Origin of the sequence: Pseudomonas sp. NFIX10 (genome assembly GCF_900111955.1) — a bacterium.
GTDB classification, from domain to species: Bacteria; Pseudomonadota; Gammaproteobacteria; order Pseudomonadales; family Pseudomonadaceae; genus Aquipseudomonas; species Aquipseudomonas fluorescens_AA.
On sequence record NZ_FOKH01000015.1, the window covers coordinates 57,672 to 115,342 of the forward strand.

General features: G+C 61.5%; 48 protein-coding genes and 1 tRNA gene (2 of these 49 cut by a window edge). 16 read left to right on the plus strand and 33 right to left on the minus strand.

What is annotated here, in order from left to right; all coding sequences use genetic code 11:
- Positions 1-1,097, minus strand: partial view of a malate synthase G gene (locus BM321_RS15510; protein WP_092443111.1) — the 5' portion only. Its footprint begins 1,081 nt before the window's first position; the window shows 1,097 of its 2,178 coding nt (coding positions 1-1,097); its start codon is at positions 1,095-1,097; its stop codon lies beyond the left edge, outside the window.
- Between the two features lie 429 nt (positions 1,098-1,526).
- Here BM321_RS15510 and BM321_RS15515 point away from each other — a divergent pair, with 429 nt between their 5' ends.
- A complete protein-coding gene (locus BM321_RS15515; RefSeq protein WP_092443113.1) occupies positions 1,527-2,048 on the plus strand; it encodes a glycine cleavage system transcriptional repressor in 522 nt (173 codons plus the stop codon).
- Positions 2,049-2,262: 214 nt separating this feature from the next.
- Here BM321_RS15515 and rarD read toward each other — a convergent pair whose 3' ends face one another.
- From rarD to BM321_RS15540, 5 genes are all read right to left on the minus strand, one after another.
- Positions 2,263-3,150 (minus strand): EamA family transporter RarD, encoded by an 888-nt coding sequence (gene rarD, locus BM321_RS15520; protein ID WP_092331311.1) that lies wholly within the window; start codon positions 3,148-3,150, stop codon positions 2,263-2,265.
- A 222-nt stretch (positions 3,151-3,372) separates the two neighbouring features.
- Positions 3,373-4,347, minus strand: a complete 975-nt coding sequence (locus BM321_RS15525) for a serine/threonine protein kinase (RefSeq protein ID WP_060740323.1) — start codon at positions 4,345-4,347, stop codon at positions 3,373-3,375.
- Between the two features lie 186 nt (positions 4,348-4,533).
- On the minus strand, positions 4,534-6,435 hold the full coding sequence (locus BM321_RS15530; protein ID WP_092443115.1) for a PhoX family protein: 1,902 nt from the start codon (positions 6,433-6,435) through the stop codon (positions 4,534-4,536).
- Positions 6,436-6,502: 67 nt separating this feature from the next.
- Complete coding sequence (locus BM321_RS15535; protein WP_092443117.1) at positions 6,503-7,267, minus strand: TOBE domain-containing protein; 765 nt, start codon at positions 7,265-7,267, stop codon at positions 6,503-6,505.
- A gap of 58 nt (positions 7,268-7,325) precedes the next feature.
- Positions 7,326-8,066: a ComF family protein gene (locus BM321_RS15540; RefSeq protein ID WP_092443119.1), complete on the minus strand. Its 741-nt coding sequence runs from the start codon at positions 8,064-8,066 to the stop codon at positions 7,326-7,328.
- A gap of 90 nt (positions 8,067-8,156) precedes the next feature.
- Here BM321_RS15540 and bioB point away from each other — a divergent pair, with 90 nt between their 5' ends.
- The 11 genes from bioB (at position 8,157) to BM321_RS15595 (ending at position 21,233) form a co-directional block, all read left to right on the plus strand.
- Positions 8,157-9,212, plus strand: coding sequence for a biotin synthase BioB (bioB, locus tag BM321_RS15545; protein WP_014340550.1), 1,056 nt, complete (start codon positions 8,157-8,159; stop codon positions 9,210-9,212).
- A 167-nt stretch (positions 9,213-9,379) separates the two neighbouring features.
- On the plus strand, positions 9,380-10,558 hold the full coding sequence (gene bioF / locus BM321_RS15550; RefSeq protein ID WP_092443121.1) for an 8-amino-7-oxononanoate synthase: 1,179 nt from the start codon (positions 9,380-9,382) through the stop codon (positions 10,556-10,558).
- Positions 10,551-11,282 carry an alpha/beta fold hydrolase gene (locus BM321_RS15555; protein WP_092443124.1) on the plus strand — a complete coding sequence of 244 codons (732 nt, stop codon included), beginning with the start codon at positions 10,551-10,553 and terminating at the stop codon, positions 11,280-11,282. The genes bioF and BM321_RS15555 overlap by 8 nt, the downstream gene beginning before the upstream one ends.
- The gene (gene bioC, locus BM321_RS15560) at positions 11,275-12,087 is read left to right on the plus strand and encodes a malonyl-ACP O-methyltransferase BioC (protein WP_092443126.1); all 813 of its coding nucleotides are present in this window, start codon (positions 11,275-11,277) and stop codon (positions 12,085-12,087) included. Before BM321_RS15555 ends, bioC begins: the two co-directional genes overlap by 8 nt.
- Positions 12,084-12,764, plus strand: coding sequence for a dethiobiotin synthase (bioD, locus tag BM321_RS15565; protein WP_092331291.1), 681 nt, complete (start codon positions 12,084-12,086; stop codon positions 12,762-12,764). The genes bioC and bioD overlap by 4 nt, the downstream gene beginning before the upstream one ends.
- Before the next feature lie 119 nt (positions 12,765-12,883).
- Positions 12,884-13,180: a pyrroloquinoline quinone biosynthesis protein PqqE gene (locus BM321_RS15570; RefSeq protein WP_092331289.1), complete on the plus strand. Its 297-nt coding sequence runs from the start codon at positions 12,884-12,886 to the stop codon at positions 13,178-13,180.
- Between the two features lie 277 nt (positions 13,181-13,457).
- Positions 13,458-15,263 (plus strand): phenylacyl-CoA dehydrogenase, encoded by a 1,806-nt coding sequence (locus tag BM321_RS15575; protein ID WP_092202715.1) that lies wholly within the window; start codon positions 13,458-13,460, stop codon positions 15,261-15,263.
- Between the two features lie 266 nt (positions 15,264-15,529).
- Complete coding sequence (locus BM321_RS15580; RefSeq protein ID WP_092255180.1) at positions 15,530-16,816, plus strand: GGDEF domain-containing protein; 1,287 nt, start codon at positions 15,530-15,532, stop codon at positions 16,814-16,816.
- A 91-nt stretch (positions 16,817-16,907) separates the two neighbouring features.
- Positions 16,908-18,704 carry an acyl-CoA dehydrogenase C-terminal domain-containing protein gene (locus tag BM321_RS15585; protein WP_092443128.1) on the plus strand — a complete coding sequence of 599 codons (1,797 nt, stop codon included), beginning with the start codon at positions 16,908-16,910 and terminating at the stop codon, positions 18,702-18,704.
- A gap of 244 nt (positions 18,705-18,948) precedes the next feature.
- A complete protein-coding gene (locus BM321_RS15590; protein WP_092443130.1) occupies positions 18,949-20,727 on the plus strand; it encodes an acyl-CoA dehydrogenase C-terminal domain-containing protein in 1,779 nt (592 codons plus the stop codon).
- 347 nt (positions 20,728-21,074) lie between these two features.
- The gene (locus BM321_RS15595; protein ID WP_003177654.1) at positions 21,075-21,233 is read left to right on the plus strand and encodes a YqaE/Pmp3 family membrane protein; all 159 of its coding nucleotides are present in this window, start codon (positions 21,075-21,077) and stop codon (positions 21,231-21,233) included.
- A gap of 127 nt (positions 21,234-21,360) precedes the next feature.
- On the opposite strand, the gene BM321_RS15600 is transcribed toward BM321_RS15595, so the two are convergent.
- The 11 genes from BM321_RS15600 to BM321_RS15650 form a co-directional block, all read right to left on the minus strand.
- Positions 21,361-23,190: a S9 family peptidase gene (locus tag BM321_RS15600; RefSeq protein WP_092443132.1), complete on the minus strand. Its 1,830-nt coding sequence runs from the start codon at positions 23,188-23,190 to the stop codon at positions 21,361-21,363.
- The gene (pqqE, locus tag BM321_RS15605) at positions 23,156-24,325 is read right to left on the minus strand and encodes a pyrroloquinoline quinone biosynthesis protein PqqE (protein WP_092443134.1); all 1,170 of its coding nucleotides are present in this window, start codon (positions 24,323-24,325) and stop codon (positions 23,156-23,158) included. Before pqqE ends, BM321_RS15600 begins: the two co-directional genes overlap by 35 nt.
- Entirely contained in the window at positions 24,297-24,572 is a 276-nt protein-coding gene (gene pqqD, locus BM321_RS15610) for a pyrroloquinoline quinone biosynthesis peptide chaperone PqqD (protein ID WP_060740339.1), read from the minus strand. The genes pqqE and pqqD overlap by 29 nt, the downstream gene beginning before the upstream one ends.
- On the minus strand, positions 24,569-25,321 hold the full coding sequence (pqqC, locus tag BM321_RS15615) for a pyrroloquinoline-quinone synthase PqqC (RefSeq protein WP_072405785.1): 753 nt from the start codon (positions 25,319-25,321) through the stop codon (positions 24,569-24,571). Before pqqC ends, pqqD begins: the two co-directional genes overlap by 4 nt.
- A 201-nt stretch (positions 25,322-25,522) precedes the next feature.
- Entirely contained in the window at positions 25,523-26,434 is a 912-nt protein-coding gene (gene pqqB, locus BM321_RS15620; protein WP_092443136.1) for a pyrroloquinoline quinone biosynthesis protein PqqB, read from the minus strand.
- An 80-nt stretch (positions 26,435-26,514) separates the two neighbouring features.
- Positions 26,515-26,589, minus strand: a complete 75-nt coding sequence (gene pqqA / locus BM321_RS15625; protein WP_003177660.1) for a pyrroloquinoline quinone precursor peptide PqqA — start codon at positions 26,587-26,589, stop codon at positions 26,515-26,517.
- Positions 26,590-26,759: 170 nt separating this feature from the next.
- Positions 26,760-29,192 (minus strand): pyrroloquinoline quinone biosynthesis protein PqqF, encoded by a 2,433-nt coding sequence (gene pqqF / locus BM321_RS15630; RefSeq protein WP_092443138.1) that lies wholly within the window; start codon positions 29,190-29,192, stop codon positions 26,760-26,762.
- 62 nt (positions 29,193-29,254) lie between these two features.
- A complete protein-coding gene (locus BM321_RS15635) occupies positions 29,255-30,049 on the minus strand; it encodes a carbon-nitrogen hydrolase family protein (protein ID WP_092443140.1) in 795 nt (264 codons plus the stop codon).
- A 12-nt stretch (positions 30,050-30,061) separates the two neighbouring features.
- Positions 30,062-31,744: a flavin monoamine oxidase family protein gene (locus BM321_RS15640; protein ID WP_092443142.1), complete on the minus strand. Its 1,683-nt coding sequence runs from the start codon at positions 31,742-31,744 to the stop codon at positions 30,062-30,064.
- 276 nt (positions 31,745-32,020) lie between these two features.
- On the minus strand, positions 32,021-32,482 hold the full coding sequence (locus BM321_RS15645; protein WP_060743121.1) for an Lrp/AsnC family transcriptional regulator: 462 nt from the start codon (positions 32,480-32,482) through the stop codon (positions 32,021-32,023).
- Positions 32,483-32,517: 35 nt separating this feature from the next.
- Positions 32,518-34,881 (minus strand): hypothetical protein, encoded by a 2,364-nt coding sequence (locus tag BM321_RS15650; RefSeq protein WP_256573434.1) that lies wholly within the window; start codon positions 34,879-34,881, stop codon positions 32,518-32,520.
- A 346-nt stretch (positions 34,882-35,227) separates the two neighbouring features.
- Here BM321_RS15650 and BM321_RS15655 point away from each other — a divergent pair, with 346 nt between their 5' ends.
- Complete coding sequence (locus tag BM321_RS15655) at positions 35,228-35,479, plus strand: helix-turn-helix transcriptional regulator (RefSeq protein ID WP_170847605.1); 252 nt, start codon at positions 35,228-35,230, stop codon at positions 35,477-35,479.
- Positions 35,480-35,661: 182 nt separating this feature from the next.
- Here the strand turns inward: BM321_RS15655 and BM321_RS15660 are convergent.
- From BM321_RS15660 to rpsU, 5 genes are all read right to left on the minus strand, one after another.
- Positions 35,662-35,738 (minus strand) — tRNA-Ile (locus BM321_RS15660).
- A 15-nt stretch (positions 35,739-35,753) separates the two neighbouring features.
- Positions 35,754-39,497, minus strand: coding sequence for an EAL domain-containing protein (locus BM321_RS15665; RefSeq protein WP_092443144.1), 3,744 nt, complete (start codon positions 39,495-39,497; stop codon positions 35,754-35,756).
- Between the two features lie 126 nt (positions 39,498-39,623).
- Positions 39,624-41,471 (minus strand): RNA polymerase sigma factor RpoD, encoded by a 1,848-nt coding sequence (gene rpoD, locus BM321_RS15670; protein WP_060740348.1) that lies wholly within the window; start codon positions 41,469-41,471, stop codon positions 39,624-39,626.
- Between the two features lie 67 nt (positions 41,472-41,538).
- The gene (gene dnaG, locus BM321_RS15675) at positions 41,539-43,497 is read right to left on the minus strand and encodes a DNA primase (protein WP_092202684.1); all 1,959 of its coding nucleotides are present in this window, start codon (positions 43,495-43,497) and stop codon (positions 41,539-41,541) included.
- A gap of 479 nt (positions 43,498-43,976) precedes the next feature.
- Entirely contained in the window at positions 43,977-44,192 is a 216-nt protein-coding gene (rpsU, locus tag BM321_RS15680) for a 30S ribosomal protein S21 (RefSeq protein WP_002551877.1), read from the minus strand.
- A gap of 199 nt (positions 44,193-44,391) precedes the next feature.
- Between rpsU and tsaD the strand changes: the two genes are divergently transcribed.
- Entirely contained in the window at positions 44,392-45,417 is a 1,026-nt protein-coding gene (tsaD, locus tag BM321_RS15685) for a tRNA (adenosine(37)-N6)-threonylcarbamoyltransferase complex transferase subunit TsaD (RefSeq protein ID WP_092443146.1), read from the plus strand.
- Between the two features lie 8 nt (positions 45,418-45,425).
- Here tsaD and plsY read toward each other — a convergent pair whose 3' ends face one another.
- The gene (gene plsY, locus BM321_RS15690) at positions 45,426-45,995 is read right to left on the minus strand and encodes a glycerol-3-phosphate 1-O-acyltransferase PlsY (protein WP_060740351.1); all 570 of its coding nucleotides are present in this window, start codon (positions 45,993-45,995) and stop codon (positions 45,426-45,428) included.
- Positions 45,996-46,069: 74 nt separating this feature from the next.
- Between plsY and folB the strand changes: the two genes are divergently transcribed.
- A complete protein-coding gene (gene folB, locus BM321_RS15695; protein WP_039590767.1) occupies positions 46,070-46,423 on the plus strand; it encodes a dihydroneopterin aldolase in 354 nt (117 codons plus the stop codon).
- Complete coding sequence (gene folK, locus BM321_RS15700; protein WP_092443148.1) at positions 46,414-46,932, plus strand: 2-amino-4-hydroxy-6-hydroxymethyldihydropteridine diphosphokinase; 519 nt, start codon at positions 46,414-46,416, stop codon at positions 46,930-46,932. Before folB ends, folK begins: the two co-directional genes overlap by 10 nt.
- Before the next feature lie 150 nt (positions 46,933-47,082).
- Here folK and BM321_RS15705 read toward each other — a convergent pair whose 3' ends face one another.
- The 10 genes from BM321_RS15705 to surA form a co-directional block, all read right to left on the minus strand.
- Entirely contained in the window at positions 47,083-48,309 is a 1,227-nt protein-coding gene (locus tag BM321_RS15705) for a multifunctional CCA addition/repair protein (protein ID WP_092443150.1), read from the minus strand.
- Positions 48,310-48,372: 63 nt separating this feature from the next.
- The gene (locus tag BM321_RS15710; protein WP_092255206.1) at positions 48,373-49,938 is read right to left on the minus strand and encodes a SpoVR family protein; all 1,566 of its coding nucleotides are present in this window, start codon (positions 49,936-49,938) and stop codon (positions 48,373-48,375) included.
- The gene (locus BM321_RS15715) at positions 49,935-51,206 is read right to left on the minus strand and encodes a YeaH/YhbH family protein (protein WP_025215799.1); all 1,272 of its coding nucleotides are present in this window, start codon (positions 51,204-51,206) and stop codon (positions 49,935-49,937) included. Before BM321_RS15715 ends, BM321_RS15710 begins: the two co-directional genes overlap by 4 nt.
- A 113-nt stretch (positions 51,207-51,319) precedes the next feature.
- Positions 51,320-53,242, minus strand: a complete 1,923-nt coding sequence (locus BM321_RS15720) for a PrkA family serine protein kinase (RefSeq protein WP_053125937.1) — start codon at positions 53,240-53,242, stop codon at positions 51,320-51,322.
- A gap of 299 nt (positions 53,243-53,541) precedes the next feature.
- The gene (gene glpE, locus BM321_RS15725; RefSeq protein WP_092443152.1) at positions 53,542-53,871 is read right to left on the minus strand and encodes a thiosulfate sulfurtransferase GlpE; all 330 of its coding nucleotides are present in this window, start codon (positions 53,869-53,871) and stop codon (positions 53,542-53,544) included.
- A gap of 32 nt (positions 53,872-53,903) precedes the next feature.
- Positions 53,904-54,779 carry a symmetrical bis(5'-nucleosyl)-tetraphosphatase gene (locus BM321_RS15730; RefSeq protein ID WP_092331243.1) on the minus strand — a complete coding sequence of 292 codons (876 nt, stop codon included), beginning with the start codon at positions 54,777-54,779 and terminating at the stop codon, positions 53,904-53,906.
- Positions 54,779-55,159, minus strand: a complete 381-nt coding sequence (gene apaG / locus BM321_RS15735; RefSeq protein ID WP_092443155.1) for a Co2+/Mg2+ efflux protein ApaG — start codon at positions 55,157-55,159, stop codon at positions 54,779-54,781. The genes BM321_RS15730 and apaG overlap by 1 nt, the downstream gene beginning before the upstream one ends.
- Positions 55,160-55,274: 115 nt before the next feature.
- Positions 55,275-56,093 (minus strand): 16S rRNA (adenine(1518)-N(6)/adenine(1519)-N(6))-dimethyltransferase RsmA, encoded by an 819-nt coding sequence (gene rsmA, locus BM321_RS15740; RefSeq protein WP_092443157.1) that lies wholly within the window; start codon positions 56,091-56,093, stop codon positions 55,275-55,277.
- Complete coding sequence (gene pdxA / locus BM321_RS15745; protein WP_092443159.1) at positions 56,090-57,079, minus strand: 4-hydroxythreonine-4-phosphate dehydrogenase PdxA; 990 nt, start codon at positions 57,077-57,079, stop codon at positions 56,090-56,092. The genes rsmA and pdxA overlap by 4 nt, the downstream gene beginning before the upstream one ends.
- Positions 57,076-57,671, minus strand: partial view of a peptidylprolyl isomerase SurA gene (gene surA / locus BM321_RS15750; RefSeq protein WP_139230493.1) — the final stretch only. It continues 721 nt past the right edge of the window; only the last 596 of its 1,317 coding nucleotides appear in the window; the start codon falls outside the window, past its right edge; its stop codon occupies positions 57,076-57,078. The genes pdxA and surA overlap by 4 nt, the downstream gene beginning before the upstream one ends.

Sequence of the window (57,671 nt, forward strand, 5' to 3'; positions counted from 1 at the left end):
CCGTCGAGGATGCCTTCCGGCACTTCGTTGCCGTGCTTGTCCAGGATCGCGTCGATGGTCATCAGATGGCCGACGTTACGCACGAACAGCAGCGAGCGGCCGTGCAGGGTCACGCCCGAGCCGTCGACAGCGGTATAGACACGATCAGGGTTCATGGTCCGGGTAAACGTCTGGCCGCCCTTGGTGACTTCTTCCGACAGGTCGCCCTTCATCAAGCCGAGCCAGTTGCGGTAGATCACCACCTTGTCATCGGCGTCGACGGCGGCGACCGAGTCTTCGCAGTCCATGATGGTAGTCAGCGCGGCTTCCATCAGGATGTCTTTGACGCCAGCGGCATCGGTCTGGCCGACGGGAGTGCTGGCATCGATCTGGATTTCGAAGTGCAGGCCGTTGTGTTTCAGCAGCACCGCAGTCGGTGCCGAGGCTTCGCCCTGGAAGCCGATCAGTTGGGCATCGTCACGCAGGCCGCTGTTGCTGCCGCCCTTGAGGGCGACCACCAGTTTGCCCTCGACGATCTTATACGCGGTGGAGTCGACATGGGAGCCGGCCGCCAGGGGGGCCGCTTCGTCGAGGAAGGCGCGGGCGAAGGCGATGACCTTGTCGCCGCGCACCTTGTTGTAGCCTTTGCCTTTTTCCGCGCCATCGGCTTCGCTGATGGCATCGGTGCCGTACAGCGCGTCGTACAGCGAACCCCAGCGGGCGTTCGAGGCATTGAGGGCGAAGCGGGCGTTCATCACCGGTACCACCAGCTGCGGGCCGGCCATGCGGGCGATTTCGTCATCGACGTTCTGGGTCGTGGCTTGGAAATCCGCCGCTTCTGGCAGCAGATAACCAATGTCTTGCAGGAAGGCTTTGTAGGCCACGGCGTCGTGGGCCTGGCCGGCACGGGCCTGGTGCCAGGCATCGATCCGCGCCTGGAAATCATCGCGTTTGGCGAGTAGGGCTTGGTTCTTCGGGGCCAGGTCGTGGATGACCTTGTCGGCACCGGCCCAGAACGCGTCGGCGGTGAGGCCGGTTCCGGGAATGGCTTCGTTGTTCACGAAGTCGAACAGGACTTTGGCGACCCGAAGGCCACCGACTTGAACGTGTTCAGTCATTGCTTGCCTCACTCTGCTCAGCTATTTCGCTTTTCAGCTCTTCGATTTTGACAATGAAGCCTCGGGACATTTAAACCACAAACCCCGGAACCAGTACATGCCATCGCTGGCGGCTGGGTATTCAAGCCTTGCTGACGGGGCTTTTCAGGGATGCGACTGGCCTTAAGCAGACATCGGTACAACAGGGGTATCGCAATTATGTAGTGCGTGCTTCGGCATACTACATGATCAATTGCGGTTGTGAAATTAGACTAATTGCGTCGTTCCGCGACCGACTAAAGCAGTACGGTCACGGCGCGGTATCGGATGTTCTCAAAAAGACTGTAGATTGTTCCAGATAAATATTAAAACTTGTACACGATTTTCTCGGTCTCCTTGACTTGCGCGTCCTGCCTATACTGTCCCTTCCATCAACAAGAGGACTGCGCCATGGACCACCTCGTCATCACTGTCTTCGCCCCGGACAAGCCCGGGCAGGTCGAGCGCATCGCCGATTGCATTGCCGAACATGGCGGCAACTGGCTGGAAAGCCGCATGGCGCACCTGGCCGGGCAATTTGCCGGGATCGTGCGCTTCAGCGCCCCGGCCGAGGCCCATGAAGAATTGATCGAAGCCTTGCAGGGGCTGGCGGCCCATGGCATCCGCGTATTGATCGCTGAAAGCGCCGTTGAGCAGTCCTGCACCTGGAAACCCATCACCATGGAACTGGTGGGCAACGATCGTCCCGGTATCGTGCGGGACATCACCCGGTTGTTGAGCGAGCAGGGCGTCAATGTCGAGCGGCTGGTGACCCATGTCCGGCCGGCACCGATGAGCAGTGAGCTGCTGTTTCATGCCGAAGCGATCCTGGGCGTGCCCTTGACCCTGTCGCTGGAGACCTTGCAGGAACGCCTGGAGACCTTGGCCGATGAGTTGATGGTGGAACTCAGGCTCAGCGACGAAGTGCAATGAAGGTTATCCAAGGAAAAACTGCGCCTGCCTGTGGATAACCTGTAGAGACCCGGCCCCAGCCCAGGCCCGCCGGGGCTCGGCGGTCAATGATCAAAAAATCAACAGTTTTCAAGGGCTTGTGCACAAACGGCGGGGATCACGCTGTGGATAACCTTGGGAAGGATAAGCGCAGGCCACGGCAGACGTGGCCTGTAGGGGGTTGTGCGTTTTTTGATCAGCTGCGCCGGCGCATGCTGATCACCGCATCGACGCTGTACACCGCCAGCCCGGCCCAGATGAACAGGAACGCCACCAGCGTGCTGGACGACAGGTGCTCGCCGAACAGCAGCACGGCGAGCAGCAACACCAGCGTCGGTGCGATGTACTGAAGAAACCCCAGGGTGGTGTAGGGCAAGTGCCGGGCCGCGGCGTTGAAGCACACCAGCGGAACCAGGGTCACAGGGCCGGCTGCTACCAGCCACCAGGCTTCGGAGGTGGTCCAGAACGCGGCCTGGGCACTGGTGGCCGCGGGATTGAACAGCAACCAGGCGATGGCGATCGGCACCAGCATCCAGGTTTCCACCACCAGCCCCGGCAAGGCCTTGACTGGCGCTTGTTTGCGGATCAGCCCATAGAAACCGAAGGTCAGCGCGAGCACCAGCGACACCCATGGCAGGCTGCCTACTTGCCAGACCTGCTGCGCCACGCCGACGGCCGCCAGCCCCACCGCCAGCCATTGCATGCGCCGCAGCCGCTCACCCAGGATCAACATGCCCAGCAACACGTTCACCAACGGGTTGATGTAGTAACCCAGGCTGGCCTCGAGCATGCGTTCGTTGTTCACCGCCCAGACGTAGGTCAGCCAGTTGGCCGCGATCAGTGTCCCACTCAGGGCGAGAATCGCCAGGCGCTGTGGATTGTCCCGCAGTTCGCGCCACCAGCCCGGGTGTTTCCAGACCAGCAGCAATGCCGCGCCGAACAGCGCCGACCACAGCACCCGGTGGATGATGATTTCCACTGACGGCACGCTGGCGATGGCCTTGAAGTAGATCGGGAACAGACCCCAGATGATGTAGGCACTCAGGCCCAGGATATACCCGCGACGCGGGTTGGCGGCTTGCATGCAGAATCCTTGCTTAGGCAGCTAACAAAGGCGTGATTGTAAGGAGATTTGTCAGGTTGTGCTGTGAACCTTTGGGAGCGTTCTGGCCCCGGCACAGATCCCTCTGTGGGAGCGGGCTTGCTCGCGAAAGCGGTGCTTCAGTCGACATGAATATTGAATGTTCCTCCGTCTTCGCGAGCAAGCCCGCTCCCACAAGGGCGGCGCGGTGACTGCTGAAGCCAATCAGAACAGCTTCAACGGCTCTTCGTTGAGCGCCGCCAATTGCTCGCGCAATGCCAGCACCTGGTCGCCCCAGTAGCGTTCGCTGCCGAACCACGGGAAGCTGCGGGGAAACGCCGGGTCGTCCCAGCGCCGCGCCAGCCAGGCGCTGTAGTGCATCAGGCGCAGGGCCCGCAGCGGTTCGATCAGCGCCAGTTCACGCGGGTCGAAGTCGTGGAACTCACGGTAGCCGTCCATCAGTTCCGACAGTTGCCCCAGACACTCCTGGCGATCACCGGCGAGCATCATCCACAGGTCCTGCACCGCCGGGCCCATGCGGCAGTCGTCCAGGTCGACGATGTGGAACACCTCGTCGCGGCACATCATGTTGCCGGGATGGCAATCGCCGTGCATGCGGATGTTCTGGTGGGGCGTGGCGGCGTAGACCTCTTCGACGCGCTTGAGCAAGTCCCGGGCGACCGACTCATAGGCCGGCAGCAGGCTGCGGGGAACGAAGCCGCTGGCCAGCACGGTGGCCAATGAATCGTGGCCGAAATTTTTCACGCCCAGGGCTTCGCGATGCTCGAACGGCCGGGTCGCCCCGAGCGCGTGCAGGCGTCCGAGCAATTGTCCCAGGCGATAGAGTTGGTCGAGATTGCCCGGCTCCGGCGCCCGGCCACCGCGACGAGGAAACAGGGTAAAACGAAACCCGGCGTGTTCGTGCAGGCTGGCGCCGTTGTGGATCAGCGGCGCCACCACGGGCACTTCGTATTCGGCCAGTTCGAAGGTAAAACTGTGCTCTTCCAGGATCGCTTCGTTGGTCCAGCGCTGGGGGCGATAGAACTTGGCGATCAGCGGCTCGGAATCTTCGATGCCGACCTGATAGACGCGGTTCTCGTAGCTGTTGAGGGCCAACACGCGGGCGTCGCTGAGAAAGCCGATACTTTCAACGGCATCGAGCACCAGGTCGGGCGTGAGGGTTTCGAACGGATGGGACATGCTGACTCCTGCGCAGCGGCAGGGTGGCCGCGTCCGGCACAGCATGGTAGCGCAAAGCAGCCTGGATTGATCGGTGATCGTTCCCACGCTCTGCGTGGGAATGCCTCATGTGACGCTCCGCGTTACGCTTTGGGACGCGGAGCGTCCCTGGCTGCATTCCCACGCAGAGCGTGGGAACGATCAGTATCAGGCGCCGATGACCCCGCCATCTTCCCGAGTAATCACCATCACCGAAGACCGCGGCTTGCCGTTGGGCAGGTGCTCAGGGAAGGTCGAGCCACCGTTTTCCCCTGGATGCTGGATCCCGACGAACAAGGCTTTCTGGTCCGGGGCAAAACTGATCCCGGTCACTTCGCAGCCCACCGGTCCGACCATGAAGCGGCGGATTTCACCACTGTTGGGGTCGGCGCAGAGCATCTGGTTGTTGCCCATGCCGGCGAAGTCCCCGGTGTTGCTGACGTCGCCGTCGGTGAGAATCCACAGCCGGCCAGCCTTGTCGAAACCCAGGCCATCGGGGCTGTTGAACATGTTCTGCGGGTTGATATTGGACGACCCGGCTTTCGGCGTGCCGGCGTGTACCGTCGGGTTGCCGGCGACCACGAACAGATCCCAAGAAAAGGTCTTGGAGGCGTGATCGTCGCGGTCGGTGCGCCAGCGCAGGATCTGCCCGTAGACGTTCTTGGCCCGAGGGTTCGGCCCTCCCACCGGTTGGCCGTCTTCGCCGCGCTTGGAGTTGTTGGTCAGGGTGCAATAGACCTGGCCGTCTTTCGGGCTGACCACGATCCATTCAGGCCGGTCCATGCGGGTGGCACCCACGGCGCTGGCGGCCAGGCGCGCATGGATCAGCACCTCGGCCTGGTCGGCGAAGCCACTGCTGGCGTCGAGGCCGTTCTTGCCGTGGGTCAACTCGATCCACTGGCCCTTGCCTTTGGGATGGTCCGGGTTGCCGTCGCCGGCGTCGAAGCGCGCCACGTACAAGGTGCCGTGGTCCAGCAGGTTGCGGTTGGCCTTGGCATTGCGATGATTGATGCGCTCGCGGCTGACGAACTTGTAGATGAACTCACCGCGTTCATCGTCGCCCATGTACACCACGGCGCGACCGTCGTTGGTTTGTGCCAGGGCGGCGTTTTCGTGTTTGAAGCGGCCCAGGGCGGTGCGTTTCACCGGCGTGGATTCTGGATCGAACGGATCGATTTCCACTACCCAGCCATGGCGATTGAGTTCGTTGGGGTTCTTCGCCAGGTCGAAACGTGGGTCGTACAGGTGCCAGTTGATCTCGCGGCTGGTGACGGTGGCGCCATAGCGCTTTTGCGCCTCATCGAACTGCAGGTCGGTCTTGCTGCTGCCGAAGCAGTCGGTGAAGTTTTCTTCGCAGGTCAGGTAGGTGCCCCACGGCGTCATGCCGTTGGCGCAGTTCTGGAAGGTGCCCAGCACTTTCTTGCCGCTCTTGTCGGCACTGGTTTTCAGCAGGTCGTGGCCGGCGGCCGGGCCACGCAGGCGAATCGGCGTGTTGCCGTGGATCCTGCGGTTGTAGCGCGACTCCTGGACGAACTGCCACTGCCCGCGACGACGCTGGACCTCGATGACCGACACCCCTTCGCTGGCCTGGGCCTTGTGCACGTCTTCGGCCGACTGCGGCTGGCCACCGTGGGGAAAGAGGTAGCGGTAATTGGTGTATTCGTTGTTGATCGCCATCAGCGCCCGGTTCTTGTCACCGGGGAATTCGAACAGGCTCATGCCGTCGTTGTTGTCGCCAAACTGCGCTTCCTGTGCGCGGGCAGTTCCATTGCCACTGGGGTCGAACGCCGGTGCATTTTTCTGCAGCGGCTGGCCCCAGCTGATCAGCACCGAGGCTTTGTAGCCCGGCGGCAGCGTAATGGTGTCGGCCGTGGCGGCGGCGATACTGTTGAAACCCAGCAGCCGGCTGTTGCCTTCGCTCACGGCGGCGGCCAACACGCTGCGGCTCAGCAGGTTGCCGCCCAGGAACATCGCCGCGCCGCACAGGGCGCCAGCGCTGATGAAACGGCGCCGGCTCAGGCCGACGATCTTTTCCAGGTCGGTGGATTGGTTTTCTTCTAATAGGCTCATCATCAGGCTCCCTGCTGGTTTTGGCAGTCACCTTAAAGCGGGTCGATGAAACTATTGTTGCAGCGCGCTACAGCGGTGTGCCGAGCAGCACATTTGTCGCTGAAAACGTCACTTGCACCGGTGAGCCGACTGCCAGGTTCTGCCCTTGCAACTCAAGCGGCTCGGCCAGGGCGCACAGCGTCTGGCCGTTGGGCAGGCCGATGCGCACTTCGCTGGGGCCGTCTTCGGCGGCGTCGACCTGCTCGATCACGCCGCGCAGCGTATTGATCCCCGTTTTTTCCGCTTGTTCGACGGGGTGTAATTCCAGCCAACCGGCCTTGATCAGCGCCACCACATCGGTGCCGACACCCAGCTCCAGGCGCAACGTGCTGTCATGGGTGATCTGCGCTTCGATGACCAGGCCCCGGGCCAGTTCCAGGCGTACCCGGTCGTTGTGCCCCTGGGCCTCGATGCCCAGGACCTTGCCATGCAATTGATTGCGGGCACTGGTGCGCAGCATCAGGCGACTGAGCAGGCCCAGGTCCCCGGCGTCTTCGCTGGCTTCCAGCAGTTGCGCCTGCAGCGCTTGCAGGCGCTGATACAGGCGCAGCACCCGTTGACCTTCCCCCGACAGCCTGGCGCCGCCACCACCCTTGCCGCCGACGCTGCGCTCCACCAACGGATGGTCTGCGAGGTTGTTCAACTCATCGATGGCATCCCATGCCGCCTTGTAGCTCAGGCCCGCGCTCTTGGCGGCGCGGGTGATCGAGCCCTGTTCGGCGATGTGCTGCAGCAGGGCGATGCGTTGTGGTCGCCGAACGATGTGCTGGGTCAGGAGCGTGGGCAATGACATGAAGGCAAACCGCGTGCAAAAGTCGATGAACGGACGTTGGCGCCTTGGGTGCGGCACGTCAAGCCGGTTCACCGGGTTTCGGCGTGCGGGCCAGGCAATACACGTCGACCCGCGCGGCGCCGGCATCGAGTAACAGGACGGCCAGGGCCTGGGCGGTGGCGCCGGTAGTGAGTACATCGTCGACCAGCGCCAGGTGACGATTGCGTAACGTTGCCTGGGGCGCGAGGGCAAAGGCCTGGCGCAGGTTTTGTCGTCGGGCCCTGGCGTCGAGGGCCTGTTGGGCGGGCGTGTCCTGAGTGCGTCGCAGCAGGTTTTCTTCGCAAGGGATCGCCAGCGGCCCACTGAGCCAGCGGGCCAGCAGTGCCGCCTGGTTGAAGCCGCGCTGGCGCAAACGCCGGGTGGCCAGTGGCACCGGTACCAGTGCGTCGGGCCGCTCCAGCCCTTCGTCGAAATGATGTTGCAGCGATTGCGCCAGCAGTTCGCCCAGCAGCCGGCCAAGGGGCCATTTCGCCTGATGCTTGAAGCGGGTGATCAGGCTGTCCACCGGGAAGTCGTAGGCCCAGGGCGCCAGGACCCGCTCGAAGGCCGGCGGCCGCGAGGCACATTGGCCGCAACGCAGTCCCGCCATGGGCAGTGGCAGGGCGCAAATGCTGCATTGATCGCCGAGCCAGGGCAGCTCGCTTTCGCAAGGGGTGCAGATAGGCTGCGGGGTATCCGTATTTTCGCCACATAACAGGCAGAATTGTTTGTTTTTTAACCAGATGTAAACCGGCCCCTTGTATCGTGGTTGACAGCGCATGACTCTTCCTTAAATATGCCGAACATCCGTGTCGCGCCTGTGGGTATTGCATGCCCCAGGCGCCAGCCAAGCATAATCAAGGAAATGCCCATGAGCGCCAGCACCACTGCCAACCTGCGTCATGACTGGTCTTTGGCCGAAGTCAAAGCACTCTTTGTCCAGCCATTCAATGACCTGTTGTTCCAGGCGCAGACCGTGCACCGCGCGCACTTCGACGCCAACCGCGTCCAGGTTTCCACGCTGCTGTCGATCAAGACCGGCGCTTGCCCGGAAGATTGCAAATATTGTCCGCAGTCCGGTCACTACAACACCGGTCTGGATAAAGAGAAATTGCTCGAAGTGCAGAAGGTCCTCGAAGAGGCTGCGCGGGCCAAGGCCATCGGTTCGACCCGTTTCTGCATGGGCGCGGCCTGGAAACATCCGTCGGCCAAGGACATGCCGTATGTGCTGGAAATGGTCAAAGGCGTGAAGGCCATGGGCCTGGAAACCTGCATGACCCTGGGTCGTCTCGATCAGGAACAGACCGAAGCGCTGGCCCAGGCTGGCCTGGACTACTACAACCACAACCTCGATACCTCGCCGGAGTTCTACGGCAGCATCATCACCACCCGTACTTACAGCGAGCGCCTGCAAACCCTGGCCTATGTGCGTGATTCGGGGATGAAGATCTGCTCCGGCGGCATCCTGGGCATGGGCGAGTCCCTGGACGACCGCGCCAACCTGCTGATCCAGCTGGCGAACCTGCCGGAGCACCCGGAATCGGTGCCGATCAACATGCTGGTCAAAGTCGCCGGCACGCCGCTGGAGAATGCCGAAGACATCGATCCGTTCGATTTCATCCGTATGCTTGCCGTGGCGCGGATCATGATGCCCCAGTCCCATGTGCGCCTGTCCGCGGGTCGTGAAGCGATGAACGAGCAGATGCAGGCCCTGGCGTTTTTTGCCGGCGCCAACTCGATTTTCTACGGCGACAAGCTGTTGACCACCGCCAACCCGCAAGCCGACAAGGACATGCAATTGTTCGCACGCCTGGGCATCCAGCCCGAAGCCCGCGAAGAACATGCCGACGAAGTGCACCAGGCGGCGATCGAACAGGCGCTGGTGGAGCAGAAGAGCAGCGAGCAGTTCTATAACGCCGCTGTCTGATTGCTCACCGATCCCCTGATTGGAATGCAAGACCCTGTGGGAGCGAGCTTGCTCGCGATGGCGGTATAACAGCCGACAGAGATGTTGAATGTCATGGCCTCATCGCGAGCAAGCTCGCTCCCACAGGGATCTCACTCCGTCCATAAACGGTTCACCCCGAGGCCTGCATGCCCTTCGATCTCGCCGCACGCCTGGCTGCCCGTCGTGCCGACAACCTCTACCGCCAGCGCCCGCTGCTCGAAAGCCCCCAGGGCCCGGAAGTGGTGGTGGACGGCCAGCCGTTGCTGGCGTTCTGCAACAACGATTACTTGGGCCTGGCCAATCACCCGCAAGTGATCGAGGCCTGGCGCGCCGGCGCGGCACGTTGGGGAGTCGGGGGCGGCGCCTCCCATTTGGTGATCGGCCACAGCAGCCCTCATCACGCCCTGGAAGAAGCATTGGCCGACCTGACGGGGCGTCCGCGGGCGTTGCTGTTCACCACCGGTTACATGGCCAACCTCGGCGCCGTCACCGCGCTGGTAGGGCAGGGCGATACGGTGCTGGAAGACCGCCTCAATCATGCTTCGCTGCTCGACGCCGGGCTGTTGTCCGGTGCGCGTTTCAACCGATACCTGCACAACGATGCTCAGAGTCTGGCCAGTCGCCTGGAGAAAGCCACGGGCAATACCCTGGTGGTCACCGACGGCGTGTTCAGCATGGACGGCGACATTGCCGACCTGCCGGCCCTGGCCCGTGAGGCAAAGGCCCGGGGTGCCTGGCTGATGGTCGACGATGCCCACGGCTTCGGTCCGCTGGGGGCCCATGGCGGCGGTATTGTCGAACATTTCGGCTTGAGCCAGGACGACGTGCCGGTGCTGGTCGGCACCCTGGGCAAGGCCTTTGGCACCGCCGGTGCCTTCGTCGCCGGTAGCGAGGAACTGATCGAAAGCCTGATCCAGTTCGCGCGTCCCTACATCTACACCACCAGCCAACCGCCGGCCCTGGCCTGCGCCACGCTCAAGAGCCTTGAACTGCTGCGCGACGAGCATTGGCGGCGCGAACACCTGCAGGTGCTGGTCCGCCAGTTCCGCCAGGGTGCCGAGCAGATCGGCCTGCAATTGATGGACAGCTTCACGCCGATCCAGCCGATCCTGGTGGGCGATGCGGGGCGGGCCATGCGCTTGTCGCAGATGCTGCGTGAGCGGGGGCTGATGGTCACGGCGATCCGCCCACCCACCGTGCCGGCCGGCAGCGCTCGTTTGCGCGTGACCCTGACCGCCGCCCACAGCGAGGCCCAGGTGCAGCTATTGTTGAATGCACTGGCCGAGTGTTTTGCCCTGTTGGGGCCGGAGCCAAGCCATGCGTGATCGATTGATTTTGCTGCCCGGTTGGGGCTTGGGTGTTTCTCCGCTGGAACCGCTGGCGGCGGCCTTGCAAGGGCTCGACGAACATCTGCGGGTGGAAATCGAGCCGTTGCCGGCATTGCTATCGAGCGACCCCGATGAATGGCTCGAAGAATTGGACGCCACCGTGCCTCAGGACACCTGGCTGGGCGGCTGGTCCCTGGGCGGCATGCTGGCTTCGGCGCTGGCGGCGCGCCGGGGTGAGCGCTGCTGTGGCTTGCTGACCATGGCCAGTAATCCGTCCTTTGTCGCCCACGAGCAATGGCCGAGCGCGATGGACGGCCAGACGTTCGATGGCTTTCTCGCCGGCTGTGCGGCCGACCCACGCCAGACCCTCAAGCGTTTCAGTCTGCTGTGTGCCCAGGGCTGCGGCGATCCACGCGGGTTGTCGCGGTTGTTGTCGGCCGGGGCGCCAAGCACTTCGCCCGAAGTATTGATGGCCGGGCTCGAACTGCTGGCGCGATTGGACACCCGCGCTGCGTTGCAGAGTTTCCGAGGCCCGCAACTGCATCTGTTTGCCGGGCTCGACGCCCTGGTGCCGGCCGAGGCCGCGGGTGATTTGCTGGTCTTGCTGCCGGATGTCGAAATCGGTCTGATTGAACAGGCCGGCCACGGATTCCTTCTGGAGGACCCTCACGGTGTAGCGGCGGCGATCCAGGTTTTTTTGCATGAGTCCGGTGATGACTGATTTGTCTCTCCCCCCATTGCCCGGTGCCTTGCCCGACAAGCGCCAGGTAGCGGCTTCGTTTTCCCGGGCGGCGACCAGCTATGACAGCGTGGCCGAGCTGCAGCGCGACGTGGGCGAGCAATTGCTCGGTCGCTTGCCGCCTTCTTTCTCGCCGCAACGTTGGCTGGACCTGGGCTGCGGCACCGGCTACTTCACTCGGGCCTTGGGTGCGCGTTTTGGTGCGAGCACCGGCCTGGCGTTGGATATCGCCGAGGGCATGCTCAACCATGCGCGTCCCCAGGGTGGCGCCGCGTACTTTGTCGCCGGTGATGCCGAGCGGCTGCCTTTGCAGGCGGCGAGCTGCGACCTGGTGTTTTCCAGCCTGGCGGTGCAGTGGTGCGCGGATTTCGCCACGGTGCTGAGCGAGGCCCATCGTGTGTTGAAGCCGGGTGGCGTGTTGGCCTTCACCAGCCTCTGCGTGGGCACTTTGTACGAATTGCGCGACAGCTGGCGTCAGGTGGATGGCTTGGTACACGTCAACCGTTTCCGTGCGTTCGAGACGTATCAACACCTTTGCGCGGCCAGCGGGCTGAATGTCGTCAGTCTTGAAAACCGTCCTCATGTGTTGCATTACCCTGACGTGCGCAACCTGACGCATGAATTGAAAGCTTTGGGTGCCCACAATCTGAACCCTGGTCGCCCCGGTGGCTTGACGGGCAGGGCGCGGATTCTCGCGCTGGTTGAAGCCTATGAGCAGTTTCGTCAGGCCCAGGGGCTGCCGGCAACTTACCAGGTGGTCTACGCCGTTTTGGAGAAACCGCTATGAGCAAGGCCTATTTCATTACCGGCACCGACACCGATGTAGGCAAGACCACGGTCGCGGCGGGCCTGCTACATGCTGCGCGACAGGCTGGCATGAGCACGGCTGCCGGAAAGCCCGTGGCCTCTGGCTGCGACGTGACGCCCAAGGGCCTGCGCAACGCCGACGCCTTGGCCTTGCTGGCCGAATGCTCCGTACCGTTGACTTATGCACAGGTCAATCCGGTGGCATTCGAACCGGCAATAGCGCCGCACCTGGCCGCCCGGGAAGCGGGCGTTGCGTTGACGGTGCAGTCGCTACTCGGCCCGATGCGCGAAGTGCTGGCGCTGGGCGCCGACTTCACCTTGATCGAAGGCGCGGGTGGTTGGCGCGTGCCGCTGGCCGGCCAGGACAATCTTTCCGATCTGGCGATCGCGCTGGGCTTGCCGGTGATTCTGGTAGTGGGCGTGCGCCTGGGTTGCATCAGTCACGCATTGTTGACCGCCGAGGCTATCGCCCGTGATGGCTTGCAGCTTGCCGGTTGGGTCGCGAATATCATCGACCCGGCCACCTCGCGCCTGGAAGAAAACCTGGCAACCTTGGCCGAGCGACTTCCGGCGCCCTGCCTGGGCAGGGTGGCGCGGATCCAGAGCGTGACGGCCGAAGCCGTGGCCGAACACCTGCAACTGGATCTGCTGGACTGAGACCCCGCCAAGGTTTTGCCTATGACACGGCACTGTGCCATTAGTGTTTTTGTCGGGCCTTTTCCCTGGGCTTCTGATTCAATGGCCACTGTCGACCCTTCAAGAAGACGAGTTCTGCCATGGAAATCTCAGGAAGTACCGCGTTCTATGCCGGTCTGAGCACGATTCAGACAGGGCAGAACCGCGTCGATCAGGCGTCCAGCCAGATCGCCAACAACACGATCGAGCGTTCGGTCACCAGCCAGTCCTCGGAAGTCCAGGTCGATCGCTTGCGTTCGGTGGATCGTAGCCAGCAGTCGGACCAGGCCGCTAACATGGTCGAAATGGCCCAGGGCAAGTTCCAGGTGCAACTGGGTGCCAACGTCGCCAAGGCATCCGACGAAATGCTTGGGACATTGATCGATACCTTTGCCTGATCCTGCTCTTAAGGTTTGCCAAGACGCCGCGATTATTCGTGGCGTTTTTGTCTCTAACGTCTTATTGCTCAACTAATCTTTTCCTACGCGCATCGCGGATTCTTTAGGGCGATGGGTTTCCTGTGTCCGACATTTTTTCTCAAGCTGATGACGAACGGCAAAAGATCGGCGCTTGACAAGGTTTGGGCGTAAACGTATGTTTCAAACAACTGTTTGACCGCCACAACAAATCCACGCGGTCGTTCATTCCCGGTTACATCAGCAGAGGTTTATCGCTATGCCTGACTACAAGGCCCCCTTGCGTGATATTCGCTTCGTTCGTGACGAACTGCTTGGCTACGAAGCGCATTATCAGAGCCTTCCGGCTTGCCAGGACGCAACTCCGGACATGGTTGACGCCATTCTCGAAGAAGGCGCCAAGTTTTGTGAGCAGGTGCTGGCTCCGCTGAACCGTGTGGGCGACATCGAAGGCTGCACCTGGAGCGAGTCCGGCGTGAAAACCCCGACCGGTTTCAAGGAAGCCTACAAGCAATTCGTCGAAGGCGGCTGGCCGAGCCTGGCCCACGACGTCGAGCATGGCGGTCAAGGCCTGCCGGAATCCCTGGGCCTGGCGGTCAGCGAGATGGTCGGTGAAGCCAACTGGTCGTGGGGCATGTACCCGGGCCTTTCCCATGGCGCGATGAACACGATTTCCGAGCACGGTACGCCCGAGCAACAAGAGGCCTACCTGACCAAGCTGGTTTCCGGCGAATGGACCGGCACCATGTGCCTGACCGAACCGCACTGTGGCACCGACCTGGGCATGCTGCGCACCAAGGCCGAGCCTCAGGCCGACGGTTCCTACAAGGTTTCCGGTACGAAGATCTTCATTTCGGCCGGTGAACATGACATGGCCGACAACATCGTCCACATCGTGCTGGCACGCCTGCCGGATGCACCGGCTGGCACCAAGGGCATTTCGCTGTTCATCGTTCCAAAATTCCTGCCTAACGCCGATGGCTCCATCGGTCAGCGCAACGCGGTGAGCTGTGGTTCCCTGGAACACAAGATGGGCATTCACGGCAACGCCACTTGCGTGATGAACTTCGACGCGGCCACCGGTTACCTGATCGGCCCGGCGAACAAAGGCCTGAACTGCATGTTCACCTTCATGAACACCGCACGCCTGGGCACTGCGCTGCAAGGCCTGGCCCACGCCGAGATTGGCTTCCAGGGCGGCCTGAAATATGCCCGCGATCGCCTGCAAATGCGTTCCCTGACGGGCCCGAAAGCGCCAGACAAGGCCGCCGACCCGATCATCGTGCACCCAGACGTGCGTCGCATGCTGCTGACCATGAAGGCCTTCGCCGAAGGTAACCGGGCGATGGTGTACTTCACCGCCAAGCAGGTCGACATCGTCAAGTACGGCGTGGACGAAGAAGAGAAGAAAAAAGCCGATGCGCTGCTGGCGTTCATGACGCCGATCGCCAAGGCCTTCATGACCGAAGTCGGTTTCGAATCGGCCAACCATGGCGTGCAGATCTACGGCGGCCACGGCTTTATCGCCGAGTGGGGCATGGAGCAGAACGTTCGTGACAGTCGTATCTCGATGCTGTACGAAGGCACCACCGGCATCCAGGCTCTCGACCTGCTGGGCCGTAAAGTGCTGATGACCCAGGGCGAGGCACTCAAGGGCTTCACCAAGATCGTCCACAAGTTCTGCCAGAGCAACGAAGGCAACGAAGCGGTCAAGGAGTTCGTCGAACCCCTGGCTGCGCTGAACAAGGAATGGGGCGAGTTGACCATGAAGGTCGGCATGGCGGCGATGAAGGATCGTGAAGAAGTGGGCGCGGCATCGGTGGACTACCTGATGTACTCCGGTTACGCCTGCCTGGCCTATTTCTGGGCCGACATGGCGCGCCTGGCGGCGGAAAAACTTGCAGCCGGCACCACCGAAGAAGCCTTCTACACCGCCAAGCTGCAGACGGCGCGCTTCTACTTCCAGCGCATCCTGCCGCGTACCCGTACCCACGTGGCTACCATGCTGTCGGGCGCGAACAACCTGATGGACATGAAAGAAGAAGACTTCGCACTGGGTTACTAAGCCTTAAGCGGGTCTCAACAGCCGCTGCTTTCCTTCGGGAGCAGCGGCTTTTTCTTATCCGTTGTAAATCCCTCGTGGGAGTGCGCTTGTTTCCCACAAGCGATCTCCGAATATTTTGAAAAACATTCATCAAACAGAACCCTAAGAAAACATTCCCTCCTGCCGTTACAGGGATGGCAGTGTGACATCTGTCACATCTCCAGTGCCTTACGCTGCAATAGCAGGCACAATGCCATCTTTGATCAGCCGGGTCGGAGTTTTACCCCTTGCCGCGTTCTTCCGCTGTACGTTTGAGCCATTTCCTACCGTCATTGCTGTTATTGGTGGCGGGGCTTGCGGCTGCCTACGTCAAGGATCTCAACGTTTTCTTCACCTCGCTGTTCAACGTCCTTCCGACGCTGGTGCTGTTGCTAGGCGGGGCGTATTGCGCGGTTTATCGACGTCAACGTGAACTGTTTCTGATGGTCACGGTGTATATCGCCTACTTTCTCCTGGACACCCAGACCGACTTTTATCGCGATAACGGGAAGGTGCGCGAAGACGCGGCGGTGGTGTTCCATCTCGTCTGCCTGTTGTTGCCGCTGTTGTTCGGGCTGTTCGCGGCGTGGCAGGAGCGCACCCACCTGTTCCAGGACATGGTGGCGCGGTTCGCGGTGTTGCTGGTCTTTGGCAGTGTGGCGCTGGCCTTGGAGCAGAGTTTCCCCCAGGCCTTGTTGTTGTGGCTCTCGGAGATCCGCTGGCCGGCGTTGCACGGTGCCTGGATGAGCCTGATCCAATTGTCCTACCCGATGTTCGCCGCCGCGTTCCTGCTGTTGGCCTGGCAATACTGGCGCAATCCCCGGCCACTGCACGCCGCACAACTGGTGGGGTTGCTCGGGCTGTTCTGGATGCTGCCCAAGACCTTTATCCTGCCGTTCACCCTGAACATCATGTGCAGCCAGGTGATGCTGATGATTGCCGCGGCGGTTGCCCACGAGGCCTATCAAATGGCCTTCCGTGACGAACTCACCGGCCTGCCGGGGCGGCGGGCACTGAACGAACGCATGCAGCGCCTGGGGCGCAACTATGTGTTGGCGATGAGTGACGTGGACCATTTCAAGAAATTCAACGACACCCACGGCCACGACGTGGGCGACCAGGTGCTGCGCCTGGTCGCCAGCAAGTTGTCGAAGATCGGCGGTGGCGGTAGGGCATATCGCTACGGCGGTGAGGAATTTGCCCTGGTGTTCGCAGGCAAGACCATCGACGAGTGCATGCCCCATCTGGAAGTCATCCGCCAGTCCATCGAGACGTATGCCATCCAGTTGCGCAACCCCGATAGCCGTCCCCAGGACGACCAGCAAGGCCGGCAGCGTCGCTCCGGCGCGGGGGCTTCCAGCGTATCGGTGACGGTCAGCATCGGCGTCGCGGAGCGCCTCGAGCAACGCACGCCCGAAGAAGTGCTCAAGTCCGCCGACCAGGCGCTGTATAACGCCAAGGGCGCGGGGCGTAACTGTGTGGTTGCCTTCGGTCAGAACCGCCGCGGCGCGGTGCGCATGGAAGCCGCGGGTTGAGTGATGACGGCGCATTCAGCGTCTGGACTGTGATTGTGAGCCAGGGTGGCCGGCAGTAGGTTGAAACCATCTGCTACCGGAGAAAACCACCATGCCCGAGTACAAAGCCCCCCTGCGCGACATGCGCTTTCTGATCGATCACGTCTTCGATTTCCATGGCCGTTATGCCGAACTGGGCGCCAGCGATGCCAGCCCGGACATGGTCAGCGCGATCCTCGAGGAAGGCGCCAAATTCTGTGAAAACGTGCTGGCGCCGCTCAATCGCTCCGGTGATGAAGAAGGCTGCCATTTCGACAACGGCGTAGTCACCACGCCTACAGGCTTCAAGCAGGCTTTCGCACAGTACGTGGAAGGCGGCTGGCACGGCTTGGCGGCAGATCCGGCTTATGGTGGCCAAGGACTGCCCAGTTCCCTGGGCCTGGTCATCAGCGAGATGATCGGTTCCAGCAACACGTCCTGGGGCATGTACCCGGGCCTGACTCACGGTGCCATGTCGGCCATTCATGCCCACGGCACCGGAGAACAGAAACAGACCTACCTGAGCAAACTCACCGCCGGCCAGTGGACCGGCACCATGTGCCTGACCGAAGCCCACTGCGGCACCGACCTGGGCATCATCAAGACCCGCGCCGTGCCCCAGGCCGACGGCAGCTATGCGATCTCCGGCAGCAAGATTTTCATCTCCGCCGGCGAACACGACATGAGCGATAACATTATCCACCTGGTGCTGGCCAAGCTGCCGGACGCCCCCGCCGGGACCAAAGGCATCTCGTTGTTCATCGTGCCCAAGTTCCTGCCCGACGCCACGGGTGAGGCCGGGGCGCGCAATGGCGTTTCCTGTGGCTCGATCGAACACAAGATGGGCATCAAGGCCTCGGCCACTTGCGTGTTGAATTTCGATGGGGCCAAGGGGTTCCTGATCGGCGAGCCGAACAAGGGCCTCAACTGCATGTTCACCATGATGAACCACGCCCGGCTTGGCACCGGTATGCAGGGCCTGTGCCTGGGTGAGGCGAGCTTCCAGGGCGCGATCAAATACGCCAACGAGCGTCTGCAGATGCGCGCGCTGACCGGTCCCAAGGCGCCGGAAAAAGTCGCCGACCCGATCATCGTCCATCCCGATGTGCGCAGGATGTTGCTGACCATGAAGGCCTTCAACGAAGGCAACCGGGCACTGACGTATTTCACCGCGCAACTGCTCGATACCGCCCACCTGAGCCCGGACGAAACCGCGCGCCAGGAGGCCGAGGACCTGCTGGCGTTTCTTACCCCGATCTGCAAAGCCTTCATGACCGACACTGGGCTGGAAGTCACCAACCACGGCATGCAAGTGTTCGGCGGCCACGGCTTCATTCGCGAGTGGGGCATGGAGCAGTTGGTGCGCGACTGCCGCATCGCGCCGATCTACGAGGGCACCAACGGCATCCAGGCCCTGGATCTGCTGGGGCGCAAGGTGCTGGGTAGCCAGGGCAAGTTGTTGCGTGGTTTCACCAAGATTGTCCATAAGTTCTGCACTGCCAATGCGCAACATCCGCAGCTCAAGGCGTACGTCGCGCAACTCGATGGGCTCAATCAGCAATGGGGTGAACTGACCACCCGGGTCGGCATGGCCGCCATGAAGAATCCGGATGAAGTGGGTGCCGCCTCGGTGGACTACCTGATGTACAGCGGCTACATCATCCTGGCCTACCTGTGGCTGCGCATGGCCTTGGTGGCCCAGGCGCAACTCGACAGCGGCAACGGTGACGGCGATTTCTGCCAAGCCAAACTGGCGACCTGCGAGTTCTACTTCAAGCGCCTGTTGCCACGTACGACCGCCCATCGGGCTGCGGTCGAGGCCGGGAGCGAGTGTTTGATGAAGTTGCCGGCAGCGTTGTTTGCCCTCTGACTGAACCGTCGCGGGGAGTTTGCTCCCGTTGGGCTGCGTAGCTAGCGCTCTTTTTGTGAGTGCTGCGCACTCAAGCGGGAGCAAGCTCCCTCGCCACGATTAATCTTCAAATCCCGTCTGTGACCAAAAATAATAAAACGGTCATGGGTTGACCCTATGTGTCGCAAAAGTTGTTGAGGTACACTCAGGTCATTGCGAAACCGTCTTTTACGAACCCAACTGTTTAGATCCTGCGAGGTTTGCCATGGCTGACTACAAAGCGCCCCTGCGCGATATGCGCTTCGTCCTCAATGAAGTGTTCGAGGTCACGAAACTCTGGGCCCAATTGCCGGTACTGGCCGACACCGTGGACGCTGAAACGGTCGAAGCGATCCTCGAAGAAGCCGGCAAAGTCACCAGCAAAAGCATCGCCCCCCTCAGCCGCGCCGCGGACGAAGAAGGTTGCCACTGGGCCGACGGCGCCGTCACCACGCCGGCAGGTTTCCCACAGGCCTACAAGACTTACGCTGAAGGCGGTTGGGTCGGTGTCGGTGGTGATCCGGTGTACGGCGGCATGGGCATGCCCAAGGCCGTCTCGGCCCAGGTCGAGGAAATGGTCAACTCCGCCAGCCTGTCCTTCGGCCTGTATCCGATGCTGACCGCCGGCGCCTGCCTGTCGATCAATGCCCATGCCAGCGAAGAACTGAAGGCGGCGTACCTGCCGAACATGTACGCCGGCGTCTGGGCCGGTTCCATGTGCCTGACCGAGCCTCATGCCGGTACGGACCTGGGGATCATCCGCACCAAGGCCGAACCTCAGGCCGACGGTTCCTACAAGGTCAGTGGCACGAAGATTTTCATCACCGGTGGCGAGCACGACCTCACCGAGAACATCATTCACCTGGTGCTGGCGAAGCTGCCAGACGCACCGGCGGGCCCCAAGGGTATCTCGCTGTTCCTGGTGCCCAAGTTCATGGTCAATGCCGACGGCAGCCTGGGCACGCGCAACGCGGCCAATTGCGGGTCGATCGAACACAAGATGGGCATCCAGGCGTCCGCCACCTGCGTGATGAACTTCGATGAAGCCGTGGGCTACCTGGTCGGCGAGCCGAACAAAGGCCTGGCGGCGATGTTCACCATGATGAACTACGAGCGTCTGGGGGTTGGCATCCAAGGCCTGGCCTCCGGCGAGCGTTCCTACCAGAACGCCGTCGAATATGCCCGTGACCGCCTGCAAAGCCGTTCGCCCACTGGTGCACAGAACAAGGACAAGGTCGCAGACCCGATCATCGTCCACCCCGACGTGCGTCGGATGCTGCTGACCATGAAGGCCTCGAACGAGGGGGGCCGGGCATTTTCCACCTACGTGGCGATGCAACTGGATACCGCCAAGTTCAGCGAAGACCCGGTCACCCGCAAGCGCGCCGAAGACCTGGTGGCGTTGCTGACCCCAGTGGCCAAGGCTTTCCTGACCGACTTGGGCCTGGAAACCACGGTCCATGGCCAGCAGGTGTTCGGCGGCCATGGTTACATTCGTGAATGGGGCCAGGAGCAACTGGTGCGTGACGTGCGCATCACCCAGATCTACGAAGGTACCAATGGTATCCAGGCGCTGGACCTGGTAGGGCGCAAGATCGTCGGCAGTGGCGGTGCGTTCTACCGGTTGTTCGCCGATGAAATCCGCCATTTCACCGCCACCGCGAGCAGCGACCTGGCGGAGTTCACCACGCCACTGAACGACGCGGTCGGTACGCTGGATGAGTTGACCGATTGGTTGCTGGAGCGGGCGAAGAACAACCCGAACGAAATCGGCGCCGCTTCGGTGGAGTACCTCCAGGCGTTCGGCTACACCGCTTACGCTTACATGTGGGCGTTGATGGCCAAGGCGGCCTTTGGCAAAGAGAACCAGGATGATTTCTACGCGAGCAAACTGGGCACGGCGCGGTTCTATTTCGCTCGCCTGCTGCCGCGCATCCACTCCCTGAGTGCTTCGGTGAAAGCTGGCAGCGAGTCGCTGTTTCTGCTGGAGCCCGGGCAGTTCTAAAAACTGACAGTGTGTAAGCAAAAGCTTACACAATGTACTGGCGTTTTCCCTCTATCGGCAGATTGGATCCAGGGCTAATCTACTTCACATGGACGCCGCGCAGGACGCGCAAAAGTAACAACACGGACACGTAGGATTCTGCCAGGACGGCGGAGTGAAATGGATGTCAGGGAAACAGTCTGCAAAGCCCCGCTTCGGCGGGGTTTTCTTTTGCCTGCGTTTTTTGTTCCTTGGCAGCGTGCCCTACGCCGAGGCTGCTTCTGGTTGCGTTTCACTGAACCCTGACGAGCGGCTTGGGGTCAATGAGCTATGTGGCAATTTGGCCATCGTCGATCAGGGAGTCATCCATGGATTTCATTCGCATTATTATCGCCATCCTGCTGCCGCCACTGGGGGTATTCCTGCAAGTCGGTTTCGGCGGGGCGTTCTGGCTGAATATCCTGCTGACGCTGTTGGGTTACATCCCTGGCATCGTGCATGCGGTGTACATCATCGCCAAGCGCTGAATTCATCGGTCATGAAATCCCCCTGTGGGAGCGAGCTTGCTCGCGATAGCGGTGTGTCAGTCCACGGAAATGTCGACTGGACTACTGCCATCGCGAGCAAGCTCGCTCCCGCAGTGTGTTTGGCTTCCTAAAGATCGCCTTCCACCACCCTGCGATAGAACAACCACTCATGCTCCAGCGCATGCGCCTGGTTCGCGGCCTTGCGAAAGCCATGGCGCTCATCCGGGTAGTAGTGCGCCTCGACAGTCACACCGTTGGCCTGTAAGGCACTGACCATGTCGCGGGTCTGCTGCGGGACCACCACGGCGTCCAGTTCACCCTGGAAAAAGATCACTGGCACACGGATGTTCCCGGCGTGCAGCAACGGGGTGCGGGCGCGGTAGCGTTCGACGTCCTGTTGCGGATCGCCGATCAGCCAGTCCAGATAATCACCTTCGAACTTGTGCGTGGCCCGGCCGAGGGCGACCGGGTCGCTCACGCCATAGAGGCTGGCGCCGGCACGGAAGACGTCATGGAACGCCAAGGCGCAGAGGGTCGTGTAGCCACCGGCACTGCCACCCCGGATGAATGCATGACGGCCATCGATCAGGCCTTGTTCATCCAGGTAGGCAACCACCGCGCAGGCATCCTCCACATCCACCACGCCCCAGTTCAAATGCAATGCCTGCCGATAGGCCCGGCCATAACCGCTGCTGCCGCGGTAATTGAGATCGGCAACGGCAAAGCCACGCTGGGTCCAATACTGGATACGCGGATCGAACTGGGGATAACTGGCCGAGGTGGGGCCGCCGTGAATGAACACCACCAGGGGCGGCTTCGCCTGTACATTCATGGCCGGGTAAAAGAACCCGTGGGCCTCGCCTGACCCGGATGGATAACGCAGGGTTCTAGGACGGCTGATCTGTTCGACGGGCAATGGCGCGACACCGCCGGCCAGCACCGCGACTTCATGACTATGCCGTTCGATGGCAATGACCGCCGACGGGCCGGTCGGCGAGGCGGCAATGGCATAGATGAACCGCTCATCCAGCGCCAGGCTGCGAAAGCGGGTATAGGTGCCGGTAAAGTCCTCGCTGGCGTCGTCACTGCGACACAGGCCCAGGCGCCCGAAGCCCGCTTCGGTCCAACTCGCCAGGTACGTGTGTTCATCCAGCGGCAGCCAGGTACAGCCACCCAGTTGCCATGGCGCCGGGGCGTGATCGGCTTCGGCGGCGGGCAGTGGTTCCAGGCCTTGGGCCGACTCCCTCCAGGGCTGCCAATAACCACCGCGATCACTCAGGCAATAAAGGCGACTGGCCGCGTCGAAGCGCGGTTGCTGAATGGACGCTTGCTGACCGTCGCCAGCCGCGCAGCGTGGCTCGCCCCAACCCGAAGCATTGCGTTCGGCCAACATCAACCGCGTGGCGGTCCAAGGTTGATGCGGACGGCTCCACTCAACCCAGGCGAGCCGCTGGCCGTCCGGACTCAGGGTCGGCGAAGCGTAGAAATCGGCGCCTTCAGCCAGTAGATGCCGTTGATGATCCGCCAACCCGATCGACACCAGGCGATGCTGGTTGGCTTGTTCTTCCACCGCCAACACCTGGCCGTCGGCAAAGCCAAGGTCCCCGTAGCGGCACTCACCGGAGGTCAGCGCTACGGGCTGCCCGTCGCTCAGCGACTGGTGGTACAACTGCTGGTCGGTCTCATTGACGAACAGCACGCCGTCATGGCTCAGGCAGAACGACCCGCCGCCGTATTCATAGACCCGGCTGCGCGCGCTGAAGCCGTCCGGCGTCAAACAGCGAGCCTCGGTATCTTGCCAATGCCAGATCCGGCAGGCGCCGTCCGCAGGGCGGTATTCATTCCAGAACAGGCCCAAGGGCCCGACCTGCAGTTCGGCGAAGTCAGTGCCGGCGGCAACGGCCTGGGCGGCGCTGAAAGGCTCAGCCTTTGGCGATGAGGCGCGAGTTTCGTTCATTGCGAAAGGCCAGCTGTTCAATGGTTTGCGTGGCGTGCTCGGCGTCTTCACGCGCCTGGAGAATCACCCCGTGGTGTTCGGACTTGCTGCACACCGGGTCGGCATTACTGGCGTCCCCCGTGAGCATGAACGCCTGGCAGCGGCAGCCGCCGAAGTCCTTTTCCTTTTCATCGCAGGAGCGGCACGGTTCGGGCATCCAGTCATAACCGCGGAAACGGTTGAAGCCGAACGAGTCGTACCAGATGTGCTGCATGCTGTGGTCGCGCACATTGGGAAACTGCACCGGCAGCTGTCGGGCACCGTGACAGGGCAATGCCGTGCCGTCCGGCGTGACGGTGAGGAAAATGCTGCCCCAGCCGTTCATGCAGCCCTTGGGTCGTTCCTCATAGTAGTCCGGCGTGACAAAGATCAACTTGCACGGATTGCCTTCGGCTTCCAGCTTGGCGCGATATTCATTGGTGATGCGCTCGGCGCGTACCAGTTGCTCCCGGGTAGGCAGCAGGCCGACGCGGTTCAATTGCGCCCAGCCGTAGAACTGGCAGGTGGCGAGTTCGACGAAGTCGGCTTCCAGGGCGATGCACAGCTCGATGATGCGGTCGATCTTGTCGATGTTGTGCCGGTGGGTCACGAAGTTCAGCACCATCGGATAGCCGTGGGCCTTCACCGCCCGGGCCATTTCCAGTTTTTGCGCGAAGGCTTTCTTCGAGCCGGCCAGGAGGTTGTTCACCTGCTCGTCGCTGGCCTGGAAACTGATCTGGATATGGTCCAGCCCGGCCTTCTTGAAGTCGCTGATTTTCTGTTCGGTCAAGCCGATGCCGGAGGTGATCAGGTTGGTATAGAAACCCAGCCTGCGCGCTTCACCGATCAGCTCGGCCAGGTCCTGGCGCACCAGCGGCTCGCCACCGGAAAAACCCAACTGCGCGGCGCCCATTTCCCGGGCTTCGCGAAAGACCTTGAACCACTGCTCAGTGCTCAGCTCCTTGCCCTGCTCGGCGAAGTCCAATGGGTTGGAGCAGTACGGGCATTGCAATGGGCACCGATAGGTCAGCTCCGCCAGCAGCCACAGCGGCAGGCCGACTTCCGGCCTGGGCGGCAGGGCACGGGTGTCAGGCAAGTTCGATCCAGTGCTGTGCACGGGCGACCTCCATGAATTGCTCGATGTCGTCACCAAGTTCCGGCACGTCGGGAAACTGCTTGGCCAACTCGTCGATGATGGCCGCGACATCCCGTTCGCCGTCGATCAGGCCGCCGATCAGCGCAGCGCTGTCGTTCAACTTGATCATGCCTTCAGGATAGAGCAGCACGTGGCCTTTCTGGGCCGGTTCGTACTGGAAACGATAGCCGGGGCGCCAGCGCGGGGTTTGGCTGCGGTCGAAACTCATAAGGTAATTCCTTTGTGCCAAACCCGTTGGTCGGTCACGCTGTGATAGGGCGGGCGGTTCAATTCGTAGGCCATGCTCATGGCATCGAGCATGCTCCAGAGAATGTCCAGCTTGAACTGGAGAATCTCCAACATGCGTTCCTGCCCGGCGCGGGTGGTGTAGTGCTGCAAGGTGATCGCCAAGCCATGCTCCACATCGCGCCGGGCCTGGCCCAGGCGGGTGCGGAAGTATTCATAGCCGGCCGGGTCGATCCACGGGTAATGCTGGGGCCAACTGTCCAGGCGCGACTGGTGGATCTGCGGGGCGAACAGTTCAGTCAGCGAGCTGCTGGCGGCTTCTTGCCAACTGGCCCGGCGGGCGAAGTTGACATAGGCGTCCACCGCGAAGCGCACCCCTGGCAACACCAGTTCCTGGGAACGCAGTTGGTCGGGGTCCAGGCCCACCGCCTGGCCCAGCCGCAGCCAGGCTTCGATGCCGCCGTCTTCGCCGGGCGCGCCGTCATGGTCGAGCAGGCGCTGGATCCACTCGCGACGGATTTCCCGGTCCGGGCAGTTGGCCAGGATCGCGGCGTCCTTGAGCGGGATGTTCACTTGATAGTAGAAACGGTTCGCGACCCAGCCCTGGATCTGCTCGCGAGTGGCACGGCCTTCATACATCGCCACGTGATAGGGGTGATGGATGTGGTAATACGCGCCTTTGGCACGCAGGGCCGTTTCGAACTCGGCGGGGGACAGGGGGGTGTCAGTCATTTCGGTCTCCGGGGAATAACCGTTGGGTTCTGTGGCGTCAGGGCTGGCCCCATCGCGAGCAAGCTCGCTCCCACATGGGGTGTGCTGTGAATCAGATTCCGGACTACTGTGGGAGCGAGCTTGCTCGCGATAGCGTCCTACCAGTCGGCACCCATGTTGACTGATACACCGCAAGCACACCCCACATTGGTTCCGACCTTCCTACAACTCAATACTCATTCCGTCGTAGGCCACTTCAATCTTTCGACGTACAAGCTCGGCCCGTTCGGGCGAATCTTCGTCCAGGATCGGGTTGGTGTTGTTGATATGGATAAGGACCTTGCGCTGCTCGGGCAGTCGCTCCAGCACTTCCAGCATGCCGCCGGGGCCGTTCTGGGCCAGGTGGCCCATTTCCCGGCCGGTGCGGGTGCCAACGCCACGGCGCTGCATTTCATCGTCGTCCCACATCGTGCCGTCCACCAGCAAGCAGTCGCTGCCGGCCATGATCCCCAACAACGACTTGTCGACCTTGCCCAGGCCTGGGGCATAGAACAGCTTGCCGCCCGTGCGCAGGTCTTCGACGATCAGCCCGATATTGTCGCCCGGGTGCGGGTCGAAGCGATGGGGCGAGTAGGGCGGTGCGGCGCTGCGCAGAGGCAGCGGGGTGAAGCGCAGGTTCGGGCAGGCGGCAATGGTGAAGCTCTGGTCGAGCTCGATGCGATTCCAGCTCAGCCCGCCGTTCCAGTGGGTCAGCATATTGAACAGTGGAAAGCCCGTGCTCAGGTCTTCATGAACCATGTCGGTACACCAGACTTGATGCGGGCAACCTTCGCGCAGGCTGAGCAGGCCGGTGGTGTGGTCGATCTGGCTGTCCATCAGGATGATCGCGCCAATGCCGGTGTCGCGCAGGGCCCGGCCAGGCTGCATCGGGGCGAAGCCCTGGAGCTGGGCGCGAATGTCCGGGGAGGCGTTGCACAGCACCCAGTTCACGCCGTCATCGGACAGGGCGATGGACGACTGGGTACGCGCCTGGGCCCGCAGGCTGCCGTTGCGAAAACCTGCGCAGTTGGCGCAGTTGCAGTTCCACTGGGGGAAACCGCCACCGGCGGCGGAACCTAGAATCTGGACGAACATGGCTGCTCCATCTGCAAACCGAAATAAAAACGCCTCGGCTGGCCGAGGCGTAGTGCTGCGTGCTTAATCGCCTGCAGCAATCAGCGGCTGGCGAAGTACATGGTGACTTCGAAACCGATACGCAGGTCGATATATGCGGGTTTGGACCAGGACATGGGAATACTCCTTTGGTGGGTGGGCTTTGGTTCGATGGAACGGTGAAGACTTATACATATAGTCCACCTCCGTTCGGAGATGTTCAGATGCTTAGGCGCCTATGTTACTAAATCTGACAAATTCGTTCGCCGCGATTCTCGAAGAAAGCTCGTTACAGCGCCTGCAATGATCACTGCGCCGCTTGCCAGTGTCCTGGCGGGCAAGCGCCGTTACTCAGGCAATGCCATCCCCCTTGCGCATCGAGCAAACCCTGGGCGGCAACCTCGAGCTGGGCGCGTTCCAGGCAAAGGATGGCAGCGGACAGTTGCTCAAGATAATCCGACGAACGGCCGGCCAGCTTGCCCTGCCAGAGCAATTCGGCGGCTTGGGCGAAGGGCAGGGCACTGCTCTGGAGTTGGGCGGCGAGTGCCTGCTGCTGACGGCCAAGGGACGCATCATCAAGCTGCTGGATCAGCGCCGGTAACCCGGCCAGGAATTGCTCGAGGTGGGCGATCAGTTCCGCCACCGAGAGGCTGGGCGATTGGACGCCGAACAACACCCCGGTTTGCCCATCGACCTGCTTCAACCCGCTGAACACTGCATAACCCACCTGCAACTCGACGCGCAGGCGCTGGTAGAACGGCGTCTGGCATAGCTGTGCCAGCCATCGCCAGGCGGCTTCGTCGGCCAGCGCCGAGGTGGCGGTCGGGCAAAACAGCAACACGGCCGATTCTTCACCGTGGGTCTGTAGGCTATGCCAGACGCGTTGCCCGCGTGACGCTGTCGCCAGGCTGACATCCTCGCCGGCAATGCCCGGCACGCGGGCCAGCACCGGGCCAAGCGCCCCTTGGGTGGCGGTCGACAGACCGATGGACAGCCCGTCCCAGCGGGCCGTTGTCCACAGGTTTTGATCGCTGTCGGGCATTGGCAACGTTGATAATTGTCGGCAATGATTCGGCAGCGCCTTCAACAGCTGTCGAATCGGCATCGACGGCGTTTCGTCACCGGCCTGGGCCATTGGCAGTGGTTGGGCAAGCTTCGCCAGAACGTGTTCGAGCACCAACGGCAGCGGTGCCTGCAAGCCGACCAGTTTCAACAGCCATTGATGGGCGCAGGCTTCGAAACTGACGTCCACGCCAGCCTGCCGAGCCTCTTCGCGCACATCCTGCAGGTGCCGGTCGAGCCTGGATTGAACGTCGGGCGGTGCCTGGGTCGTCAGTTGCCAGCGCAGGTACACCGCGCCTTCACGACCGTTGTCTGGCAGCGCCTGGCTGAACTGCATGGGCGAGCGTTCCCGCCGGCCCCGGGAGCGATCCTGGGCGAAGGTTCGCAAGCCGCGGTGGGCGCTGGTCTGGCCGCGTATCAGCCCGGCGCGAGGCGCTTCGCTTGCTGTTTGCAGGAACGGATTGGGCGCGGGCAGTTGCCAGGGTTCCACGACGTTATCGGCGGGGTGCAGTTGCCTGAGGATTTCCCGGAGCCTCACGAGGTCGTTTGCCAGCAGCGGCGTGCCACGTCCTTCACAATCCCAGCGGGCCAACTGCAAGGCCGATCCTGTCTCCTGCCGTCGCTGCAACAACGCGGTGAACTCCTGGCGCAACGGCGCCCAGTCATCCTGGGCGGCAAAGAATCCCAACCAGTCGTGCAGCAACGGCTGGATTTGCGCCGCTGCCTGAGCGTTGCCGTGCTTGAATTCGATGTGCAGCAGCCCTTGTCCGGCAAACTCATACAGCGCAGTGGCCTTGAGGCTGTCCGCCAGGCCGCGCTGACGCAACGTGGCGAGCAGGCCGCCCGGTTTGCTGGAGTTCAGCCACGTACAGAGAAAGTCCAGGGCTTGAGGAGAGGCGGCGGGCAACGCTTCGAAGGCGAACAACAGGTCGAGACTACCCTCCCGGGCCTGTCGATAATGCGTCTGGGCCGATGCCATCAGCCTTGGCGGCGACGATCCAACGAACGCCTCACCGGCCGATACATGGCTGCCGAACCGTTCCGCCAGCGCTTTCAAGGCGTCGATGCTTTGTGGGCCGACCAAGCTCAACGTCATCTGGCCGCTCTGGTAAAAGCGGCGATAGAAGTCGTGCAATGCGCTTTGGAATTCGGCGTGCTCCACGGCGAGGCTGTCGCGATTGCCGGCGTGAAAACCCCGCAGTGGATGGGACGCTGACACGCCGTCATACAAGGCAAGCTGCCGTTGGGCGGCCGCATCCTGGGACCAGGCGATGAACTCCGCGTGCAACACTTCCCGTTCCCGCAACTGCTCAGCTTCATCCAGGCGTGGCTGGGCGAGCATGTCCCACAGCCGCTCCAGCCCGTCGGCGAAGGTTGCGGGAGGGAGTTCGAAGAAAAAATCCGTGGTGCGTTCACTGGTGCGCGCATTGACCTGACCGCCGTGCCGCTGCACGTAGGCCATCAGATTCTCCTCGGCGGGAAACCGTTCGGTACCGAGGAAGAACAGATGTTCGAGCAAGTGCGCCATGCCCGGCCAGGCCAGGGGGGCGTCATGGCTGCCAGCGGCGACGCGCAGGACCGCTGCGCTGCGCTTGAGGCCCGGGACATGACGCAATGTCACCCGCAAGCCGTTGGCCAGGGTTTCAGTGTGGGGGCGGAGGGAATCGGGGACCGGCATGGGCGCTTCCAGAACAAGGATGCGCCCATGCTAGCGGATCAGGGCCCTTTCTCAATCCTCAATCAGTGTTTGTGCAGGTCGTCGTAAAGCTCGGGGCGGCGATCGTGCAGGTAGTTGTAGGCCGTGCGGGAGTCGTCCAGCAGTTGTCGGTCCAGTTCGCCGACGATCAAGGCCTCGTCCAGCCCCGCCAGCGCCGGGCGACTGCCATTCGGTGCGGCGATGCTGCTTTGGCCGCAATACTGCAATTCAGCTTCATGGCCGCAGTAGTTGGCGTACGCCACGAAACACTGGTTCTCGATGGCCCGGGCGCGCACGGTGACGTCGGCGATGAACTCGTAGGGTTGCATGTTGGCGGTTGGCACCAGGATCAGCTCGGCGCCGGCCAGGGCCAGGCGTCGGGCGTTTTCCGGGAATTCCAGGTCGTAGCAGATCAGCAGGCCGAGCTTCCAGCCGTTGAGCTCGACGATGGGCAGCGCTGAGTCGCCGGCGCTGAACATGGCGTGATCAAGGTCGCCGAACAGGTGGCTCTTGCGGTAGTTGGCCAGGCGCTCGCCCTGGGCGTCGATCAGTTGCACCGCGTTGTAGATCTGCCCGTCTTCGCCGCGTTCCGGGTAGCCATAGACAATCGCCAGGTTGGCTGCCTTGGCGATGCGGCCGATCTGCTGCGCCCATTCGCCGTTGTAGACCTCGGCCAGTACATTCACCGCATCGACGCCGATGTTGTAGCCGGTCATGAACATCTCCGGCAGCACCAGCACATCGGCGCCCCTGGCTTCCAGCGCCACCTGGTGCAGGCGGTGCAGGTTGCCGGCCGGATCCAGTGGCAGCGGTGGACATTGGTAGAGGGCTACGCGCATCGAAAACTCCTTTTATTCAGGCAGGGCGATCGGACCGATCTCATGGAACACATCACCTGGACCCGGGTTCTCGGCGTGAGTTTCACCGCCGAAGTGCTTCATGATGCCCCACACGGCATTGAGTGAGGTCTGTACCGCGCCTTCGACCCAGGCGGGTGTCCATGAGACGTCATCGCCGGCGATAAAGATCCCGCGTTGTTCGGCCGGCATGTCGTCTTGCATGAAATGCGCGTACATGCGCTGGTTGTAGCGATAGTGGCCAGGCAGGGCGCCCTTGAAGGCACCGAGGAAGTGCGGGTCGGCTTCCCAGGACACAGTGATCGGATCGCCAATGATCCGTGCGGCGATGTCCACCTTGGGGTAGATCTTCTTCAGGGCATCGAGGGCCAGCTTCACGCGTTTTTCCACCGGATGCGGGAGCATTTTCAGCGCATCGCTCATCCAGGAATACGACAGGCAAATCACCCCTGGCTTGTCATCGCCGTTGTCGAACAGGTAGGTGCCACGGGTCAGGCGGTCGGTCAGGGTCATGCTCATCAGGTCGCGCCCGGTTTCCGGGTCCTTGTCCTTCCAGAACGGTCGGTCGACCATCACGAAGGTCTTCGACGATTGCATGTAGCGGGTGCGGTCAAGGGCCATCCACATTTTTTGCGAGAACAGCGCTTCTTCACATTCGATCTGGGTGGTCAGCAACCAGCTCTGGCACGTGACCAGCACGGCGGCGTATTCGCGGGTGTTTTCCCACACGTCCGTCACGCTGAACCGGCCGTCGGCCGCACGGGCAATGCGCTTCACGCCGCTGCGTGGGGCGCCCAGGTGCAGCGAATTCAGGCTGGTACCTTCCGGCCAGTGCGCACAGCGTTCGGGCACGTGATTCCAGATGCCGTGGGGCACCTGCTCGACGCCGCCGACCACCAGGTGCTGATGGTCGTCGCAGTTGGTCATCACGACGCGGAAGATTTCCAGCATCGAATTGGGGAAGTCCGAATCCCAGCCGCCCGTGCCGAAACCGACCTGGCCGAACACTTCGCGGTGCTGGAACGAGAGCTTGGCGAACGCCTTGGAAGTGGCGACGAAGTCGTAGAAGGTGCGGTCGTCCCACAGCGGCACCAAGGTGTTCCACAATTCCTTGAGGCGCGGCACGTCGCGGTCGCGGATCGCCTGCTGGATGTCGCCGAAGCGCGAACCATCCTCCAGCGCATCGGCCCAGGCGTCGGCGACTTCCTGGAACAGTGCGGGAAGGTCCGCCAGTTTCTGTGCGTAATAGGTCTGGCCTTCCAGGTCGATGACCGTGCTGCCGGACGCTGGGGTCAGTGGGTTGGGAAAGGGTTTGGTTTCCAGGCCCAGTTTGTCGACGTAATGGTAGAACGCGGTGGATGACACTGGAAAACGCATGCCGCCCAGCTCGGCAATCACCCCTTCGGCGCCGTTGAACGCCTGTGAGCGCAGGCGTCCGCCCATTTTCGACGCCTCGTAGACCACGGGCTTGAGCCCCAGCTTCATCAGCTCGTACGCCGCCACCAGGCCGGCGATCCCGGCACCGACAATCGCCACTTCCGTACCGTGGTTGTGGGCGGGAATGCTGCCCAGGCCCGCCGGGTGTTGGATCCAGTCGTCAAAGGCGAAAGGAAAGTCCGGCCCGAAAATGGTGATGGGCTTCTTACCGTCTGCTGGGTGGCGATTGCTCTTGTTCATGGCGGACCTTGATGGACGACTCGACGCGTTGCTCGCGTCTGAGTATAGGAAAGATGCCAGCCATTCTAGGGAGGGTAGAACACGTTAATAAGACACAATATGTCGTCGTTTTGAGTGGTTGTCAGTCATTTTGATGTGTTAACGAATCTTAATGACGAAACGAGTCACTGTGGGAGCGGGCTTGCCCGCGAAGACGGCGGCACAGTCGACATCCCCGCCAACCGACCCGCCGCTTTCGCGAGCAAGCTCGCTCCCACAGGTTAAGTTACGTAGGGCCTAGACCGGCTGCCCTCGATCGATCTTGCTGCTGAGGATGATCGAGGTGGTGGTCTTCTCCACACCGTCCACGCTGCCGATCTGGTCCAGCAACTGGTCCAATTGTTCCGGTGAATCGGTGCGCAGCCAGGCGACGTAGTCGAACTCACCGCTGACCGCGCACAGTTGCTGGACTTGGGCCATGGCGCTCAAGCGTCGCAGCACATCCTTGCCGGAGCGCGGTTGGACCTTGATGCCAACGTAAGCCTGCAAGCCGCCGTCAATCACCCGTTGGCCCAGGCGCACGCCATATCCGGTAATCACCTTGGTCTTTTCCAGGCGCGCCAAGCGCGAAGTGACGGTTGTCCGGGCGATACCCAACTGCCGGGCCAGCATGGCGACGCTTTCCCGGGCATTGATTTGCAGGGCCGCGATCAGTTGGCGGTCGATTTCGTCGAGGACGGGAGGGCGGGTGTCAGGCAAGGTGGGCTCCGGCGTGGGCATCGGTGGCGAGCATGTTACAGGCTCTCGCGTTTGAAATAGCCAATGGCGGGTAAGGCCAGCGCTCGCCAGGCGGGGGCCAGGTGTACTTGCGAAGACCTGAGCCAGAAACCGTCCTGGCATACCAGCTGTTCAGCGGGCGCTTGCAGCAAAAGGGTCAGAGGCAGTGACTGTACCGAACCTGGGTCGTCATTGTCCTCAGCTTCCCAATCGCGTTCAAAACAGCGCACGCGCACTTGATTGTCGTCGAAACCTTCAAGCAGGGGGCGGTTGCCCAGCCATTGCGGATGTACTCGCAACGTGTGCGCCTGGACATCCAGCAGCAGCAACTGCCAGCCTCGATAGCTGCCACACAACTCGGTCACGTCGGTAGCCATGCAGGTAAGGGCCAGATAGCGACCCTCCGCCGACCAGATCATCGAGGGTGCCAGGTCGGTCAACGCGCAGCCTGATGCTGTCAGCAGGTGGCCGCCAAGCCGAGGCGTCCGCGCCCGCATCCAACTGTCGGCATATTCCGTCTCGCTGCCGAACAACCAGGCGGCATCCTGTTGGTTTGGGGCGGGCAGGATGAAGTCTCCTTCGGCGTTGGCGACTTGCGGGCGATCCACCAAGCGCCAGGGGTGCATCCTGTGCAGTTGCGAATCGCTCACCTGCAGTTCCACGGTGTCGTAGAACAGCCGGGATCGCTCGTCGGGCTGAAAGAATGACGGGGCGCTACCGACCTGTGGCGCGGGGATGTTGAAGCGTTGCAGCGCGCTGCTCTCCAGGTCTTGATCGAGACGGCCGGCCACCACCGCCAGGCTCAGCCGGCCCGCGCGGAAATCGAGCAGGCGAGCGACCCACATCGCGGGCCCCTGCAGCAGCTGTCGCACCTTCAGGTCGGCTGCCACCCCGTGGGTCGCGACCGTCGTGGCACCGTCGAAGGGCAGCAGGGCCAGGTAACGTCCGCAATCGGAGACCCGATGATCCAACAACCAGCGACCAGGCAATTGCCAGTCGCCGATCTGACAGCGATAACCGCCCAGCCCGTCGGGATTGTCACCAAGCCAGGTCAACCGTGCGCGCACCCCGTCCTGCATCGGCTGCGTTTCGATGAATGAATCGCCGCGCTGGCCTTGGCTGTCCAGCGGCATCGCGATGGTCATGCGGGTCAGCGCAAATTCGCCCACCTGCACGCGACCTTGGGCGTCGTGACCGACCTGGGTCTCGGTATCGCCGTGGATGCTGTCCAAGCGGTAGCCATAACGCCCGGAAGCCGGTCGCGGATAGTCAAGGTACGAGCCGATCTGCACATGGCTTGCGTCGAGCCCCAGCAACTCGTGCCAATAGAAGGACGGTTCTGCTTCGCTCTTCACCCATGGCGAGGGCAGGGCGCGCCAGCCCAGGTCGAGCTGCCACAGCCAATACTGGTCGCCGTCCGCATGAGGGGTTTGTTCCTGGGCCAGGCACACCAGGGCGCGTTGATCGTTGCTCCATACCAACGGCGCATCGGCCGCCATCAACAGGCCGGCCGATTGCCCGTTGACGCTGATGGCGTAGCGCGGTGAAGCCAGCGGTTCCAGCGGCTGGGCCAGGTCGCGAAATGTCGCGGGCAAGGCAATCTCGCCCCACAGGCAGTGCTGGCCGTCCGCCGAATGCCGCTCGAAGGTAGGTTGAACCTGCTCGGGATGCCACTCGGAGTCCAGCCATAGGTCGGCGAAGGGGACCAAGTGGGTAACGCTGGCCGTCTGGAACAGCTCATCCAGTCGGATTTCGCGAACGCTGTCGTCCACCAGCGGGCTATGGCGCCCGCTCAACACGCCGAGATCAAAAGCGTCCAACTCCCAGAGTTCGCTGTCGGCACAGCGGTACACCTGGCGCTGTTGACGGTCGAGGACGACCAGTCCCCAGTTCTGCCGGGACGGTACGGTCGCCGCAAAATAGCGCCCGTCGCGGGAGAACAGTGACGAAGAACCAAGACCTTGCAGTAGCACGCCGTCGGGAAACAGATAGTCGCAATAAGTGGGACCGCCCATGGCGATTTCACTGTGGTTGAACACCCGGATCGGTTCGCCTTCAGGCGTCAGTTGCGGCTCACTTCCACCCCAGGCACTGGCGCCTTTGCCGGAAACGGGCGCCAAGCCCAGACGCCGCTCCCAAGTGCTGACACACGCCAGCCCGCCGCCGATGCTGGCGATGGCCGCCAGGATGCCCCACCACTCAGGCAAGGCCCGACCCACACTGAAACCCAGGCCGAACACGGCGCCGACGATCAACCTGCCACAGACTCGCCCGGCCGACAGAAAGCCGAATCGTGCGGCAAGCCCCATCAGCAGGCCGAAGAACAACACCACCAACAAAGCCAATGGAGGCGGCAATATCGTGACGAAAAAAGCCGGCACCAGCAGGATGCCGAGTTGCCAGAACAGTTCAAGAAACAGTCGGGAGAGGCTGGGGCTGGCGATGATGGGGATCTCGCTTGAGGAGGTTGAACGGCTTGGACGTGGGGTCTTCGCCCGTCGTCAATTCCCCAGAGTATTACTTCCAGGTGAGTCGAGGAACAAGGAAAGGGAGCGGCCAGTGGCCAAAGTTGTTATCGCGGTCAAACAACGGCGAGCTTTTGAAGTCGATTCGGGACGGATGTTCCGGTGAAAGGTGAGCACGTTGACTTCGAGGGCATATCCGCTTTGATTCTTTTGAAGGTTAGGTATACGTTACATATAATCTTTTTTGTCTTGTATACATAACATGGATTATTCCCTCATCATCGTGCGTCTGGGCGAGCAGGTTCGCAAGCGCCGCCTTAATCGCGGCCTGACCCAGGCCAATCTCGCTACCTTGGCAGGTGTTACTCGGCAGAAGGTCATTGCCATCGAAAAGGGTGACCCGTCGGTGGGGATGCTTGCCTATGCACGAGTCCTGGGGGCCCTGGATTGTGAGTTCGCCGTGGTACCGGCTGCGATGCCTACGCTTGAGGAAATCCAGGGAGTGTTCGACTGATGACGACCAATTGCCAGCACTGGAACAAGTGCTGGCCCGCTCGACTGAACTTTGTGAGCAGGCACCGAATGTGGTCGCAGCCATCAGGCAGTGTGCAGAGCCATTCATGAAGACCTTCGCCTAGGGCGCAAGAGTCAACAGGCTCAAGAACGCAAAAGCCGCGCAATGCGCGGCTTTTTATATGGTGGGCCCACACGGACTCGAACCGTGGACCAAAGGATTATGAGTCCTCTGCTCTAACCAACTGAGCTATAGGCCCTCAGTAGGTCGCGGATTATAGCGACGGTTTCTCGGCTGTGCTATCCGAAAAATCCGATACGGTCACACGAAGAAACGTTGCGGCGAACTCGTCGGCGCACAGGGGCAGGCTGACGATGTAGCCCTGGATCTGTTCGCAACCTTCTTCGGCCAGGAATTGCTGCTGGGCCAGGGTTTCGACGCCCTCGGCGATGATGCTGAATTGCATGCTGCGGCCCAGGGCGATGATTGCTCGCACGATGGCCGCGTCGTGTGGGTCGTCGGGCAGGCCGCGGACGAAGGACTGATCGATCTTGAGGATGTCCAGTGGCAGGCGCTTGAGGTAGCTCAGGGAGGAATAGCCCGTGCCAAAGTCGTCGATGGCCAGTTGCACGCCGAGGTTCTTCAACTGGTGCAGCACCGTCAGGGCCTCTTCGGCCTGGCTCATGATGAAGTTCTCGGTAATTTCCAGTTGCAATAAACCGGGCCGGAGCTGGTGTTCGCGCAGCAGTTGTTCGATGCGCCCCAGCAGGTTGGGCTGGCGCAGTTGGGCGCCGGCCAGGTTGACCGACAGGGGGCCGAGGCTTTCGTAGGTGCTGTTCCATTCGCACAGTTGCCGGCAGGCGCGTTCCAGTACCCAGTCGCCAATTTGCAGGATCATGCCGTTTTCTTCCGCCAACGGGATGAAGTGTTCGGGGGGAACGTCGCCAAATGTCGGGTGATACCAGCGAATCAGCGCCTCGGCCCCCACCAGTCGGTTGTCGGCGAGGCTGATTTTCGGTTGGAAGGACAGTGACAGCTCGTTGCGTTCAATCGCTCGGCGCAGCTCGTGTTCCAGGGCTACGCGTTCGCTGGCCTGGGCGGTGAGGTCGCGGGTGTAGCTTTCCACCCGGTTACGCCCCTTGGCCTTGGAGCGGTACATCGCCGCGTCGGCATTCTTGACCAGCGTGGCGACGTCGCAGCCATCCTGGGGGTAGAGGCTGGTGCCAATGCTGGCGCTGATGAAGAACTCGTGCTCGCCAGCCTGGAACGGTGCGGTAAAGCAGTTCAACAGTTTCTGGGCGATGTGTTCGGCATCGCTGGGCTGTTGCAGGCCCGGCAGCAGGATAATGAATTCGTCGCCGCCCAGGCGCGCCACGGTGTCGATGTCGCGCAACTGCTCGCGCAAGCGCACGGCAATACCCTTGAGCAACAGGTCGCCGACCGGGTGCCCGAGGCTGTCATTGATGTGCTTGAAGCGGTCCAGGTCCAGAAACAGCACGGCACCCTGGCCGCCGTTTTCCTGCTGGCCGTTGAGAGCTGCGAGCAAGCGGCTTTCGAACAGCGTGCGATTGGGCAGGCCCGTCAGCGGGTCGTGGTGAGCCTGGTAGTCGAGCCGGGCCTGGGCGTGCTTGAGGCTGGAGATATCGGCGAAGACCGCGACGAAATGGGTGATCTGTCGGTCGCGGTTGCGCACCGCGCTGATGGTCAGCCAACTGGGATACAGTTCGCCGTTCTTGCGCCGGTTGGAGATCTCTCCCTGCCAGTGTCCCTCGGCCGTCAACTGGTGCCACATCGCCGCGTAAAACGCGCTGTCATGCAGGCCGGAAGCCAACAACCGAGGCGTATGGCCCAAGGCTTCGGTTTCGCTGTAGCCGGTGATCTCGGTGAAGGCGCGGTTCACTGCGCTGATGTGCTGCTGCGTATCGGTGATCAGCACGCCTTCGGCAGTGCTTTCGAAAACGGTGGCGGCCTGTTGCAGTTTTTCCTGCATCAGGTGGCGTTCGGTGATATCCCGGGCGATGGTCAGCATGCAGTCTTCGTTGCCGATGGGCAGTGGGCGGCTGGACACTTCGCAGAGCCGTATCTGCCCGTCGTTGCGACGGATATGGCAGCTGAAATCCCTGACGAAGCCGTCCCGTTTCAGCAGGTCGAGCATCTGCTTGCGCTCGTTGAGATTGACCCAGATACCCAGGTCCAGCGTGGAGCGGTCTACCGACAGGGTGCTGTTGAAACCGGTAATGCGGCTGAACCCTTCGTTGACCTCAATTAGCAAGCCGTCGCTTTGCCGTGTTAGCAGCAGGCCGTCGGGCGAGGCGTGGAAGGCCTTGGCGAACTTCTCTTCGGATGTCTGCAATTGCTGCTGGGTTTCCTTGAGCTGGCTGATGTCCCGTACCACCACGACCAGGGCTGGTGTCGTGTCGAGGTCGAAGGGCTCCGCGGAGATCAGCCCGGTGAATACCTGACCGTTGTTGCGGCGAAAGGGCATTTCCAGGTTGCGAATGCTGCCGGCCTGCAAACGCTGCAACAGGCTCGGCCCCACGCCTTGGATGCCCCAGATATTCAGTTCGGTTGCGTTGTGTCCCACCACCTCTGCGGCACTCAGGCCGATCTGCTCTTCGAAGGCTTTGTTGACCTCCAGCAGGCAACCGTCCATCAGTCTTGCAATCACCAGGATGTCCGGGCACTGGCGGAACACCGAGGCAAATTTCTGCTCCGAAAGGCGCAGTGCTTCCTCGGTGCGCTTGGCTTCGCTGATATCGATCATCAATCCACGTATCAGCGGCTCATGCCCGTGTTCGATCAGGCTGACAATGTCACGTACCCACAGGCAGCGACCATCGGCCGTGATAACCCGGTAATCGATGCAGTGATCGCGACCCGCCAGCAGTTCATTGTCGCAGTAGGTCTGGGCGCGGATCAGGTCGGCCGGATGAATGATGGTGCGCCAGAAGCCTGGGACCAGCCAATGGGAGAGGGGATAACCCAACAAGTCTTCGGCGTGAGGCGAGACGTAGCTGTAAGTGAAATCGCTGACCTTTGCCTCCCAGGCAATGGCCGACAGGCTCTCCACTAGCCCACGGTAATGGTATTCGCTGCTGCGCAGCTCCTGCTCAAGCTCGACGCGGCGGGCGATTTCCGAGCTGAGCCGGCGATTGATGCGAATCACCACCGCCAGTATGCCGACCAGGAGCAGCAGCGTAGGCAGGCCGTAAAACAGTAAGTCTGACCAGATCTGGCGATAGTCGTGCACATTGCCGATCCACTTCTGCTGGATCTCGGCGACTTCGGCCGGGTTCATATCCGCCAGGACTTTGTCCAGGATGCCCACCAATACCTTGTTGTCCCGAGGGGCGGCCATCGCCAGTTGATAGCGGTAAGGCGTTTCCCCGCTGACATAAAGGCCTTCGAGCTTGAGTTGGCGCAGGCTCCAGACACTGGAAGCCAGATCGCCCACCACCGCGTCCACTTCATCGGTTGCCAGCGCTTGCAGGGCTGAACTGACGTTGGGCAGCGCCACCAGGTTCAAGTCGGGATGATGGTTGCGCAGCAGTTCATGAGGTGCGTAGTTCTCCACCACGGCGATTTTCAGCCCATACAGCTCCTTGAGGCTATGGGGCTGGGCGCCACCCTGATGGGCCAGGATGACAATGGGGAAATCCAGGTAGGGACGGGTAAATGCCAGGTAATTCTGGCGCTCCGGAGTGGACATGATGCCAGGCAACAGGTCGATCTTGCCCTCTACGACCTGCTCCAGCACCGCAGTCCAGCTGGCCGGCTCGATGGGCGTGAGCTTGACGGCAAGCCGTTCGCGGATGATCTCGATATAGTCGGCGGCGAGGCCCTGATAGCGGCCTTGATCGTCGCGAAACTCAAACGGCGGCCATGAGGCGTCGACACCCAGGCGCAGGTCGGGGTGGTCCTTGAGCCAGCGGAGCTCCTCATCGGTGAGCGTCAACGCGCCAGCTGTTGCGGTCCAGGTGATCAATGACAGCAAAAGCGCGGCCGTCAGTCTGGGCATCACTGTCTCGTTATGGCTTGGGGAGGATGTTTCGAGTGTAGACGGGCAACAGGGGGTGGGGAGCGTAACGAAGGGGATTTTATCTGCATATGACAAAACCCCCGGCAGGGCCGGGGGTTTTGAAGGTCACTCGTCGAGGAAGGAGCGCAGATGCTCGCTTCGCGTCGGGTGGCGCAGTTTGCGCAACGCCTTGGCTTCGATCTGGCGAATCCGCTCACGGGTTACATCGAACTGCTTGCCGACTTCCTCAAGGGTGTGGTCGGTATTCATGTCGATGCCGAAGCGCATGCGCAGTACCTTGGCTTCACGGGCAGTGAGGCCGGAGAGTACTTCGCGAGTCGCTTCCTTGAGACTCTCGACAGTGGCGACATCGATCGGAGACTGCATGGTGGAGTCTTCGATGAAGTCCCCCAGATGGGAGTCTTCGTCATCGCCGATCGGGGTTTCCATGGAGATCGGCTCTTTGGCGATCTTCAATACCTTGCGGATCTTGTCCTCAGGCATTTCCATGCGTTCGCCCAGCTCTTCCGGCGTCGGTTCGCGACCCATTTCCTGCAACATCTGCCGGGAAATGCGGTTGAGCTTGTTGATCGTCTCGATCATGTGCACCGGGATACGGATGGTGCGGGCCTGGTCGGCGATCGAGCGAGTGATCGCCTGACGGATCCACCAGGTGGCATAAGTCGAGAACTTGTATCCGCGACGGTATTCGAACTTGTCCACCGCTTTCATCAGGCCGATGTTGCCTTCCTGGATCAGGTCGAGGAATTGCAGGCCGCGGTTGGTGTACTTCTTGGCGATGGAGATCACCAGACGCAAGTTCGCTTCGACCATCTCTTTCTTCGCGCGACGGGCCTTGGCCTCGCCGATCGACATGCGACGGTTGATGTCCTTGATCTCGGCGATGCTCAGGCCAGTCTCGGCCTCCAGCGCACTGAGCTTCTGCTGGCAACGAATGATGTCCGGCTGCAGGCGGGCAATGGCTTCAGCGTATTTGCTCTTGCCCTTGGCCAGTGCATCGGTCCAGCTTTCGTCGACTTCATTGCCCGGGAACTGGCGCAGGAAATCAGCGCGTGGCATGCGGGCATCACGCACGCAAAGCTGCATGATCGCGCGCTCTTGCTGACGCAAGCGATCCAGGGCACTGCGAACACGCTCGACCAGGCCTTCGAATTGCTTCGGCACCAGTTTGATCGGCATGAACAACTCGGCCAGCGCCAACAGCTCGGCAATCGCCTGCTTGTTGTTGCGGCCGTGCTTCTTCAGCGCCTTGCGGGTGATTTCCATCTGGTCGGCCACGGCGCCGAAACGCTGTGCGGCGATGACCGGATCCGGACCGCTTTCGGCCTCTTCCTCGTCGTCGCTCGCTTCGGCGTCGTCGTCATCGGTGTCGTCGTCGGCCTTGACGGCTTTCGCATCGATCGGCGGCGGCACTTCGGCGGCAGGCGGCGCAATGCCGTCGTCCGGGTCGATATAGCCACTCAGGACGTCGGACAGGCGGCCACCTTCGGTGGTGACGCGGGTGTACTCGGAGAGAATATGGTCAACCGTGCCAGGGAAGTGCGCGATTGCGCCCATCACTTCACGGATGCCTTCTTCAATACGCTTGGCGATTTCGATTTCGCCTTCACGTGTGAGGAGCTCTACCGTACCCATTTCACGCATGTACATGCGCACGGGGTCCGTGGTGCGACCAATGTCGGTCTCGACCGCTGCCAACGCTGCGGCCGCTTCTTCAGCGGCCGCCTCGTCGGTATCGGCGTCGGCCAGCATAAGGGCATCCTTATCTGGAGCAACCTCGAATACGTTGATCCCCATGTCATTGATCATGCGGATGATGTCTTCCACCTGTTCCGGATCTGAAATATCCTCCGGCAGGTGGTCGTTGACCTCCGCGTAAGTCAGGTAGCCCTGCTCACGACCCAATAGGATCAACTCTTTGATACGAGACTGCTGTTGCGCTTTTCCGGACATAACACCCTATCCACTGAAGGTCTTGGCGGGCAAAAAACAAGCCGAGGATTATACCTGAGCTGTGACCTCACGCGCCAGTTGAGGTCGGGTTTGATGCGCAAACATTGCGGCTGAGTAAGTCGCGCAATTGGTTTTTCTCTTCGCTGGTCAACTCGCTCTGGCGAGCTTTTCGCAGAAGTTGTTCCAGGTTTCGCTCGCGTTGGCGGGCGGACAAGCTAGTAATGGTGTCGAAAAACTGTTGTTCAAGGTTGTCTCCATCAATCAGCCATTCCTTCTCGGCCAAAGCCTTCAAGAGGCGTCCCTGCTCGGTACCGTGCCACCGTGCGATCAACTGGAAAGAGTTTAGCTTGGGGTTCTTCTGCACGGCTTCAAGGAGAGCGACCAGCAATTGTGTATTGCTATGGTCCTCGGCGGCGAAGTGCCCTGCGTCCTCTACTTTTTCCGCCAGTTGCGGGTGATGCAGCAAGGTGCGCAAGGCGGCCAGTGTCGGGGGTTCGACGGCGGCCGGCACGCGCGGGGCACGTGGCTGGTCGCGATCGCCGCGCTTGCCGTTCTTGTCCCAGGGTTTCTTGTCCCATTTCTTGCCGCCGCTGCCGGGTTTTTTCGGCGTCCATTCCTGCTGGGGGGCGTAATCCTGCTGGGGTTGATGATAGTCGGCGAAATCCGGCATCGCGTCGTAATCGATGCCCGGGTCATACGCCGGCGGCGCCTCCTGGGGGGCGCTGTGCACCAGTTGATTGACCGCTTCGCTATTGAGCCCGGTGATTTCGGTCAGGCGCTGGCGCATGAGCGTGCGCAGATTGGCGCCGGGCACCTTGTCGATCAGCGGTGCCGCGAGGGTGGCCATGTGGGCCTTGCCTTCGAGGGAGCGTGGATCGGCTTCTTCGGTCAACTGCTGGAAAAAATAGTCGGCCAGCGGTTGTGCGTGCTGGTTGATTCGCGCACGGAACGCGTCGGTGCCTTCGGAACGCACCAGGGTGTCCGGGTCCTCGCCCTCGGGCAGGAACAGGAAGCGTGCCCGCCGGCCGTCCTGCAGGCACGGCAAGGTCGCCTCCAGTGCGCGCCAGGCGGCGTTGCGACCGGCCTGGTCGCCGTCGAAGCAGAACAGCACGTTGGGCACGACGCGAAACAGGCGCTTCATGTGCTCTTCGCTGGTGGCTGTGCCCAGGGTCGCGACGGCGTTGCGCAGGCCTTGCTGGGCCAGGGCTATCACGTCCATGTAGCCCTCGACGACGATGATTTCGTCGAGGTTGCGGTTGTTCTTGCGCGCTTCGTACAGGCCGTAGAGTTCCTGGCCCTTATGGAACACCGGGGTTTCCGGGGAGTTCAGGTACTTCGGCTTGTCATCGCCCAGCACCCGGCCACCAAAGGCGATGATCCGCCCGCGCGTGTCGCGGATCGGAAACATGACCCTGTCGCGAAAGCGGTCGTAGCGCTTGCCGGTTTCGGCGTTTTCGATCAGCAGGCCTGCATCGATCATGGCGCGCTGCTGCAGCGTGTCGCTGCTTAGATGCTTGTACAGGTTGTCCCAGCCGGGCGGGGCGAAGCCGAGGCCGAAATCCCGGGCGATTTCCCCAGTCAGGCCGCGGCCCTTGAGATAATCCACCGCGGCCTTGCGGGCCGGATGGCTCTTGAGGGCCTGGCGATAGAAATCGGCCGCCGCTGTCAGCAGTGGGTAGAGCGGTGAGTCGGTCGGTTGGCGCGGCTTGTGCGGTCGACCGCTTTCCTCGCGGGGAATTTCCATGCCAGCGGCTTTGGCCAGTTCTTCGACGGCCTGGGGGAAGTCCAGGTTGTCGTGGTCCATGAGGAAGCCAAGGGCATTGCCGCCCGCGCCGCAACCGAAGCAGTAGTAGAACTGCTTGTCGGGGCTGACGCTGAAAGAGGGCGTTTTCTCTTTGTGAAACGGGCAGCAGGCCGTGTAGTTCTTGCCTGCTTTCTTCATTTGCAGGCGAGAGCTGACCACGTCGACGATGTCGGTGCGGTTCAGGAGGTCGTCAATAAAGCTCTGGGGAATCAGCCCGGCCATGGCGTTCTCAATCATCACTGCGCGAAATATGGACCCGAAATCGGCAGGCGTAACCGGGTCTGGGTTTGAGACACGCTGAATCGGTGGCTCGACCGGGTCGTCTGCATCATCGCTGTCGGGAAGTGTATCTGCCGATAATCCACTGACGTTAATAACTATCAGTATTCGACTGTTTGAATGTGTTGCGCTGAGTCCGGTAACGGCCGGTCAGGCCTCGGATAGCTCATGAAGCGGGCACGCAGGCAGGTGCCTTGGGCTGATCGTCGTTAGAGGAATCAGGGTGTGCTCGTCGGTAGCCTTGGAAGGCTCGTCAGGAAAGACGTGCACCGCTGGCAAAAGAGCCAGGTCTGACGCGGTGAAGCGGTTGTCTTGGTCGCATCTGCGGCTTTGACGGTGAAGCATCAAGCGTTATTCCGCAAATGCCATAAGCCCGGCTTGAAGGCCGGGCTTGGCAGAAGCTTGCTACGGACGTCTGTGTATTAGTACAGACGTACGGCGCGGCGCTGTTCGCGCTGAACTTTCTTGGCGTGACGCTTAACAGCGGCTGCTGCCTTGCGCTTACGCTCAGAAGTCGGCTTCTCGTAGAATTCGCGGCTACGAACTTCAGCCAGAACACCGGCTTTTTCGCAGGAGCGCTTGAAACGACGCAGAGCTACGTCGAAGGGTTCGTTCTCTTTTACTTTGACGGCTGGCATCCAGAGCTACCTTCATTCATTACCGGGGTCAACATCCTCGCGGCAAAAGAGCACTTGAAGACGTCGGTTTTTAAGGGTTGCGGATGTTAACCCCTCAACGCTCGGAATGCAAAGCCTCTGATCGAAAACCGCTGGTCGGGGCACAACGCGGCGACTATTATGCGCGCCTTCGAATTCAGCCTCTACAAGGCGCAAACCCATGCTAGTACTGGGATTAGAAACCTCTTGCGACGAAACCGGTGTCGCACTTTACGACAGTGAGCGCGGCCTGCTGGCCGATGCGCTGTTCAGCCAGATCGACCTGCACCGCGCCTACGGCGGGGTGGTGCCGGAACTTGCCTCCCGCGATCACGTCAAGCGCATGCTGCCCTTGATCCGCCAGGTCCTGGTCGAAGCCGGCTGCATGCCGACCGAGATCGACGGCATCGCCTACACCGCCGGCCCGGGTCTGGTGGGCGCGTTGCTGGTTGGCGCTTCCTGTGCCCAGGCGCTGGCCTTTGCCTGGGGTATTCCAGCCCTGGGCGTGCATCATATGGAAGGCCACTTGCTGGCACCGATGCTGGAGTCGCAACCGCCACAATTCCCGTTCGTCGCTTTGTTGGTATCGGGCGGCCATACCCAGCTCATCCGGGTCGATGGCATCGGCCAATACGAGCTGCTCGGCGAAACCCTCGACGATGCCGCCGGCGAAGCATTCGACAAGACGGCGAAAATGATGGGGCTCAATTATCCCGGTGGGCCGGAAATTTCCCGGCTTGCAAGCCAAGGGGTCGATGGGCGCTTCGTGTTCCCGCGGCCAATGTGCGACCGCCCCGGCCTGGATTTCAGTTTCAGCGGGCTGAAGACCTTCGCCCTGAACACCTGGCAGCAGTGCGTCAGCGCCGGGGACGACAGTGAGCAAGCCCGTTGCGACATCTCGCTGGCGTTCCAGCAGGCCGTGGTGGAGACTTTGACCATCAAGTGCAAGCGTGCCCTGAAGCAGGCCGGGCTCAAGCGCCTGGTGATCGCCGGGGGCGTAAGTGCGAACAAGGCCTTGCGCACATCGCTGGAGAAAATGCTCGGTGACATGAAGGGCGACGTTTACTACGCCCGGCCGGAGTTCTGCACAGATAACGGCGCGATGATTGCCTTTGCCGGCTGCCAGCGTTTGCAGGCGGGCCAGCAGGAAAGCCTGGCCATCAGCGTGCAGGCGCGCTGGCCCATGGAGCAGTTGGCACCCCTGTGAAACGGCCTTTAAAAATGCCGTTCGCGCCCGGCGAACAGGTCGCGTAGATTGCCCCGGTGACGCCAGACGATCAGTGCGACCAGCACGGTCATTGGCAGCAAGGCCGCCGGCTCCTGCCAGGCCAGCAATGGCAGGGTCAGCGGTGTGGCGATCAGCGCGGCCAGGGAGCTGGTGCGGGTCAGGTAGAACGTCAGCAGCCAGGCGCAGACAGCCAGCAGGGCGGCGGGCGGGTACAGGCCCAGCAGCATGCCGGCGGCGGTGGCGACGCCCTTGCCGCCACGGAAGCGGAAGTACAGCGGGAACAAGTGGCCGATGACGGCACAGACGCCGATCCAGGCCTGTTGCTGCAACGAGAGCCCTGCAAGGCTGGCGATCAATACCGGGACAAGGCCTTTGCAGAGGTCGCCCAGCAGGGTCAGGATGGCGAGCTTGCGTCCGGCCAGGCGCAGCATGTTGGTGGCGCCGGCATTGCCTGAGCCACTCATTCGCGGATCCGGGCGACCGGTCAGGCGGCTGAGCAAAATGGCGAAGGACAGCGAGCCGAGCAGGTAGGCGAGAATCGCCAGTAACCAAAACATGCTAACTATTCCGGGCGAGGACGCCCTGATTCTAACGGGGCATCGCGCCCTTGTCGTGCTGCGGAGAAGAGTGCTTGGACAGAGTGTTTATCGAGGGCCTGGAAGTCGACACGGTAATCGGTGCCTACGACTGGGAGCGAGGTATCCGACAGTGCCTGCGGCTTGACCTGAGTTTCGCCTGGGACAACCGCCCGGCGGCCGCGGGCGACGACCTGACCCTGGCGCTCGATTATGCCAGCGTGTCGTCGCGCATCCAGGCGTTTGCCGAGCAGGCGCAGTTCCAGTTGGTCGAGACCTTCGCCGAACGACTGGCCCAAGAGCTGATGGACGAGTTCAAGATCACCTGGCTGCGTCTGAAAGTGACCAAGCCTGGCGCCGTACCGGCGGCCAGCGGCGTTGGCGTGGAGATCGAGCGCGGATGCCGCTGACTCAGGTTTTTCTCGGGCTCGGCAGCAATATCGAGCGCGAAACCCATTTGTGCGCCGGTCTTGAGGCTTTGGCCGGTTTCCTCGTGGACATGCGCTGTTCGGCCGTGTTCGAGAGCCAGCCAGTGGGGATCAAGAGCGGGCCGTTCTTCAATTTTGTCGTCTCGGCCTTCACGGACCTGCCGCTGATGGAGTTGGATCGTCGTCTCAAGTTCATCGAGGCGGACAACGGTCGTTATGCGCCAGACCGCAAGGGACTGCCACTGGACATCGACGTGTTGTTGTATGGCGAACAGGTCGGCAACTTCGATGGGCTGATCCTGCCGCGTGCGGAAATCCTCAAGAACGCCTTCGTCCTGTGGCCTTTGTCGTTGATCGCGCCGGATCGGATTCATCCGGGCGTAGGCAAAAGCTTCGCCACGTTGTGGGAAGAAGCGCAGATCGACCAGGTGCTGGCGCCGGTGGCGTTCGAGTGGCGCGGCCAGCAGCTGACGCCATCGAATCTGCGCTGAAGCGCCTGCCACTATCGCGAGCAAGCTCGCTCCTACAGAGGATTTCAGTCGAACACAAGACATGTGTCCACTGAGAGTCACTGTGGGAGCGAGCTTGCTCGCGATGACGGCGGCACATCCAGCAAAAATGCAAACTGACACGACCCCCCGTCAGCTCGCCGCTTCCTTATAGGCTTTCAACGCCCTGAGCCGCTCACGCTTGATCGCCTCACCCAGCTCCGGCCCCTTGAAGCCTTTCTCCAGCAAAGGCTGCACCGCCACTGCGCGGGCCGCTGCTGCGGCACCCCGCAGATAATCAGCCTGTGGATAACTTCGCTGCTCAAGCCCCTTGCGCCCCCGAGCGTCCATCTCGCAGGCCGCGATGAATTCCTCGAAGCGCTGGGGCCGGCGGTACACATCAAAGCTTTGTAGCAGCTCAAGCAGAGTAGATGCCTTCAGTTCCAGCACGCGATGACCATGGGTATGGTATTGGCCCACCAATAACGCCAGTTCCTGACAGTCGCGCGGCGCCTTGAAGCGCTCGCTGACGGCTTTGATCAGCCTCAAGCCCGTGTGCTCATGGGCGATGTGTCGCGGCCATTCGTGCTGGGGCGTCAGGCCTTTACCCAAGTCATGGAGCAGGCAGGCCCAGCGGACCGTTAGCGGCTGTTGATGCAGTGCCGCCTGTTCCAGCACGCTCAGGGTATGGACACCAGTATCGATTTCCGGGTGATGGGCTTCAGGTTGTGGCACGCCGAACAGCGCGTCGACTTCGGGCAGCAAGACCTTGAGGGCCGTGCAGTCGCGCAAGACCTGAATAAATACCTGGGGTTGCTTTTCCAAGAGCGCGCGGGAAATTTCTTTCCAGCTGCGCTCGGCCGTCAACGCCTCCAGTTCGCCGGACTCGCTGAGCTGGCGCATCAGCTCAAGGGTTTCGTCCGCCACCTTGAAACCCAGCGGCGCATAACGCGCGGCAAAGCGGGCAACCCGCAGGACTCGGAGCGGATCTTCGGCGAAAGCGGGGGAAACGTGGCGCAGCACCCGGGCTTCCAGATCGCGCTGGCCGTGGTACGGATCGGTCAGGTTGCCATGTTCATCTTCAGCCATGGCGTTGATGGTCAAGTCCCGACGGACCAGGTCTTCTTCCAGAGTGACTTCAGGGCTGGCATGGAACACGAAGCCGCCATAGCCGCGGCCGCTCTTGCGCTCGGTGCGAGCGAGGGCGTATTCCTCGCCGGTCTTCGGGTCGAGGAATACCGGAAAGTCGGCCCCCACGGGGCGAAAACCCTTGGCGAGCATTTCCTCGGCGGTGGCTCCCACGACGACCCGATCGATGTCGGTGACGGGAATGCCCAGCAGGCGATCGCGTACGGCGCCGCCAACTTTATAGATCTGCATAAAAAACCTCCATTGGTCCGACAGGATAACCTTTGCGTCAGACGTCCGGAGGCGAAAACGGGATCAAAGATGAATGACGGCCAGGTCCAGGCGACCATAATCGCCTTCGGCTTGTTCGCCTTTGGGAGGGACATGGTGGGTTTTCATCACTTGGTCGCCTTGCAGGGTTTCCAAGTGGATGTCGAAGCCCCAGAGGCGATGCAGGTGCTTGAGCACTTCATCGGTGGAGTCACCCAGTGGTTTGCGGTTGTGCGCCTGGTGCCGCAGGGTCAGCGAGCGGTCTCCGCGGCGGTCGATGCTGTAGATCTGCACATTGGGCTCGCGATTACCCAGGTTGTACTGCGCCGCCAGGGTTTCGCGGATGATGCGATAGCCGCTCTCATCGTGAATGGCAGGTACCACCAGGTCGTCCTTCTGGTCGTCATCCAGGATACTGAACAGTTTCAGGTCGCGGATCACCTTGGGGGAAAGGTACTGCAGGATGAAGCTTTCGTCCTTGAAGCTGCTCATGGCGAATTTAATGGCGGACAACCAGTCCGAACCGGCGATTTCCGGGAACCAGCGACGATCTTCCTCGGTAGGGTTTTCGCACATGCGCCGAATGTCGCGGTACATGGCGAAACCCAGTGCGTAAGGATTGATGCCGCTGTAGTACGGGCTGTCGAAGCCAGGTTGGAACACCACGCTGGTGTGGGACGTCAGGAACTCCATCATGAAGCCGTCGGTGACCAGGCCTTCGTCGTACAGGTCGTTCATCAGCGTGTAGTGCCAGAACGTGGCCCAGCCTTCGTTCATTACCTGGGTTTGGCGCTGTGGATAGAAGTACTGGGCGATCTTGCGCACGATGCGCACGATTTCCCGTTGCCACGGTTCCAGCAGCGGCGCATGTTTTTCAATGAAATAGAGAATGTTCTCCTGGGGCTCGGCAGGGAAGCGGGCATTGTCTTTTTCGTTGTACTTGTCCGCACCCTTGGGAATGGTGCGCCAAAGATCGTTGATCTGTTTCTGCAGGTGTTCTTCGCGGTCCTTCTGGCGCCGGCGTTCTTCTTCGGCGGAAATCGGGTACGGTCGTTTGTAGCGGTCCACACCGTAGTTCATCAGGGCATGGCAGGAGTCCAGCAGGTCCTCCACCGCGTCGATACCGTGGCGTTCCTCGCATTGCATGATGTACTGCTTGGCGAACACCAGGTAATCGATGATCGAACTGGCATCGGTCCACGTGCGGAACAGGTAGTTGCCCTTGAAGAAGCTGTTGTGCCCGTAGCAGGCGTGCGCCACCACCAAGGCCTGCATGCAGATGGTGTTTTCCTCCATCAGGTAGGCGATGCAGGGGTCGGAATTGATCACGATCTCATAGGCCAGCCCCATCTGGCCGCGGCTGTAGGATTTCTCTGTGCTGAGGAAGTGCTTGCCGTAGGACCAGTGGTGATAGCCCAGCGGCATGCCGACCGACGCGTAGGCGTCCATCATTTGCTCGGCGGTGATCACCTCGATCTGGTTCGGGTAGGTGTCGAGGGCATAACGGTCCGCGATACGGCTGATTTCGCGGTCGTAGGCCTTGATCAGCTCGAATGTCCATTCGGAGCCGGTGGAAATGGGCTGGCGTTTCTGCTCTTTTTTGGCGGTCATGTCACTAACCTGCGCTGGAAGAGTTCACGGAAGACCGGGTAGATATCCCCGGCCGAGACCAGTTGCTGTTGGGCAAATGTGTCGGAAAATGCTTCGGCAATCCGTTCGTATTCGTACCACAACGCCTGGTGTTCCCGTGGAGTAATTTCCACATAGGTGTAGTACTGGACGAACGGCATGATCTGGTTGATCAGGATGTCACGGCAGATCGGTGAATCGTCGTTCCAGTTGTCTCCGTCCGACGCCTGGGCCGCATAGATGTTCCATTCGTTGGCGGGGTAGCGCTCGGCCATGATTTCCTGCATCAGCTTCAGGGCGCTGGAGACAATGGTGCCGCCGGTTTCCCTGGAGTAGAAGAACTCTTCCTCGTCCACTTCCCGGGCGCTGGTGTGGTGGCGGATGAACACTACATCGATCTTGTCGTAGTTCCGCTTCAGGAACAGGTACAGCAGGATGAAGAAGCGCTTGGCGATGTCCTTGGTGGCCTGGGTCATGGAGCCGGAAACGTCCATCAGGCAAAACATCACCGCCTTGGAGCTGGGGTTTGGCTGTTTCACCAGCAGGTTGTACTTGAGGTCGAACGTATCGAGGAACGGAACGCGATGGATGCGCGCGCTGAGTTTCTCGATTTCCGCTTCCAGGTCCTGAATATCGCCGAAATTGTCGGGTTCTTCGCGTTTAAGACGAGCCAGTTCTTCCTTGACTTCGCGCAGTTTGGCCCGGCTGCTGCCCGACAGCGCGATGCGCCGGGCGTGGGCCGAACGAAGGGTGCGGATGATGTTGATGCGTGATGGGTTGCCTTCATTGCTGATACCGGCACGCACGGTCTTGAAGGTGTCGGTACCGGTCAGGTTGCGCTTGACCAGGTTCGGCAGCTCCAGGTCCTCGAACATGAATTCGAGGAACTCCTCCTGGGTGATCTGGAAGACAAACTCATCCATGCCTTCGCCGGAATTGCCGGCCTTGCCAGGGCCCTTGCCGCCACCGCCGCCCTGGGGCCGGGGAATGTGCTCGCCACTGGTGAATTCCTTGTTACCGGGATGCACGACGGTCTGTTTGCCGCCGCGACCATGGTGAAGCACCGGCTCGTCGATGTCGCGGCCGGGGATGCTGATCTGTTCGCCGTGTTCCATATCGGTAATGGAACGCCGGCTGACCGCCTCTTCGACGGCCTTCTTGATGTGGTCACGGTAACGCCGCAGAAACCGCTGGCGGTTCACCGTGCTCTTGTTCTTGCCATTAAGGCGTCGGTCGATCACATAGCTCATAGGCCCCTCCAGGGGAGCTTCAAGTCGTAAGCCTCAAGCCGTAAGTGGCGTGGCGTCGAGCCTTGGGCTCGACGCCGCTCCCTTGCAGTTTGTAGCTAGAAGCTTGCCGCTGCTTACTGCGATTTCCGGACCCGCAGGTACCACTCGGAAAGCAGTCGTACCTGTTTGTCGGTGTAGCCACGTTCGACCATGCGTGTGACAAAATCGTTGTGTTTTTGCTGGTCCTCCTTGCTGGCCTTGGCGTTGAAGCTGATGACGGGCAGCAGGTCTTCGGTGTTGGAGAACATTTTCTTCTCGATGACCACCCGCAGCTTTTCATAGCTGAGCCAGGTTGGGTTCTTGCCGTTGTTGTTGGCTCGGGCGCGCAGCACGAAGTTGACGATTTCGTTGCGGAAATCCTTCGGATTGCTGATGCCCGCCGGTTTCTCGATTTTTTCCAGTTCCTCGTTGAGGGCCACGCGATTGAGTATTTCGCCGGTTTCCGGGTCGCGGTATTCCTGGTCCTGGATCCAGAAGTCTGCGTACAGCACGTAGCGGTCGAAGATGTTCTGGCCGTATTCGCTGTAGGACTCCAGGTATGCCGTCTGGATTTCCTTGCCGATGAACTCGATGTAGCGCGGGGCCAGGTATTCCTTGAGGAAGCGCAGGTAACGCTCGCGGGTTTCGGCCTGGAACTGTTCCTGTTCGATCTGCTGTTCCAGCACATACAGCAGGTGAACCGGGTTGGCGGCAATTTCGTGGGGGTCGAAGTTGAAGACCTTGGACAGGATCTTGAACGCGAAACGTGTGGACAGCCCGTTCATTCCTTCATCGACGCCGGCGTTGTCGCGGTATTCCTGGATCGACTTGGCCTTCGGATCGGTGTCCTTGAGGTTTTCACCGTCGTACACACGCATCTTCGAATAGATGTTGGAGTTTTCCGGCTCCTTGAGACGCGACAGCACCGTGAACTGGGCCAGCATCTTGAGGGTGTCGGGGGCGCAATGAGCCTTGGACAGCGAGCTGTTGAACAGCAGCTTGTCGTAGATCTTCACCTCGTCGGTCACTCGCAGGCAGTACGGCACCTTGACGATATAGATCCGGTCGATGAAGGCTTCGTTGTTCTTGTTGTTGCGGAAGGTATGCCATTCCGATTCGTTGGAGTGCGCCAGCAGGATGCCGGTGAACGGAATGGCCCCCAGGCCCTCGGTGCTGTTGTAGTTGCCTTCCTGGGTGGCGGTCAGCAGTGGGTGCAGCACCTTGATAGGTGCCTTGAACATTTCGACGAATTCCATCAGGCCCTGGTTGGCCCGGCACAGCGCACCTGAATAACTGTAGGCGTCGGCGTCGTTCTGTGGGAATTCTTCCAGCTTGCGGATATCGACCTTGCCCACCAGGGCCGAGATGTCCTGGTTGTTTTCGTCCCCCGGCTCGGTCTTGGCTACCGCGATCTGGTTGAGGATCGAGGGGTAGAGCTTGACCACCCGGAACTGGCTGATATCACCGCCGAACTCGGCCAGGCGCTTGGTCGCCCATGGCGACATGATGGTGTTGAGGTAGCGGCGTGGAATACCGAAGTCTTCCTCGAGGATCGCGCCGTCCTCCGTGGCATTGAACAGCCCCAGGGGCGATTCGAACACCGGCGAGCCCTTGATGGCATAGAAGGGCACTTTTTCGATCAGTTGCTTGAGTTTTTCGGCCAGGGACGATTTACCGCCACCCACGGGGCCGAGCAGATAAAGGATTTGTTTCTTCTCTTCCAGGCCTTGGGCGGCATGGCGGAAATAGGACACGATCTGTTCAATGCATTCTTCCATCCCGTGGAAGTCCGCAAAGGCCGGATAGCGGCGAATCACCTTGTTGGAGAAGATGCGCGAGAGCCTCGAGTTGGTCGAGGTATCCAGCAGCTCCGGTTCTCCGATGGCCAGCAACAGACGCTCCGCAGCCGACACATAGGCACTGCGGTCCTGCTTGCAGAGTTCGAGGTATTCCTGCAGCGAGTATTCCTCTTGCCGCGTGGACTCGAAACGTTGCTGGAAGTGGCTAAAAATGCTCATGACGTCACCTCGCTCGATACGTGGAGCCGGTGTCGGATCAATCAGTCGACGCTGGACAGCCGCTGGGAACCCAGTTGCCGTTTACCCCCCAGAATGCTTTCAAGAATGCAGGCTCCTGAAAGCTGACTCCCGATGACCCGCGCGCCGGTGTACCGGCTCTCCCCTGTTTTGGATGGCCTGAGGCTAAGGATAGTTCGGAATCGCGGAGGTAAAGGTGGAATACGTAATTAGTTGTGGCAGACCGTTCGTCCGCCATCGCTCAAGCCCACGGTTCACGCGGGCTTGGCCGGGATAAAAAATTATTCGGCGGTGCCTTGCGCTGTTTCTGCAGGATACGTCGCGCGCCACAACTCAAAACCACCGTCCAGGCTGTAGACGTCGGTGAAGCCCTGGCTGATCAGATAGGCGGCTGCGCTCTGGCTGGAGTTGCCGTGATAGCAGACCACGACGGTCGGCGCATCGAGGTCGGCGGCACGGATGAAGTCGGCGATGGAATGGTTATCCAGGTGCTTGGCGCCACTGATGTGCAGAGCCGCAAACGTGGCTGGGTCGCGAACGTCGACGACGACCGCGCCTTGCTCGCGCAGGGCTTGGGCCTGTTCCGGGGGGATGCGTTTGAATTCGGTCATGGGGGACTCCTGTAGCTTGAGCGCAACGCCGGTCAAACGGCGGTGCCGGCCGGCAATGGTGCGGCGGTCGGGTGATGGATTCTGGCGTGGCCCTGTTCGTCGCAATCGCAACGCAGTTGCTCGCCCGTGTCGACGTTCATCAGCGTCATGGCGCTGCCCCACACGCAGCCGGTATCGAGGGCGAAGACGCCGGGTTCGTCGCATTGACCTCCCAGTGCCGCCCAGTGCCCGAAAATGATTTTCAGGTGACGGGTCTTGCGCTCGCTGTGCTTGAACCAGGGGGCGTAGCCGGGGGGGGCGGTCTCGATGCCTTCCTTGCCCTTGAGATCGAGCTTGCCGTCGCGGGTGCAGAAACGCATGCGCGTGAAGTAATTGGTGATGACGCGAAGGCGAGCGCTGCCGGTGAGGTCGTTGTCCCACTTGACCGGCTCGTTGCCGTACATGCCATCCAGGTAGGGTGCGAACAGATTGTCGTCGCGCAATGCCTGTTCCACCTCGCTGGCGCACTTGAGCGCCTTGCGCAGGGACCACTGGGGCGGGATGCCGGCATGGACCAGCGCCAGGTTGCGTGGCTCGTCGTAGTGCATGAGCTTTTGCTGGCGCAGCCATTCCAACAGTTCAACGCAATCGGGGGCCTCGAGGATTTCCCTCAAGGTGTCGGATTTTTTCAGGCGCTCGATGTTCTGCCAGGCGGCCAACAGGTGCAGGTCGTGGTTGCCGAGCACGCACACCAGCGACTGGCGGATGCCGTAGAGAAAACGCAACGTTTCAAGGGATTGCGGGCCACGGTTGACCAGGTCACCCACCAGCCACAGCGTGTCTTCCTGGGGATCGAAGGCGACGCGTTCCAATAGGCATTTGAGCGGATCGAGGCAGCCTTGCAGGTCGCCGACCGCATACGTGGCCATTAGTGCAGCGCTCCGGGCACGGCCAGGCGAAAGGGCTTGATGACAGCGTCGAAGCGCGTGCCGTCCTCGGCCAGCATCTGGTAGGTACCCTGCATGGTGCCGACCTTGGTGGTCATCACGGTCCCGCTGCTGTAGCTGTGGCTTTTACCGGCGTCGATCAGCGGCTGCTGGCCGACAACGCCTTCACCACGCACTTCTTCGACATGGCCGTCGCCATCGGTGATGACCCAGTGCCGCGACAGCAGCCTGGCCGGCAAGGAGCCGTTGTTGCGCACGGTAATGCTGTAGGCGAAGGCGAAGCGGTCATGCTCGGGTTGCGACTGTTCTGCCAGAAAACGGGTGGTGACGCTGACGTCGACCTGGTAACGAGTATCAGACATGCAAATAAGGCCTTAAAACGAAGCGGGACGCGGGCGCGACTCAGGAGATCAGTCTAGGCCAAGTATCGGGTAGTAGACCAGACTGGCGTACTGCCCGATAGCGCTTGTCACCCGTTCAGTTGGCGTCGGCTTGCGGGGCGACCTGTTCGCTGAGCTTGTCGGCCAGGCGTACGAAAGCCGCCAGGTCCAGCTGCTCGGGGCGCAGGCTGCCGTCGACGCCGGCGGCTTCGATTTCGGCGCTGCTGAGCAACAGTTTCAAAGTGTTGCGCAAGGTTTTGCGGCGTTGGTTGAACGCTTCGCGCACCACCCGCTCCAGCAGGCGATGATCCTTGGCCGGGTGCGGCAGGACGGCATGAGGTACCAGGCGGACGATGGCCGAATCGACTTTCGGCGGCGGGTTGAATGCACCCGGACCGACATTGAACAGGTGTTCGACCCGGCAATGGTACTGGACCATGATCGACAGGCGACCCCAATCGCCACCGCCAGGGCCGGCGGCGAGGCGCTCGACCACTTCTTTCTGCAGCATGAAGTGCATGTCGCGGATCAGGCTGGCGTTGCTCAGCAGATGGAAGATCAGCGGCGTGGAGATGTTGTACGGCAGGTTTCCCACCACCCGCAGGCTGTTCGGCGCAGCATTCAGGCTATTGAAGTCGAACTTCAGCGCGTCGCCCTGGTGCAGGTTGAAATTGCTCTTGCCGGCGAACTGCTGGTTGAGGATCGGGACCAGGTCCTTGTCCAGTTCCACCACGTCCAGTTGCGCGCCGCTGTCGAGCAGGCCCTCGGTCAGGGCGCCCTGGCCCGGCCCGATTTCCAGCAGGCGGTCGTCGGGCTTGGCCCGGATGGAGCGCAGGATGCGATCGATCACGCCGGCGTCATGCAGGAAGTTCTGGCCGAAGCGCTTGCGCGCGCGGTGTTGGTATAGCTCGGTCATAAATGGGTCTCGGCCATCTGGTAGGCGGTTTCCAGGGCGACTTGCAGGCTGCCGGTATCGATCTTGCCGCTGCCGGCCAGGTCCAGGGCGGTGCCATGGTCCACGGAGGTACGGATGATCGGCAGGCCCAGCGTCACGTTGACTGCCGCGCCGAAGCCTTTGTACTTCAGCACGGGCAGGCCCTGGTCGTGGTACATCGCCAGCACCGCATCGCAGTGCTCCAGATATTTGGGGGTAAACAGAGTGTCGGCAGGCAGCGGGCCACGCAGGTCCATGCCCTCGCTGCGCAAGCGCTCCAAAGTGGGTTCGATGATGTCGATTTCTTCACGGCCCAGGTGCCCGCCTTCGCCGGCATGGGGATTGAGTCCGCAGACCAGGATGCGTGGCCGGGCGATGCCGAATTTTTCCTGGAGGTCGGCGTGCAGGATGCGCGTGACCCGCTCCAGGCGTTCCGGGGTGATGGCGTCGGCGATGTCCCGCAAGGGCAGGTGAGTGGTCACCAACGCCACACGCAGGCCGCGGGTGGCGAGCATCATCACCACTTGCGCGGTGTGGGTCAGGTCCGCCAGGAATTCGGTATGTCCGGAAAAGGCAATCCCGGATTCGTTGATCACGCCCTTGTGTACCGGTGCGGTGATCATGCCGGCGAATGTCCCGTCCAGGCAGCCTTGGCCGGCGCGGGTCAGGGTTTGCAGGACGAACGCGGCGTTGGCCTTGTCCAGCTGCCCGGTGACGACCGGGGCGCCCAAGGGTGTATCCCAGACGTACAGGCTGTTGGCGGGCGCCGGGGTATCCGGCCAGGCCTGCGGCGTCACCGACAACAGGTCGACGACCACCCCCAGTTGCGCGGCCCGTTCAAGGAGCAGGTCGCGACTGGTGATGGCAATCAGAGGATGCGGCTGGGGGTGCGAGGCGAGCAGCAGGCACAGGTCGGGACCGATGCCGGCTGGTTCGCCGGGTGTCAGCGCGAAACGCTTGGGTTTCACTGCGCTGCCTGGTCTGCACCAGGAAGTTTGATTTCAACGTAGGCTTCGTCGCGAATCTGACGCAGCCAGGTTTGCAACTCTTCGTCATATTTGCGGTTGCGCAATACGGTCATCGCCTGCTGTTCGCGTGCCTGGGTGGTGCTGTCGGTGGCGCGACGGCCAAGGACTTCCAGTACGTGCCAGCCATACGGGCTCTTGAACGGCTTGGACAGTTGCCCTTGCGGGGTACTGGCCATGACCTGACGGAACTCGGGAACCAGTGCATTCGGGTCAACCCAGTTCAGATCGCCGCCGTTGAGGGCCGAGCCCGGGTCTTCGGAGAAACTCTTCGCCAGTTCGGCGAAGTCCTCGCCCGCTTCGATGCGGTCGTAGAGTTTTTCCGCCAGGCGCTTGGTCTCGGCTTCGCTGCGAATCTCGCTTGGCTTGATCAGGATGTGGCGAACATGCACTTCGTCACGAACCTGGGTTCCGCCACCGCGCTTTTCCAGCACTTTCAGGATAATGAAGCCGCCTGGGGTGCGTGCTGGCTGGGTGATGTCGCCCACGGCCATGGCGCTCAGTTCACGGTCGAACGGAGGCGGCAGTTGAGCGG

Bases quoted from the DNA above. Each gene is read 5' to 3' on its own strand.
- BM321_RS15515 (WP_092443113.1), top strand. From the start codon at position 1,527: ATGGACCACCTCGTCATCACTGTCTTCGCCCCGGACAAGCCCGGGCAG.
- rarD (WP_092331311.1), bottom strand. From the start codon at position 3,150: ATGCAAGCCGCCAACCCGCGTCGCGGGTATATCCTGGGCCTGAGTGCC.
- BM321_RS15525 (WP_060740323.1), bottom strand. From the start codon at position 4,347: ATGTCCCATCCGTTCGAAACCCTCACGCCCGACCTGGTGCTCGATGCC.
- BM321_RS15530 (WP_092443115.1), bottom strand. From the start codon at position 6,435: ATGAGCCTATTAGAAGAAAACCAATCCACCGACCTGGAAAAGATCGTC.
- BM321_RS15535 (WP_092443117.1), bottom strand. From the start codon at position 7,267: ATGTCATTGCCCACGCTCCTGACCCAGCACATCGTTCGGCGACCACAA.
- BM321_RS15540 (WP_092443119.1), bottom strand. From the start codon at position 8,066: ATGCGCTGTCAACCACGATACAAGGGGCCGGTTTACATCTGGTTAAAA.
- bioB (WP_014340550.1), top strand. From the start codon at position 8,157: ATGAGCGCCAGCACCACTGCCAACCTGCGTCATGACTGGTCTTTGGCC.
- bioF (WP_092443121.1), top strand. From the start codon at position 9,380: ATGCCCTTCGATCTCGCCGCACGCCTGGCTGCCCGTCGTGCCGACAAC.
- BM321_RS15555 (WP_092443124.1), top strand. From the start codon at position 10,551: ATGCGTGATCGATTGATTTTGCTGCCCGGTTGGGGCTTGGGTGTTTCT.
- bioC (WP_092443126.1), top strand. From the start codon at position 11,275: ATGACTGATTTGTCTCTCCCCCCATTGCCCGGTGCCTTGCCCGACAAG.
- bioD (WP_092331291.1), top strand. From the start codon at position 12,084: ATGAGCAAGGCCTATTTCATTACCGGCACCGACACCGATGTAGGCAAG.
- BM321_RS15570 (WP_092331289.1), top strand. From the start codon at position 12,884: ATGGAAATCTCAGGAAGTACCGCGTTCTATGCCGGTCTGAGCACGATT.
- BM321_RS15575 (WP_092202715.1), top strand. From the start codon at position 13,458: ATGCCTGACTACAAGGCCCCCTTGCGTGATATTCGCTTCGTTCGTGAC.
- BM321_RS15585 (WP_092443128.1), top strand. From the start codon at position 16,908: ATGCCCGAGTACAAAGCCCCCCTGCGCGACATGCGCTTTCTGATCGAT.
- BM321_RS15590 (WP_092443130.1), top strand. From the start codon at position 18,949: ATGGCTGACTACAAAGCGCCCCTGCGCGATATGCGCTTCGTCCTCAAT.
- BM321_RS15595 (WP_003177654.1), top strand. From the start codon at position 21,075: ATGGATTTCATTCGCATTATTATCGCCATCCTGCTGCCGCCACTGGGG.
- BM321_RS15600 (WP_092443132.1), bottom strand. From the start codon at position 23,190: ATGAACGAAACTCGCGCCTCATCGCCAAAGGCTGAGCCTTTCAGCGCC.
- pqqD (WP_060740339.1), bottom strand. From the start codon at position 24,572: ATGAGTTTCGACCGCAGCCAAACCCCGCGCTGGCGCCCCGGCTATCGT.
- pqqC (WP_072405785.1), bottom strand. From the start codon at position 25,321: ATGACTGACACCCCCCTGTCCCCCGCCGAGTTCGAAACGGCCCTGCGT.
- pqqB (WP_092443136.1), bottom strand. From the start codon at position 26,434: ATGTTCGTCCAGATTCTAGGTTCCGCCGCCGGTGGCGGTTTCCCCCAG.
- pqqF (WP_092443138.1), bottom strand. From the start codon at position 29,192: ATGCCGGTCCCCGATTCCCTCCGCCCCCACACTGAAACCCTGGCCAAC.
- BM321_RS15635 (WP_092443140.1), bottom strand. From the start codon at position 30,049: ATGCGCGTAGCCCTCTACCAATGTCCACCGCTGCCACTGGATCCGGCC.
- BM321_RS15640 (WP_092443142.1), bottom strand. From the start codon at position 31,744: ATGAACAAGAGCAATCGCCACCCAGCAGACGGTAAGAAGCCCATCACC.
- BM321_RS15655 (WP_170847605.1), top strand. From the start codon at position 35,228: ATGGATTATTCCCTCATCATCGTGCGTCTGGGCGAGCAGGTTCGCAAG.
- BM321_RS15665 (WP_092443144.1), bottom strand. From the start codon at position 39,497: ATGCCCAGACTGACGGCCGCGCTTTTGCTGTCATTGATCACCTGGACC.
- rpoD (WP_060740348.1), bottom strand. From the start codon at position 41,471: ATGTCCGGAAAAGCGCAACAGCAGTCTCGTATCAAAGAGTTGATCCTA.
- dnaG (WP_092202684.1), bottom strand. From the start codon at position 43,497: ATGGCCGGGCTGATTCCCCAGAGCTTTATTGACGACCTCCTGAACCGC.
- rpsU (WP_002551877.1), bottom strand. From the start codon at position 44,192: ATGCCAGCCGTCAAAGTAAAAGAGAACGAACCCTTCGACGTAGCTCTG.
- tsaD (WP_092443146.1), top strand. From the start codon at position 44,392: ATGCTAGTACTGGGATTAGAAACCTCTTGCGACGAAACCGGTGTCGCA.
- plsY (WP_060740351.1), bottom strand. From the start codon at position 45,995: ATGTTTTGGTTACTGGCGATTCTCGCCTACCTGCTCGGCTCGCTGTCC.
- folK (WP_092443148.1), top strand. From the start codon at position 46,414: ATGCCGCTGACTCAGGTTTTTCTCGGGCTCGGCAGCAATATCGAGCGC.
- BM321_RS15705 (WP_092443150.1), bottom strand. From the start codon at position 48,309: ATGCAGATCTATAAAGTTGGCGGCGCCGTACGCGATCGCCTGCTGGGC.
- BM321_RS15710 (WP_092255206.1), bottom strand. From the start codon at position 49,938: ATGACCGCCAAAAAAGAGCAGAAACGCCAGCCCATTTCCACCGGCTCC.
- BM321_RS15715 (WP_025215799.1), bottom strand. From the start codon at position 51,206: ATGAGCTATGTGATCGACCGACGCCTTAATGGCAAGAACAAGAGCACG.
- BM321_RS15720 (WP_053125937.1), bottom strand. From the start codon at position 53,242: ATGAGCATTTTTAGCCACTTCCAGCAACGTTTCGAGTCCACGCGGCAA.
- glpE (WP_092443152.1), bottom strand. From the start codon at position 53,871: ATGACCGAATTCAAACGCATCCCCCCGGAACAGGCCCAAGCCCTGCGC.
- BM321_RS15730 (WP_092331243.1), bottom strand. From the start codon at position 54,779: ATGGCCACGTATGCGGTCGGCGACCTGCAAGGCTGCCTCGATCCGCTC.
- apaG (WP_092443155.1), bottom strand. From the start codon at position 55,159: ATGTCTGATACTCGTTACCAGGTCGACGTCAGCGTCACCACCCGTTTT.
- rsmA (WP_092443157.1), bottom strand. From the start codon at position 56,093: ATGACCGAGCTATACCAACACCGCGCGCGCAAGCGCTTCGGCCAGAAC.